This is a genomic window from Limnobacter sp. UBA7229 (assembly GCF_002473065.1).
In the GTDB taxonomy this organism is placed as follows: Bacteria; Pseudomonadota; Gammaproteobacteria; order Burkholderiales; family Burkholderiaceae_B; genus Limnobacter; species Limnobacter profundi.
Genome location: NZ_DKTN01000010.1, coordinates 126,431 through 184,101, shown reverse-complemented (window position 1 = coordinate 184,101; position 57,671 = coordinate 126,431). Strand labels below are relative to the sequence as shown.

Here is a 57,671-nt window from a genome sequence, read left to right as displayed (position 1 = left end):
CGGTTAGCCAACGGCGAAGAGTCGACTGGCGATGATGAACTTCAAGATTTGATTGCTAATTTGAAATATGATCCTGATGAGCTTACTCCTCAAGTCTTGAATGATATACGTTTGATTTCCGTGCCAGTATTTGGAAAAAATAGAGAAGTACTTTTCGCCCTGACCTTGTACGAGTTTGCAAGACCGCCGCAAGACAAAGGCATAGTTGTTTATATCAAGCGTCTGATGGACTCAGCAGAAAAAATCACTGATTTACTCGGTGGCGTGAGACCAGAGGGTATTGGCCTTTCAAAAGATCTATAAAGGAAGGTGCACGGATGGAAGTGTTCAGAGATATTGCAGTGGTTTCGCCATTGGCAGATTTGTTAATCGATGCGGTTAATAAAGTACCGGATCAGGATGCAATAGTATTTCCTCAATCCAGGGCAACATATCAAGAGCTGTTCGATGGTGCTCTGACTTTCGCTAAAGGTCTTTTGGCGCTGGGTGTCAAAAAAGGTGACCATGTTGGGCTATTCACGACCAATAGCATCGAATTCGTTCAGGCTTTTTTTGGAATCAGCTTGGTTGGTGGGGTAGTTGTCCCTTTAAATGCCCGTCACAAAACTAAAGAGCTGACCTACATTATTAACAATGCAGATTTGGTCGCATTGTTTACAACTTCGGATCCAGAAGAGTACGTCAATTTTGGTGCCTTGGTTTTAGAGGCACTTCCTGCGATGAGACAAGTCGGCCCAAATGGTCAGCTACACGTGCCAGATGCACCGAAGCTCAAGAATATCGTGTTGTTAAAAGGTAATGCGAATTCTCTGCTCATGTCGCGGGCGGAATTCAATAATTTGTCATCTTCCGTCGCGGATGTCGATGTTGATCAACGTCGTTTGCAAGTTTCTTTACGTTCCGCAGCCTTGATTTTGTATACATCCGGTACAACAGCGAACCCAAAAGGTTGCATGTTGTCGCACGAAGCAATTGTACGTGGGCCAGTCTTTAGAGCTTCAACGCGTTTTCATTCCAAGGCGAGAAACGTACATTGGGGTGCAGGACCGTTGTTTCATATAGGTTCATTGGCTCCATTGGTGGGTGCAATTGGAGTGCACGGTACATACGTCACTGATGAGTATTTTGAACCGGGACGGGCATTAGCACTAATTGAACGAGAAAAAGTGACGACTGCATTTCCTTGGTTTCAGGCAATTGTTCAATCTATACTGGACCATCCAGATTTTAAGGCCGACTCTTTTCAGTCCATCCTATTCATGATGCTTATTGGGCCACGCAAGCTGGTTGAAAGAGTCCAGTCAGTTGCGCCGAATACAGAAGTTCTTCAAGGTTGTGGAATGACTGAAACTGCTGGCATTTTCGGACTGAGTGATTTGGAAGACTCTCAGGAAGAGAGATGTTTGCGGCAGGGGCGAGCGGTTCCCGGAATCGAGGTAAGAATCGTAGATCCTGAAACAGGAAAGGATGCTGAGGTCAATAAGGTTGGAGAGATTTGGGTTCGTGGCTATTGTGTTATGAATGGTTACTATAACGATCCTGAAAAAACTGCTGAAACACTGGATAGTGAAGGTTGGTTACGCACTGGTGATCTTTACAGCAGGTCTGAAACGGGTGCCTTGTGTTTTAACGGCCGATTGAAAGACATGCTTAAAGTAGGTGGAGAGAATGTTGCTGCTATCGAAATTGAGGCATTTCTTTGTGAGCATCCATCTGTAAAACTTGCAGAAGTCGTTGGTAAGCCAGATCCGCGGCTTGATGAAGTACCAGTTGCTTTCGTAGAGCTTAGGCCAGGTTGTTCAGCCAACGAAGAAGAGCTCATCGAGTTTTGCAAAGGAAAAATTTCTAGTTACAAAATACCTCGTGCCGTCCACTTTATGCGCGCGGATCAATGGCCAATGTCTGCCACCAAGGTAAACAAGCGTGCATTGCGTGCCATGCTTGAGCATCAACAGTAATCACCCCGCGATACCCCGATTAGCTCGGGTTTCAGCCCTATCGATTTGCCTCGGTAGGGTTTTTTATTGGCAGAACTAAATATGAATACATCATTGAATCTTGATCAGTCAGCGGACTCTCTCAGTCAGAAAATGTCGGTCGTCGACATGGTTTGGCCAGACCAGTGTAATCATCATGGCACTTTGTTCGGTGGTGCTGCATTGTCTATGCTTGACAGACTTGCGTTCATTATGGGCAGTAAAGTTCTACGCGGATCTGTAGTTACAGCAGCAGTAAATGGGCTTGATTTTTCGGCGCCTGCTCCAGCAGGGCACCTAGTTCAATGCGATGCGTATGTGGTGAAGCTCGGAAAACGTTCTGTAACCATTCAAACGGAGCTTGTTTCGGAGGATTTACTGACTGGTGTACAGACCAAATGCTTATCAGGCGAGTTCGTCATGGTGACTCAGAACTCCACGTTAACCTCTATGAGCGCCAATAGTGAGTCGGGCTTGTGGGGAAAATTAAATCAAAAGCAACTGCATCCAGTTGTTCGAGTTGCCGAGATTGTATTTCCAGGACATACGAATCACCGGGGAACGCTGCATGGAGGCCCAGCTATGGGTTGGCTAGCTAAGGCAGCTTTTGTGGCAGCGACTCGCTGCGTAAGAAAAACAGTTGTTTTGGCGAGTAGTGAACGAATTGACTTTGTCGCGCCAGCCCTGGTTGGCGATGTTGTTGAAGTTCTAGCCCAGGTGTCTCATGTGGGTAATCGATCTATTACGATTGATCTGGAGCTATGGTCAGAATCCCCGGTAACCGGAGAAAGGCGTTTTTGTACCTCTACTCGTCTGGTTTATGTCTCTGTTCATGATTAACCAGACGATCTAAAGCTTTTTCCTTAACTATTTGCCGGTGAAGGTGGCCCTGCTTTTATTAAGAAATGCATCTACTGCGCCACGAAAATCGTTGGTGCTAGTGGCTTGTTCAAAAAGTTTCATTTCATGGTTCAGATGCTCTGAGAATTCATGTTCGGTAGCTGATCGAATTAAGCGTCGAATGTTTCCAAACGCAGTGGTTGGTCCCTGGCTCCACGATGAGAGAATCTTCTTAGTCATCGCTTGCATTTCCTCAGGTTCGATTACTGCGTTGACCAGTCCGTTTGCAAGAGCTTCATTTGCTGTAAGCGGCTTTGACATTAGCGCAATCTCAAGGGCTTTTCGCAAACCGACAATTCTGGGCAACGACCAAGTTACGCCAAGGTCACCGCTAACCGCTAATTTTGTGTAGGCAAAGTTAAAGACTGAATCACTGGCAGCAAGACAGTAATCTGCAAAAAGGCAAATACTCAGGCCTGCCCCAGCCACTGGCCCTTGAACGCTCGCTAGAATAGGTGCATTTTGTGATTGAAGTATCGCCAATGCCTGGTGCATGGGCTCAATAATTGCAGGCGCGATAGACTCGGGATCTCTCTGAAAATACGCAACATCTCCTCCGGCCATAAACGCTCGGCCAACACCACTAATGTGAATTGCCCTGATGGAGGGATCGTTTGCAATTTCATGGGAAATTTGCAAGAACTCAGTGGCCATTTGAACATCAATGGCATTGAGGGAAGCTGGGCGGTTAAAAGCCAGGAATGCTACAGAATCAGCTTTTGTAAAAGCGATTGACTGGTAAAGAAAACCTTCGGTCATAGCAGTAGTTTCTAGAATCGGAATGAACCTTCAGTCTAGCGCTACGACAATATTCAGTCAACGCAAATGTTGATTGTTGATGTAACCAAGTATAAGGCTTTAGGTATTCACTTGGTTTTCATTAGTCCATCAAAGAAAATCTTGCAGAATGCTTCTGCGATCTCGCGCGCGGTCTTCTTGCCATTTGGATCAAACCAACGATGTGTCCAGTTGAACATTCCGAAAAGTCCATTGATTGCAATTCGCAATGGAATATCATCACGGAATACGCCTTGTTCAACACCCTGGGTTATCAAGGTCATCGCTATTTTCTCAAACCGTGCAGTTTGCTTGACCATAAGCTTTGCCCATGGGGAAGAGTCTCGGGAAACGTCGTGCATCAGTTCCTGAATGTAGACATACATGTTGGGGTAGTTTTCGGCGTAAGAAAGCATGAGCACCTCAAGCAACTCTTCTAGTTTTTCTCTTGGGCCTTTGTCTTCAATCCTCAAAATTTGTTCTGCGCGAGTAATGTTGGCATTTAGAATGCCACCGATGGCTTCCCTGAACAATTCATCTTTACTGGCTACGTAGTAATAGATGGTGGCTCTATCGATACCAGCGCCTTTGGCAATATCGCTAAGCGTTGTTGATTTGAATCCTTGTTCCTTGAAGAGCTTTGTGGCTACTTCGACCAGTTCTTCTCTTTTTGCGGTGTAATCAGGATTACCTTCGGTGAGTGCCAGTTTTCTCCGGCGGGCAATGTTGCTTGCGTGTTCCATGAAAATCCGATTAATTTTCTAAGATTTTGAAATCCATCAACTGACCTGCAATGTGCAAGTTTGTTAGAGACACCTTTCATTATTATGGAGCATTGGCAGCGTAAGTGAAAGTGGTTAGGCTAAGTAAATCAACGTGATTTTGCCTTCCGTATAAAAATAGCACCGCCATCGGCGGTGCTCAAATCGAGGGCGTAAAAAACCCTTGGAGCAAGGGAGACACCATCGAGGAGGTTGTGAATTTGAGTGCGGTTATCGGGTAGGTAACCAGGAGACCTCAGTTTTATTGTCAGTTGCGGATTTCTTGTCAAAGTCTACGACTGCTTTGGCCACAACATCACCAATCTGAATCCCGGTGACTGAGGTAAGTCCGCCGTCAACTGTCAAATTCTGACCTGTTATGTGTGTTGAGGCATCGGATACAAAAAACAGGGCGGCTTCCGCTATATCTCTCGGTAAACCAGCTCGTCCTAGTGGAATTACCTCACCAAAGGGTTTTTCTAGCGACTCAACAAACTCTCCGTATTTATTTTGAGGGATGTTACAGGCGGTAGCAATAATTGGAGTAAGGATGAGTCCGGGCGAGACCACGTTGGACCTTATTTTGTGGCGTGCCAATTCATGAGTGGCAGACTTTGCAAGGTGAATGATCCCTGCTTTGGCAACGTCGTATGACAATGCGGACCAGCCGCCTTGAAGTGCAGCAATACTAGAAATAGAAACTATGCTTCCACCGGTATTTTGAGCTATGAATTGTCGAGCAGCATATTTGTGTCCCAAAGACGCTGAACGAAGAAGAACAGCGGTAGTCTTGTCAAATCCCTCTGTAGTCAGTTCTGTCAGTTTGGCTTGATCGCCCAGAGCGCCTGCATTGTTGACTAGGAAGTCAAGATGGCCGAAAGAATCAACACAAAACTGGACCATGTCGCTTATTTGCTGTTCATTGGTAACATCTGTTTTTATGTAACGTACTCGATGTCGACCGTAAGTATCCTCAAGTCGCGAGGTCAGGGGATCAATGTCACCGACGATCACTTTTGCGCCTTCCTGGACAAAAAGGTCTACGATTCCTTCGCCTATTCCTCTTCCGCCGCCGGTTACTATGCCAATTTTTCCTTCAAGACGCACAGCCATTTGATCTCCTTTTGTCGTCAGCCACTTGGTTGGTAGAGACTATTGGAATTATTAGTGCATGTCAACAATGGTGTTGACTGGTTGAGTGGCTTGATGAATAATGGGTTCGCATGGGGTCATATAATGGGATCCATAAAATAACAAATCGTGAGCGATTGACAATAGGTAGGGGACATGAACGGTTGCGTATTAATCGTGGGTACAGGTTGTGGTGGTGTTGAGACCGCATTTGCAATGCGTGCTAACGGCTGGCAAGGTCCGATCGTATTAATTGGGGAGGAAAAAGAAATCCCCTATCATCGACCGCCACTTTCAAAAGCGTACCTTGCTGGTGATGTTTCACCTGAAAGTCTCTATTTGAAATCACCCGCTTTGTTCGAGAAACAGGGGATTGTGCTCAGGCTAGGAGTCAAAGCATTAAGTATTAATCGCGAGGATCGATTGCTTGCTTTGAGCAGTGGTGAGTCCATCAAGTACGACTATGTGGTCCTTGCCACTGGCGGGCAACCGAGACAGATCTCGTTTGATGACGGTTTGCCATATCCTACAAATATCTTGCAGCTCAGGGATAAGTTGTCTTCAGAACGAATCGCCAATCAAATATCCAATAAATCACGTTTGGCAATTATCGGTGGCGGGTACATTGGGTTAGAAGTTGCTGCAACTGCAAGAAAGTTTGGCTGTGAAGTTACGCTAATTGAGGCTGCTAATCGAGTGCTTGAACGGGTCACTGCGCCTGTAGTATCCGAGTTTTATCAGAATCGGCACTCTTCGGAAGGTGTAAACCTACTTTTGGGTACCACAGTCAGGCGATTTATTCGAGATGGATCCGGGCAGATTGTTCGTTCTATCGAGTGTGATAATGGAATGAGCGTTGACGTAGATGCCATTGTGGTTGGTATCGGCTTGATTCCAAGTATCGAACTGGCAGCAGAATCGGGACTGGATTGTGGAAACGGTATTTTAGTCAATGAAGAACTTCGGACCAGCGATCCGCGAATTTTTGCAATTGGCGACTGTGTCAATTTTCCGAGCTCTGTCTATGGAGGTCGTCGCGTACGAATCGAGTCTGTGCCGAACGCATTGGAACATGCCAGGAAGGTATCTGCAGTAATTTGCAGCAAAGTACCGCGTCCTGATGCTGCTCCGTGGTTCTGGTCAGATCAGTATAACTTGAGTTTAAAAATGGTTGGTCTATCGACAGGCTATGACTCGGTTGTAGTGCGTGGCGAAATTTCGGCGAGTAACTTCAGTGTGCTGTATTTGTTAGAAGGGCGTGTGATTGCAGTGGATACCGTAAACAGGGCAAGCGACTTTATTGCTGCGAAAAAAATGGTAGGCAGTTCAAGGGTGTATTCGGTAGCTGAGTTGCAGGATGAATCGTTCAGTCTCAAAGAGTTGGCTGAATCTACAGGAAGTTAAGATTTAAATTGAAAAGAGTCCCTTTTAGGGAACGTGAAAAACCTAATCAACTTGAGAGGAACTGGAGATGCCAATAGCTGTGTATGTTTGCCCGAACGGTGATGTGAAAGAGGTTGAGATCGCTGAGGGCCATAATCTAATGCAAGCCGCTGTTGCAAATGGAATCTACGATATTGTTGGGGATTGTGGAGGTAGTGCAAGTTGTGCAACTTGTCATGTCTATCTGGATACTGACTACGTTAGTAAGGTTGCTCCGCCCAGTGATCGTGAACTAGAAATGCTGGAGGGAGTTTCGGCTGAGCGACGTGAAAATAGCCGCCTAAGCTGTCAACTGACCATGCAAGATGGTTTGGCAGGTATTCGAGTAGTGATCGCTGATACCCAATGGTAGAACTAGGAGGCAGGTGGATATGGAGTCGATTGAAAAAAGAATTCAGAGGCTAGAAGACCGTTTTTCAATTAATGATCTAGTAGCCCAATATTTTATGTCTGTAGACGTAGATGATTATGATGTCGTGGGATCACTTTTCTGTGAAGACAGTGAGTTTTCTGCAGGTGGGTTTCCAGGAGCATGTGGTCGGCAAGAGATTGTAAATTTCTTGAGAGAAAGTCGCAACCACATGGCTGAAACCTTGCATACGGCAAATGCTTTGGTAGTGCATTTCGACTCAGAGAATGTCGCCCACGGCACGCTTAGCGCACATGTTGAGCTTGGGATGGCTGGAGAAACCTACTATGGTGCTGTTCGCTATCTAGACGAGTATGAAAAGTGTGGTGATCATTGGAAATTCAAAAAGCGAGATATGCGGGTAGTTCATGTAGCGCCTTGGTCTGAAGTTGGAAAGTCAATGATTGATGTGAATCGGGTGAAATGGCCAGGAATCGAAGCGTTGCCCTCTGACTATCCTAGAAAAGATCGCTAGTGGGTTGAGTTCCGAGTTCTTCAACTGCCAAAATTTACGAAGTGAACAACATGCAAACTGACCGAATAGAAGATCTGATTGAAGACATCCGCCTGGGCAAGATGGTGGTGTTGGTGGATGACGAGGACAGAGAAAACGAAGGTGATCTCGTGATGGCTGCGCAATGTGTTGAACCTGTACATATAAATTTCATGGCCAAATATGGCAGGGGATTAATATGCATGCCTGCCTCGATGAGGCACTGCGCACAACTAGGTCTGAAGCCAATGGTTCAGGGAAACAAATCCGGATTTGGCACCAAATTCACCACTTCGATTGAGGCCTCGCACGGCGTGACTACTGGCATATCTGCAGCAGACAGGGCACATACAATTCGCGTGGCGTCATCTCCTGATGCCAAAGAAACAGACATCGTGCAACCCGGTCATATTTTTCCCTTGATGGCTGAAGAAGGTGGTGTATTGGTTAGGGCTGGCCATACTGAAGCCTCTTGCGATTTGTCACGAATGGCGGGTTTTGCTGAAGTTGCAGTGATCTGTGAAATCATGAATGACGACGGTACGATGGCACGTCGACCAGAGCTTGAGGAATTTGCAAGACAACACGGCCTTAAACTCGGTACGATTGCGGACTTGATTCAGTATCGTTTGACCAATGAGAGTACTGTTCTTCATTTGGAGGCGATACCTGTCTCCAATGATTACGGTGACTTTGTTCTTCACACCTACCAAGATGTAATCAACGATGATATTCACTTTGCACTGGTCAGGGGTCAGATTGCAGACAATGAGGTCAATTTGGTTCGTGTTCAGCTCGCGCTGACCGCGCGAGACCTTCTTGGGGTTCAAATTGATTCACAAAGTGGTTGGAACGTTCAACGTTGTATGGCCCGAATTGCACAGGAGGGCTCTGGCGTCTTAGTTTTACTCGGTGGTGGTGAAACGAAGGAAGTGTTACTTGATAGCCTTCATGGACTGAAGAATAGGTCTCCAGGCTTACGTTCCGGCAAATCGGGACTACACAACTCCTTTTTGAATATTGGGGTGGGTTCTCAAATACTTCGTCACTTGGGAGTTCGAAAATTGAAACACATGAGCTCTCCAATTAAATACAACGCGATTTCCGGATTTGACCTTGAAATTGTTGAGTATGTGAGTTTTGATGGGCAATGAGCAGCACCCCTCAACTTCAGTTCTGCTAGATACTCTTGTTTCTACAGATATGCCCACTCCCTGGGCCACGTTTAAGCTACTTAGCTTTGATCTTGGTGAGGTTGGTCGGGAACATTTCGCACTTGTACTGGGTGATGTCGCCCATGTAGAGCCTGTTTTGTGCAGAATTCATTCCGAATGTCTCACTGGCGAGGCACTTCACAGCTTGCGTTGCGATTGTGGGCCTCAGCTAGATCTGGCACTTCAGAAAATCGCTGAATCGGGCTGTGGGGTTTTGATTTATCTTCGGCAAGAGGGGCGAGGTATTGGTCTGAGAAATAAGATCAGAGCCTATGCTTTGCAGGATAAAGGGATGGATACTATCGAAGCCAACGAAGCACTTGGATTGGGAGTGGATCTTCGTAATTTTGATGTTGCTGGATTAATGCTCAAGACGCTAGGAGTTGGTACCGTCAAACTGATGACGAACAATCCCGACAAGTTGAGTTGTCTTGCTCAGCACGGGATTGCTATTGCGGAGAGAATTCCTTTAAAAATAGAAGCAAATCCCTTCAATCAAGCATACCTAAGCACCAAGGCTAGAAGGCTTGGGCACTTCCTGAATGATGAAACGTAAAATCAAGGTATGAAGGCGGGCCCTCGATCGAAGGGCTCGCCGAACATATTTACACTTTCCAAACCAACGGCAGGCTGGATACGGAACCTACTACCCCCCCGTGATGGGGAACTGTAGCACCTTCAGGAATCTCAAAATTTGGAATTCTGTTCAAGAATTCTTCAAGGGTGATCATGATTTCCAACCTGGCAATGTGTTGCCCCGCACAAAGATGTACGCCGTGTCCAAAGGTCGTGTGAGTGACTTTTTTTCGGTCGAAGTCCACGTGCATCGGACACTGATTCTCTCTTTCGTCCAGACCGGTCAATAGCTGCGGGAGCAGGATCATATCGCCAGCTTTGAGCAAGACACCATCGACCTCAATGTCATTTTTCACCAGTCGACCATCTGCAACAAGAGAAAATCGTCTCAAAAGTTCTTCTGTAGCTGCAGGAATTTTCTCTGGATGATCAAGTAATTCTTTGCGATGCTTCGGGTTATTGGCCAAGAACTGCATGCTGAAGCTAAGGAAATTTACCACCGTATCCAATCCGCCTACAAGTAGCAATCCGCAAATTCTCAGTGCTTCGTCCAGGGTAAGGTCACGACCACTCACTTTGCCGGTAACGACCTTACTAATCACATCCTTGCCAGGATTTTTCATCCGCTCGATAACAATGGGTTTCAGGTAGGCATAAAGGGCATCGCGCGCCTGCGGGAAAGTCATGCTGCCATCTGGCCGAGTCATCTGGTCAGCCAAGTTTTTTAGCACTGCGGCATCGCTAAACGGTAGGTCCACAAGTTCCAGAAATACGCCGACCGGGAAAGGTTCTGCATAGTCATGAGTGAAGTTGCAAGAACCTTTGTCAGCAAACTTATCAATCAATGAACGAGAAAGTGCACGTATTGAATCCTTGATTTGAGGAACGATATGCGGGCCTACTGCAGCGCTGATCAAGCTGCGATAATGACGGTGTTCTGGTGGGTTCAGTGAGGTAGGAATGAAGTCATATTCGTCACCAACCTCCTTGGGTATGAATGGACACTCGGCTGAAAAGTTTTCATGATCTTCGAAGCCTTGGCGAATATATTTGCCTCTGGTTGCTATCCAATGGCCTCCATTCTTAGGTGTCCAGACAAGATCGGGTAATCCAGATTCCTGAAGTTGTTTCCATGCGCTTTGCAATCCAAGCTTCTCAATACCAGGTGGGTTGTACATATCGAAATCTACAACACGGTCTTCAGGGATGTGTGCGGGAAAGTCTGCGTTTCTTGGCACTTTCAGTACGCTAGCGGTGCTCATATTGGTTCTCCTCTACCATTTATTATTGATAGACATGTAGTTTTCAAGAAAGGCTAGGATCAATGACTGGTTTGATCGCAGTGCCGTTTTTTGCGGCTTCCAATGCTTTGTCAGCATCTTTGATCGCGAATCGATGTGTTACTAGACTCGCCAGACCAAACCTGTCTTGATGGCGTGATGCCAATTCAAGCGCCTGGTGGTAAAACTTGGGTTTGTGGAAACTGGCGCCGGCGATTTTCATATTTTTGGTGCTGAAGTCTCGTGCAGAAATACTCACTTTCCCGATTGCTCCCCACAATCCAAGAATAATGTAACGACCATATGGGCTTGTTAAATCCATGCCTTCTGGAAACGCTGGTAACACGCCGGCTGCCTCAATGACCACATTTGCACCTTGGGGGCCAAGCAGGTCGGCCACCATTCTTTTTCTTTCATCCTGATTATGTTCAGCCAGGGAAATGGTTGCAGTGGCCCCCATTGATTTGGCGACGTTTAGACGTTTTTCACTGTGATCAAGAACTATAATTTCCTTTGCTCCAGCAAGTGAAGCGACCATGACAGAGGCCAGTCCAACTTGGCCAGCACCCTGAACAACGACATTTTCTCCCACTTGAATTGGACCACATTGTGCGATTCCGCCAAGTGCTGTAGGAAGTCCGCAACCCAGTGATGCGACCGCATCAGGGTTGGCTCCATCGGGTAGTTTGAAGAAAGCCAAACCATTGGGTAGCCAAGCATAATCAGCATAGCTTCCCCAATTGGGTTTTTCGGCATGTTCAAAAAACTGGGAATTCTCGCATGGCATTTCGTCAAGTACTGTACAGGCCCTGCAGCGATGACATTGGGCAATAGGAACCCAGTACACCATGTCTCCGGTACGTACTGGAGTGCCCGCGTAATCGGTCTTTACTCCAGCGCCCAATTTCTCGAGTCGGCCTACGCCTTCGTGGCCAAGAATAATGGGGAAGGGCATTTCACCTGCATCTCCCGACACGATGTGAAAGTCGCTTCCACATACACCCCCAACGACTACTTTGACCAGTGCACCGCCTGGTTCGGGGTCGGCAATTGGTACTTCCCAAGTTTCCAACTGATTGGGTTTGACGAGTACTGCTGCTTTTCCGTATAACATCAACCGTCTCCTGAGTTTCTATTTGAATATTTGTTGTGATTTGAAACAGTCCTCAAGACTGAATCTATCGGGTAATCCGAGCTTGGACAGCACTTGTTTTAACCACGGCACAATCGATACATCAATGTGATCATCGAACCACATTGCAGCCTCGTTTTCCCAGTTCAAGGTTATCGAGGTAGATGAACTTTCAAAATGAAATGCATGGATTTCCCACCGGTTTCCATCGTCGCCGATGAGATGGAAAATGACTTGTTTTTTTAGATTCAATTGAGAATCACAAAGACCAGTCTCCTCCTGGATCTCGCTCAGTACTTGAGAGATTGGGGATTCACCAGATGGTAGATAGCCAGTAATGCAATGCCATAAATGTTTGTCGTAACCCACTTTGGCGCTTCGCTTGAAAAGGCTTAGCATGTTCCCGTGAGTAATCGCTGCAGCAACTATGGATTGGGTAGAGATCTTCTTTTTAGTGGCAGTAGCTTGAGCCATGGCGTTTTAGGTGAATGGCGGATCAAAGATCCGCCAATCCACTTTATGCTAGTTTGAGCTTGGGGGCGACTTCAGATGCCAGCCTTCTTAGTGATTCGAAGTATGGTTTTGGATTGTCGATGTTGTCATGGGAGTTCACAACGATTTGTCCCCAACTTCCGGTGGTTTCCGACAACCGCTCCAATTTTCTGATCACAGTTTCAGGTGAGCCGCAAAGCCATACGTGCTCTGCAATCCAATCCATAGTAATTTGACTTGGATCGATGTTAGTACCTGAATCCTCGATAATTCCAGCCCACAAATTGAATTTTTTGTAGATTGGAAATAGGTATTCTTTCCAAGATTCAGCCAAACCGCTGGCTAGTGCTCTGCGTTTAGCTTCAGCATCAGAATCAGCAATAAAAATTTCTCGAGTAACACGGAATCGATTGCGATCAGCTTCGTAACCTTTTGAGGTTGCTGCAGCCTCCCACGTGTCCCAGTGAGATTTCATCACTGCTGCTCCACCGAAGAACGAGATTGGACTAAAGTTCCGTTCACCAGCCCATTTCAGCGAAGAAGAGTTTTTCGTCAATCCAGTGACAGCGATTTCAAGATTTTCCCGTCCACCCCAAGGGCTATTGTCGGCATACAATACGTCGTAACCTGGAAAGTCGTTTGGTCCTGGATACCCAGCTTGAAAATGTTCTGTTTTCTCCTTGAAGGGTTCCCGTTTCCATACCTTCTCCATCAATTCCAGAGCTTCAAACATTCGTCCCTGGCCTTCCCCGATACCGTCAAAGCCATGCAGGATCGCATCTGTGTGGTGTCCACCCGGGGCAACTCCCAAGAAATACCTTCCTTCAAGTACTTGAGACAGCCAACCTACTTGAATCGCTAGCCGTGCGGGGTGGTGATAAGGCAGCAGATGTGCCATTGGGGCGAATCTAATATTTTTTGTCAGTCGTGCTGCGGCACCAATGATAATTTCCGGACAAGGGATATTTTCCCAGGCCAGTGTATAGTGCTCGCCGATCATGAAGTCTGTATATCCTGCTTCATCACAGACCATCGCCAAATCCATTGACCAATCGTACATTTCTCGCGCTGTTCGTGTTGGTCGGTTGTATGGCGTGTGAAAAAAACCTACTTGCATTTTAGTGTCTCCTCATACATCTGCAGGGACAAATGTTGATTGTCTCTGTATGTCTAAGATTGATATAGCCTATGTAAATTGTCAACAGTGCTGTTAACTCTAAACCATGGTTCCGTCTTTGTCTTTTGTAGAGAAATGAGGCGCAACCAAGCGGGCGAACTTCTCAAGTTCATCGTTGTTCTGTTCTGGATCCAAATGGCCTTGTCCAAACATTAGGAATAATTCATTGAACTTCAGTCGATCATGAGCTTTTCCGATGGTGTCAACGATTTCCTCTGCTGAGCCGATCAACACATTGGGCATTTTCTGACCAAATGGAATGAACCACTTGTCCCAGAACCATTTGTGTTCATCCATTAGCGCTTGCGCTTTGCCCTTGTCATCAGTCAACATCAAGAAACCGCCCCAGGCGCAATGATCTTCCTGTGGTACGTTCAGGTCGGCTGCAATTGCAGCTTCAGCGTAGCGATGCCAAACCTTTTCGCAAAAATCGAGGTTATCTGCCAGTACGATTGGTTTGCCACCTTCACGTGCCCAAAAATCGATTGTGCTCAAGCTGGCTGCGAATCCACCATAAATTTTTGGATGGGGGTTTTGGAAACATTTAGGAGCAATACCGATTTGACGAACAATCCCGTCCTCGTCCATGCCTTTGCCGAATTCGCGATATGCCGGATGTCCTGCAGAGCCACCGTTTGGCGGGAATTCCCAATGTTTACCTTTATGGCTAAACACGTCGCTAGCCCATGCCTTTTTGATAATGTGTAGGGACTCTTCGAAAACTTCGCGATTCAGTGTGTCTTGAGCATCTTTTGCCATCGCATTGGTCGGGGCGGTTGATTTAACGCCTCGCAAAGCTGCCATCGAATCAACCCACCTTGGATGGTATCCACGAGTGAAACCAACTGTTAAACGTCCCTGCAGCATGTGATCCAAGGTTGCGATCTCTTCTGCAACTCGCACTGGGTTATGGGTGGGAAGGGTGTATCCCATGATGCCGGCTTTCATTCGCTTGGCATGCATACCCACATACAGACTAAACATCCCAGGATGGTTGTTAATCTCAAAACCTTCAATCTGTAGGTGATGTTCTGGCTGGCAGTACAGGTTATATCCAAGTTCGTCTGCAAGTTGAACATATCCACGTACTTCCTTTAGGAAGCGCTGATACAGCTCTGGGCGCTGGCCTGCCATGCCTTGTTCAAGTTCGTAGCGGCGTCCAATAACGCCAGTTTGCATCAGGTTAAATTTCATGTTCTCTCCTTCTAGCCTAGGTATTCACAAAGAATGCTTCAGGTGAAATAAAATGTCAACACTAATGTTGACTGATTTTAAGGTAATCCTAAAATTCCTATGTAAATCAATCCTGAGGGTTAGTGATTTTATTGCTTGTTCAATATTATTAAATATAGGTGTTGACAATCAACGCAAACGTTGACGACAATAGGCTGCATAAAAAATTTGAGATGTAAGGGTGCGGGGTAACTCGTCCACTTCAGGAGATGCACGGTGAATATTAAATGTGTAGGCGTGATTGGTGCTGGCACCATGGGTAGCGGAATCGCTCAGGTATGTGCACAAGCTGGTTTTAGTGTTGTAATGATTGATGTCTCCACTGAAGCCTTGAACAAAGGGCTGAGTGTGATCAATGGTAGCCTTTCACGGCTGGTCAACAAAGGTTTGATTTCTGACTCGGAGATGTCCGAGTCTCTGGTTAAAGTCCGTGCATCGACCTCATATGATGATTTGCGCAGTTGTGAACTCGTGATTGAGGCCGCGACAGAGAACCTCGATCTTAAGAAGAAAATTCTTAAACAAATTGATCAGTCAACCTCCGCTTCAACAATTCTCGCAACTAACACATCTTCGCTTTCTGTGACGGAGCTGGCCGCTTGCGTTACTCACTCAAGTCGATTCGTTGGGATGCATTTCTTCAATCCCGTTCCCGTAATGAAGTTGGTTGAAGTCATCGTTGGTATGCAAACCTCACAAGAGACTAAACAGATTGCATCTGGTTTCGTCGAACGGATTGGGAAGCAATCAATTGTTGCAAAGAATAGCCCGGGATTCGCAGTAAACAGAATTCTTTGCCCGATGATTAATGAGGCAATTTTTGCCTGTCAGGAAGGCTTGGCTACAGCAAGCGATATTGATGATGGTATGCGCCTCGGTTGTAATCACCCGATTGGTCCTTTGGCATTAGCGGATTTAATTGGCTTGGATACTTTGTTGTCGGTAATGGAGTCTTTTTACCGTGAGTTTGCCGATCCAAAGTACAGGCCTGCGCCCTTACTTCGTGAGATGGTCTTGGCGGGATATTTAGGCAGAAAGAGTGGTCGGGGCTTTTACCAGTACTAAGGCAACTAAAGTACAAATTAACTAAATTTTTTTGGCATAAGTAAACATGACTAAGGTTTATTCATCAGCACAGCTTGCCCTTCAAGGGTTACTTAGTGACGGAATGACGATTGCCTCAGGTGGGTTTGGTCTTTGTGGAATTCCAGAACATTTAATCTTTGCACTGCGGGACAGTGGTGTTAAGAATTTGACGATTGTTGGCAACAATGCTGGCGTTGATGATTTTGGAATGGGGCTTTTGCTCAAGTCCAAGCAGGTTTCAAAAGTTGTCGCGTCTTATGTTGGTGAAAACAAGGAATTTGAGCGCCAAGTACTGTCGGGAGAGCTAGAACTCGAGTTGGTTCCTCAAGGTACATTGGCTGAAAAGTTGAGGGCAGGTGGAGCAGGTATTCCGGGATTTTTCACTAGAACTGGATTTGGCACAGCGCTCACCGAAGGCAAGGATATTCGCAGTTTTAAAGATGGCAAGGAATACGTACTTGAGGAGTCAATTACTGCTGACGTGTCAATTGTAAAAGCCTGGAAGGGTGACACAGAAGGAAACCTTGTATTTCGAAAGACAGCACGAAACTTTAACCCGATGATTGCGACTTGCGGAAAAGTCACTGTCGCTGAAGTTGAAGTGCTTGTCGCGGTCGGTGAACTTGATCCGGATGAAATTCACACGCCTGGAATTTATGTTGACCGAATTGTAAAGGGAGAAAGTTACCAGAAGCGAATTGAATTTCGTACGGTGGCCGGGGCTGGATCGTCCGATAAAGAGTCTCCAATTCGAGTTGTGATGGCCAAGCGTGCAGCAAAAGAGTTGCGAGACGGTTTTAATGTCAACTTGGGAATAGGAATTCCAACATTGGTTGCAAATTTTATCCCTGAGAATATCAGCGTTAAATTGCAATCTGAGAATGGACTTCTTGGAATCGGTCCATTTCCAGAAGATAGCCACGTGGATCCTGATTTGATCAACGCTGGAAAGCAAACTATTACTGCTCTACAGGGCGCAAGCTTTTTCTCCAGTGCAGATTCTTTTGCGATGATCCGAGGTGGTCATATTGATTTGTCTATTTTGGGTGCACTGCAAGTGAGTGACCGAGGGGACATTGCAAACTGGATGGTCCCTGGGAAAATGGTTAAAGGACCTGGCGGTGCTATGGATTTAGTGTCTGGCGTCAGGCGCGTAGTCGTACTGATGGAACATACCGCTAAAGATGGGTCCCCCAAGATTTTACCCTCCTGTACTTTGCCGATTACAGGCAAAAATTGCGTTGATTTGATAATCACTGACCTGTGTGTTTTTAAGGTAGAGCGCGGTTTGGGTCTCAAGTTGATCGAATTGCACCCAGGCGTCACTTTGGAAGAGGTTATTGCGAAAACAGGTGTTGAGTTTTCGAATGCATTGAGTTGACTCGATTTGACTTGATATTTGTGAATTAGTGTTGTCTCCCACCTTGGGTTTATAGCCGTACTAGTGACGGCTATTTTTTTTATGATTTGAGCCATGAGCGACTTGCAATCAAAAGACTTACTACCAAAAAGAATCGTCTGCTTGACGGAAGAAACCACAGAGTGGTTGTACCTGTTAGGGGAGGACTGGCGAATAGTTGGTGTTTCTGGTTTCACTCAAAGGCCAAAAAAAGCTCGCTATGAAAAGCCTCGGGTAAGTACCTTCTTGAATGCCAAAATAGACAAGATTCTTGATCTAAAACCCGATTGGATTGTGGGGTTTTCAGATATGCAGGCCAATATTGCCAATGATCTCATTCGTGAGGGGTTACCAGTCACGATTTATAACCAGCGTAGTTTGGATGAAATTTTCTCAACACTTTATCAGATCGCTGTAACTGTGGGGAAAGGAGATTTGGGTCTTCAAAAGTTAAACGAAATGAGAGAAAGATTGGATGCGATACAAGTTGCTGGTCAACAGTTTTCGCGTCGACCAAGGGTTTATTTTGAAGAATGGGACGAACCTAAAATCAGCGCAATTCGCTGGGTTTCCGAATTGATACAGATAGCTGGTGGTGACAATTGTTTTGAAGCGGAATCAAGAGAAAGTGGTGCGATGAATCGTGTTGTTACTGATGAAGCGGTAATTGCTCGAGATCCAGAAATTGTTGTTGGCTCTTGGTGCGGAAAGAAATTCTTGCCCAGAGTAGTTGCCAATAGGGCTGGTTGGGAACAGATTACCGCTGTAAAAACAAATCAGCTTTATGAAGTTGATTCATTAATAATTCTGCAGCCCGGACCAGCGTCCTTGTTGGAAGGCATCGAAGCTCTTCATCAAATATTCAAGAGCTGGCAAAGCGATCAATGAGTAGTTGAGCGCTCAACTGGGCGCCACTTGAATCCATTATTCCTGTCACCATCAACGTACCCGATACCCGGAAATGGCAAATGCATTCCGGCGACCAATGAATTCTTCTTGGCTGTATATTCGAGAATCGAAATCCTATTCTCGATGGCAGCCGTACGGTCGCTGTCAAATTCAATTGCTATTGTTGGCTTTGCAAACTGGAGACTATGTGAGTGAATAAGATCTCCTAGAATTACGAACGACTTCTTGTTTGAAGTGATTTCAAATGCAGTGTGACCAGGCGTGTGCCCGAAAGCGGGTAGTGGCTTGATATTCATTACCAGTGTACTCTCATAGTCAAATGCTTTAATCAGACCATTTGTTCGGTGGTGTTGAAGTGCTTCTCGAATCATTGACACAAACGGTTTTAGCATGGGTGGTAAAGATTCTGAACTGGATTCACCGAGCCAATACTTGATCTCTTCTTGGTGAACATATATATGAGTCTTGGGAAAAGGGTTGTTCACTCCGATATTGCTGAGACCGCCGATGTGGTCTGGATGGAGGTGGGTGATCAGGATCGAGCTGACACTGGCGGATTTTGTGCCTGATCTTTCTAGATTACAAAGCAGCTTTCCCAGGGACGGACCGAAGAAATTTGCTGTTCCAGTGTCCACGAGAATGTTTTGTTTTTTGTCGCTGATCAAAAAAGCATTAACGGATGTTGGTAGTTTGCCAGTTTTTGAATCGGTCATGGAAATGAGCTTTTCATGGTCCGTAAATTCAAGGCCATTTAACATTTCGATTCCAAGGTCAACTTGGCCGTCGTAGAGTGCTGTAATCGTTAGGTCTCCAAATTTAAACTTATGGTAGCCAACGGCGCGCTCATCGGCGCAAGTTGAAGATAAGCTTGTGTTGGGGTCTTTCCCATAGAGAATATTTGATTGAGTAATCAGCAGTGCGGCAATTAGAACTAATTTTTTCATTGACGAGTATCCTTTTTAGCTGACGATATAGGCTGCACTTCCTGTTGCTATTAGCAGGTCATCTTGATTCGTGAGAGTCATCTGTACTGAAGCGATTCGACCACCAAGCCGCGTCACTAATCCTGTAGCAAAAAATTCTTCACCGATACCCTGTGATAAGAAGTCAACCCGCATATCGATGGTGCCAAGTTGGTTGAATCTTGCGGCAAGCTGTTCCTTTGTGTAGTCGGGGCGATCACTAGAGATCTTCATCATGATTGCCAGTCCGCCTACTGCATCCAGGATTGATGCAATAGCACCGCCGTGAAGACGTTCTCGATGGTGATTGCCCATGAGTTCATGTTTCATCTTTAGCTTTAAGATTGGTTTTTCCGGGTTCAGAGAATGTACCTTGATTCCCATAACTTTGTTGAATGGAATTCTCTCTTCAAAAGAATCTGTCAACAAGGATTCGAACTCGACCTGATCCTTTTCGGATCGCGCTGGGTGCTCTGTGTATTTAGTCATATGGATAACTATGCTAGGAGTCCTGTAACAAGATATGCAGTGATACCCGACATGAGAACGACCAAAATATTCTTGGTGCATGCAGAGGCAGCAAGCGCAAAAATCGCACCGATCAAATCCGGATCAGCAAGTAAGGCTGATGTGCTTACTGTACCTAAGTTCAGAGGTGGAAGATCTTGAAAGATACTCATACTGACCAGGGCTATTATCAGCGCGGGAGGCGCGAAGCGAAGGCTTCTCAAAAAGGATTCTGACAAGGGTACCCACTGTCCTAGTAAGATAAAAAATGATCTTGCGAACAAAGTGAGTGCGGTGAGTAGAGCTATCGTTGCCCAATTCAAAGTTTTCCCCTTGTATTTCTTTCAATAAAGTTCCCTGCCGCAACAGCAAAGAGTATGGCTAACAGTAGATTGAGTTTGAGTGGTAACTGAGCTGCCCCCAACACAATTGGAATTGCAAGTATCGAAACCAGAAGGGATGTTTTATCAGTGACAACTGGTCTAATCAGTGCGATTAGAACTAAGGTAGATGCAAAGCTGAGATCGATATTTTTGGGCAAGTATTCAGCAACCAATATTCCAGCAATTGATGATGTTTGCCAGTAAATCCAAACTGAGACTGCGATACCCAGAAAATAAGGCGCAGCCTCGGTGTTGTTTCCAGGGATTGGAAATTTTTTAAGGTACGGGGCATAAAGAATATCGCCTGATAGGCTTGCCATAATGAAGCGTTTTTTCAGCGGCTGATGTTTGAAATGGCCTTGGATTGTTGCACTGTAAATCATTAGTCTGAGATTAAGAATGATGGCGGTAAATGCGATCATCCAAATTGGTGTTCGATTGTCGATAAGTGCGAGACTTGCTATTTGTACCGAGCCAGCGTAGACAAACAAGCTCATCCCCAAAGCCTCATCAACTGTGAGTGAAGAGTTGGCCATGGCTATTCCAGTAATGACACCCCAGACGAGCACTGGGATGGCGAACGGGTTCATACAACGAACTCCGTCCATGAAGATCTCAGACTGACTTCTGCTGTTCCTGTTGGTGCTTGTCAGGAGTGAGTCTTCGTTATCTGTCATGTGGGGCGCTAGAAGCCAAGGAAATCTATTTAAGCTTGAATTTAAGTCAAATTTGCCGATTGGTCAACAGTGATGTTGATAGTTGGGTTTGTTATTTTCCTGGGCTTTCTAGTCGAGGTGGCCTGACTGGCCCTTGTTTTCCAAGGCACTTTTCATCCTAACAATATGTGCAATAAGAAATGTGCAACGCCAAAGATTCAATTCACTGAGGGATTACGTTAAGAAGTCATTCTTCATATTTTTGATCGCCTCTCTTGGTTGAATGCTTTAAACCCCACTATGTGGGGTTTTTTTTTACTGTAAGAATGAATCGCCCCTATAGAACTGTACGCAATCCAAACCACCACAACTAATCATTGAGTGATTTGTATTCTGAAATCCATTAGCAAATTTTTTGAGCGATCATACGACCATGTTCGATTTGAATTTCGAGTGAAATTTCGCTAGAGGTAAAACGGCTAGGAGATATCATGAGTTCTTTGTCCCTAAATTGAATTAAATATTCGGGAATGAAAACCGATATGTTTTTTCCCTCATTTTTAGAGAAGCCTGTTATCGCGTATCCATTGCTTGAAATTCTCAATGAGTTAACTTTAACGTTGTCAGTTTGAGGTGGTATCTGTAGTTCTTTTTCTTGTATCTTTTCTTTCAGCTCAGCCGTTGGGTACAGACGACAAGTTTGCACTCCACCAGCGGGGTTTGGTACCTCAAGACCCTTCAAAAAAATATGTGATTTGGCATTCTCTAAGACTTCTTCAGCCATGTCTTTTAGCGAGTTTGTATCTTGATGTGAATCTTTAAATCCACAAATGATGTAGTCTTCGAGGCTACCGATGCGCAAGCCCAGTGCTTGGTGTCTTTGTCTTGGCATTGCTTTCTTTTGCAGGTTGATTCTTAGTTCTTTAAAGATTTCTAAAACCGCAGTGGTCGGATCCGCTCCCGTTGGGCTGTACCAAGCGTATGACATTTGTCTCACTTCCATCCCTGTTATTTCAGTCAGTTGCTGTAAGTTCTCAAGAGTTTTTTTCACTTCGATTGTTCGTATTAAAAACTGCTTTTCACGAGTGAAAGGTGTCCATAAATCTGTGATCGCATCGCTTGTTTCATCAATCTGATGAATGAAATTCACACCTGTTAAAGTTCTCCAATAATTAGAATTGAAGAAAATCCTTCTGTCTTTATTTGAAAATTTTTGCTTTCCACGGATCCAAAAGCGGGGATCGAGACTCAAGAACTTTTTCAAGAAATTTTCAAATTTAATCTGTATCAAAGGGCTGAGGAAGTTGTTCTCCTCAAGGATAGGGGAAATGTCATTATTTGCAGTGATTTCAACATCAGTAGCCCTCATACACCTTGCCACCAACAATTTCAGTACCTGTTCACGATGTGCCAGTGATAATGCTTTTTCCTCTGCATCCTGTGGTGGTGAAGGCTCGTTGATTTTGATTGTTTTAAATGCACTGTCATTTGCAATTGGATCGTCATTCGAAATTAATTTGAAATGATAGCTCTCGATATCCCTGAAGCCTCTGTGATAGTAGGTCTGGAGTATCGTGTTTGAAGAGCCATGCCCAAGTTTTCGGCTCAAGGCGAAAAGAGTTGTTTTGCCTCTACCCTTCGGAGTTGTTGTTGCGTATACATATTGAGTTTGATTACTGTTGACTTCATTTGCACCTAAAACTGCTGTAGCTAGTTGTGTTGCAAAGGTGTGTCGAAGGGAGTGTATGCTCAGGTCCTCTCGTTCCTCTTTAAGAACGCTTCTCAGGTGCGCTACGTTGTTTGATATTGTTTCTCGTTTAAATAAAAATCGCTCTTTTGATTCTGATTGTGACTCTTTTAATGTGATTAAAAGGTTGCGCTCTATTGACGAAAGTGGTGTGCAGGGGCTTACAGTTCTATTGCTATTACAAGTCTTTGTTCTCCAGTACCGATTGCTGCGAATCTCAATGCGTATTGTAGTGCTCAACATTTCTAGCGCATGTGTTCTGAGATTTATAATCTCGCCGATGCGCATACCAAATTTGCGAGCAAGAATTAGGATTGCTGCGCAATCGGCGCTTGATTGATTCACTAGTTTATTAAGGCAGTTTTCATATTCGATATCTTTAATCACAGTTGAGCGGATTCGAATTGATGATTCCATCCGGGGTACATGCACGTTTGCGAGATCCGGATTAACGTTTAGGCTTGTGAAACTCTGAATCTGTCTTGCATCATCATCCCACCTCTCCACAACTTCAGCCCTCTCGCTCAGGTAAAGTTGGATTGTTTCCTCGATACATTCTAGATCCCCCGCTTTTAAGTCGCTTTCTATCGAGGTTGAAGTTATAAAATTTGAAATTCGCTGAAGGTAGTCTTCGATTGTGCTGTCGGCGAGCGTTTCACGTCTGTTGGTAGTTCTTTTGAGCACTGAAATTACGTAGTTGCGAAGATACGTTATTGCGCTATCCTCGTTATTTTTGAATTCGGGACATAGTGAATAGCCGGCCATGAGTTCAGTAGTGAAATGCAAGACGACTTTTGCCGCTGGATCACCGAAGAGCTTCAGTTCGTTTAATTGCAGTTTTTTTTAAGGAGATTGTTATGCCTGTAGTTCGAGTTAGTTGGTTTGAAGGTAAAGATGCAAAAGCAAAAAAGGCTGTAGCTGCAGAGATTACCGAGAGTATTGTCAAAAATACCGGGACAAACCCAGAATATATTTACGTGATTTTTGAGGATATCGCGCCATCTAACTGGGCGGGTAGTGGCAAATTGTTTGGGGAGGAGTCTCAAACCTCGCCAAATCCTTAATAGCTGGCGTGGGGTGGACCGCATGGGTTGATGTGCCGACTTGGTGAATGAGGGAATATGGCAATGATTGGGGAGAGAGGGGTGTCACGAGTTGTGCGTCGTAAACCCAATCCTGGTTGTGAAGAAGCTTACGAAAATTTGCTTAAAGGAATGCTTGAAGCTTCAAGCAAATTCCCAGGTTACCTTTCAGCTACTGTCTTGCCGCCTCATGCAGAACACAGTAAAAACGAATATCTGATTATTCAGCGGTTTGCTACGCAGGATGATCTTGATCGTTGGGACGGTTCTGCTGAAAGGGAGTTATGGCATCAAAGAATCCAGGTTGTTTCAGAACAAAACGCAGTCTATTTCCAGGTTGGAGGGCTAGAAGTATGGTTCCCCTCTAGTCCGGTCAATACGTCTTCATTGCCACCCAAATGGAAGATGACCGTAGTGAGCTGGTTTGGTATTTTTCCCACTGCAGCTATCTGTATTGCCGTCTTTGGTCCACTGTTAGAATCGTGGCCTTTTTTGACGAGAATGGCGCTGATTACAGCAGTCGTGGCATTTTTAATGTCTTATGTGGTGATGCCCCGGATTTCGGTCTGGATGCGGTGGTGGCTTAAGAAATAACTAGGCGATAGCCGAGCGATTGCCTTGTTTTGACCCACAGCCAATACGTTGCTATTCGTCTTGCTCGGGCTTGATGTATGGAATGCCTTCTGCACGATACAGGCTGTACACCACATTCATGAATGATTTGATTGTTTCCGATTGATCATAAATCCGGGTACTCATGATCACTGGTGAGTACAAGTCGACCTCATCGAGTAGCTTATACACGATATCAGCACGTTTCATTCCCATCACGCTTTTGGGTACGATCGATACACCAACACCAGCGGCCACCAATAGCAATGCCACCTGAAGATCACGGGCTTCTTGAAGCCTGAAAATTTTCAATCCCCGATCGTTAAATGCATCAAGTACTTGATCTGCAAAGCTGGGGCGAGGTGTTTTGGGGAATACAACGACTATGTCCTGAAGCAAATCTACCAATTTGATTTTGCTACCACTATGTGCAAGTTTGTGTCCCATGGGAAGGGCAACAACAAGCTCTTCATTGCGCAAAACAGTTCGTTTCACTTTCGGATCTTCTCGGCGAATACGGCCAATTCCGACGTCAATCACACCATCTTTCAAAGCTTGAATTTGTTCCATGGTCGTCATTTCATGCAGGCTGACTTCTAAACCGGGGTTGGCTGCTTTGAATCGCCTAACCACCTCCGGAAGCAAACCGAAAAGTGTGGAGCCGACGAAACCCAGCGAAAACTTTTCTTCAATTTTCCCTAGCCGTTTTGTCATGCTGACCAGCTCGCCGGCCTGGGCGAGTAAGCGCACTGCATGCTCGTAAAAAAACTGACCTGCCTCGGTCAGTTCAAGTGGACGTGAATCCCTTTCAATCAATTGGGTCTCCAGCAATTCTTCCAATTGTTGGATTTGTCGGCTCAGTGGTGGCTGAGCCATGTGCAGCCTTTCTGCCGCCTTGGTGAAGTTACGTTCCTCGGCCACAGCCAAGAAATAACGAATGTGTCGAATTTCTATATTCATACCCGTGGGGTATCGAAAAGATACCAATTCAGTGTTGGACACACCAATCTTAGCACTTTTATCCTAGTTTCATTGTTGAACTTTAAACCTCTCCATACCGAATGAATATGATTGAACGCATCCAGGTCTACGTGTTGGACATTCCAACCATACGCCCCCACCAACTGTCTGTTGCCACCATGAAGGCTCAAACATTGGTGTTGGTTAAGTTGACCTGTGCGGATGGCATTGTAGGTTGGGGTGAAGCCACGACCATTGGTGGTTTGAAGTACGGCGACGAGAGCCCTGAGAGTATTGCGATCAATATCGAACAGCACCTAGGTCCTTTGTTGATTGGGATGAACTCACGCAATGTTCGTCAGTGCATGAGCAAGCTTCAGCAGTCTGTACGCGGGAATCGTTTCGCAAAATGTGCGTTAGAAACTGCGATGCTGGATGCGCAGGCACAGCGATTGGGTATTCCGCTTCATGAGTTGTTGGGCGGAGCTCAGACACATGCCTTACCCGTTGCTTGGACTCTGGCCAGCGGTGACACAGACACTGATATCGCTGAGGCCAAGGCGATGCTTGCGGCGAAGCGTCACAAGATTTTCAAGTTGAAAATTGGCGTTCACGAAGTGAAGCGAGATGTGGCTCATGTTTTGGCGATTAAGTCCTCTCTGGGCGATCAGGCGAGTGTACGGGTAGACGTGAATCAAGCGTGGGATGAGCCAACGGCCAATTACGCAATTTCTCGATTGATTGATGGTGGTGTGGACTTGATTGAACAGCCATTGCCCATTGCGAATGTCGCGGGTATGGCGCGTTTAACTCGACGCTTCTCCGTTCCCATGATGGCTGATGAGGCCCTCATGGGCCCGCATGATGCCTTGCGTTTTTGTAACCAAGCCGCAGCCTACGTTTTCTCAATCAAAATCGCGCAAAACGGTGGTTTGCAACAGGCCCGTTTAGTCGCTGATTTGGCAGATCTTTATGGTGTGTCGCTTTATGGCGGGACGATGCTCGAGGGCCCTGTGGGGACGATCGCATCAGCACATCTTTTTTCTACATTCGATGCGTTGCAATTTGGTACCGAATTGTTTGGACCACTTTTGTTATCCGATTCGATTCTGAAAACACCGCTTCGTTACGAGGATTTTTGCCTGCATTTGCCAACAGGCACAGGTTTGGGACTGGACCTTGATCTAGAGAAGATTGAGTCCATGAATAGAAAGCCGCTGAATTAACAGCGTGCCAAAAGAGGAGGAAGACCATGTTGTTCCACGTCAAGATGACTGTGAACTTGCCGCAGTCGATGCCCGCCGAGCAGGCGGATGAGTTGAAACGTACCGAGAAGGCTCGCGCGCAGTCGTTGCAGAAAGAGGGCAAGTGGCGGCACCTGTGGAGGATTGCAGGACAGTACGCCAACTTTAGCGTTTTCGATGTAAGCGACATTGATGAGTTGCACAGTCTGATTTCGACGTTGCCGCTCTTTCCCTACATGCAGATTGAGATTAACCCGTTGGTTCGTCATCCCTCATCAGTGTGGGAAGACGACCGCTAAAAAAGCGGTTTCTTACTTTTAAAAATCCAAAGGAGATTGTGATGAAACATAAAGACATTGAACAACTGGCCAAAAACTACATTGTTGATACTGCGGAAGGCCCCGTAAATAAGCGAGTACAGGAAATCACCCTGCGTTTGCTTACCGATTTGATGAAAGCAATTGAGGACCTGGACATTAGCCAGTCTGAATTCTGGACTGGTGTGGATTACTTTGCCAAAACTGGTGCCGTGGGTGAAATGGCTTTGTTGATCCCTGGCTTGGGATTGGAGCGATTTCTCGACATTCGTGCCGACGAGGCGGATGAGCGAGCAGGATTGCTGAGCGGGACACCTAGAACCATTGAAGGCCCCCTTTATGTAGCTGGCGCACCGGTATGTGAAGGTTTTGCACGTTTGGACGATGGTACCGAAGAGGCTGAGGGTGAAATTCTATTTATGGATGGCACGGTGTTTGATCACAATGGAAAACCTGTACCCAATGCAACTGTAGAAGTTTGGCACGCCAATTTGAAAGGCGGTTATTCATTTTTCGACACGACCCAGAGCGAATTTAATCTGCGCCGCACTCTAATCGCCGATGATCAGGGTAGATATAGTTTCCGCAGTATCGTTCCAAGTGGTTACTCATGCCCACCCAATGGTCAAACCCAGAAGTTGCTTGATCAATTGGGTCGACATGGCCACCGTCCTGCCCACATTCATTTTTTTGTGAGCGCAGAAGGGCACGCCAAGCTTACTACCCAAATCAATATTGATGGTGATCCTTACTTGTGGGATGACTTCGCCTTTGCCAGTCGTGAAGGCCTAATACCGGCAATTAACAAGATTACTGATCCGGCTGAGATCCAAAAGCGTGGCTTGGATCGTCCATTCTCATCAATTCATTTTGATTTCCAGTTGCGCCCCGCTGAGGCTGCTGTGACTGCTGAAGTTGAGCGTCCTCGCCGCGCGGCTTGAGTAAAAGAATCAAAAGGAGTGAGCAATGATTCCAATATTTGAGCAAAAGCCAGGTGCACTGAATTCGATTGATGATTTTTTGGTCGAAGACGAAGAGCGTGGTGACTATCGTGTGCACCGAAGTGCATTTACCGACGAGCGATTGTTTGAGCTCGAGATGAAGACAATCTTTGAAGGAAATTGGATTTACCTGGCACATGAAAGCCAGATCCCGAACGTCAATGATTTTTTCACGACTCACATGGGTCGCCAGCCCGTGTTCATTGCGCGTAATCGTCAGGGTGAACTTAATGCGTTTGTGAATGCCTGTAGTCATCGTGGCGCGCAATTGTGTCGAACTAAAAAAGGCAATCGTGCTACTTACACCTGCCCGTTCCACGGATGGACTTTTAACAATAGCGGCAAGTTGTTGAAGGTGAAAGATCCCGATGAAGCTGGATATCCTGACTGCTTCAACAAGGAAGGCTCCCATGACTTGACCAAGGTAGCTCGCTTTGAAAGCTACCGTGGTTTCCTGTTCGGCAGTTTGAATGCCGATGTACAAAGTCTGAGTGATTTTCTTGGTGAGTCCAAAAAGATTATTGACATGATTGTTGATCAATCCGAGGAAGGGCTCGAAGTACTTCGGGGTTCGTCGACATATACCTTCAATGGCAACTGGAAGTTACAGGCTGAGAACGGCGCAGACGGTTATCACGTCAGTTCTGTTCATTGGAACTATGCAGCAACCACCAATGCCCGTAAGCAACGTAACGCTGGCGAGGATCAAATTCGCGCAATGGATGCCGGTTCCTGGGGCCGGCAAGGAGGGGGGTTCTACTCCTTCGAAAACGGACATTTGCTGTTGTGGACCAAATGGGGCAATCCACAAGATAGGCCCAACTACAGCAAACATGGTCAATACGTCGAGAAGTTTGGTAAGCCCACAGCCGATTGGATGATTGAGAACAGTCGAAATCTGTGCCTTTATCCAAACGTTTATTTGATGGACCAATTCAGTTCGCAGATTCGTGTGTTGCGCCCACTCTCGGTTAACAAAACTGAAGTGACAATCTATTGCATTGCACCGAAAGGTGAGTCGCCCGAGGCTCGTGCGCACCGTATTCGCCAGTATGAAGACTTCTTCAATGTGAGCGGCATGGCTACACCCGACGATCTGGAGGAGTTCCGTTCATGCCAAGAGGGCTACAACGGGATTGCTTCAGAGTGGAACGACATGTGTCGAGGCGCTAAGCACTGGGTCAAGGGTGCGAATGAAGAGGCTCAGAAAATCGGATTGAAGCCGATCTTGAGTGGTACTCGAACAGAGGACGAAGGTTTGTACCCCATTCAACACGGTTACTGGCGTGACGTGATGAAAAATGCGATTGAAGGGGGTAAGTAATCATGATAACCAGAGAACAGGTCGAAAACTTTCTCTTCAAAGAGAGTCGCTTACTTGATGAGCAGCTATGGGATGAGTGGCTAGATTGCTATGACACGTCTGCTCGTTTCTGGATGCCTTCTTGGGATGATGACGGCGAGTTGATCAGTGATCCGCAGAGGGAAATCTCCTTAATTTACTACCCTGATCGCAAAGGGCTGGAAGACAGGGTGTTTCGTATCAAAACTGAGCGGTCCTCGGCAACAAGCCCTATCGCACGAACCTCCCACAACATCAGTAACGTGGAGATTCTTGAGCAAAAAGGACCACGCTGTTCGGTGCGTTTCAACTGGCACACCTTGAGTCATCGTCACAAGCAGGATTTTTCCCATTACGGCTATTGTAAATACGACATCGACTTTTCCGGTGAGAAACCGAGAATTATGGACAAGTACATCGTTCTCAGAAACGACTACATCCATCAAGTGATCGATATCTATAACGTTTAGATCACAGCAATAAGAAGCAGGAGACCAGAATCATGAACTATCAAGTTGCGCTTCAATTCGAAGACGGCGTGACTCGCATCATCGAGTGTGCACCGGGAGAAAAATTGTCTGATGCTGCTTATCGACAGCAAGTCAATATTCCTCTCGATTGCCGTGACGGTGCGTGCGGAACATGCCGTGGGCATTGTGAATCGGGTGTATACGATATGCCCGAGTCCAGTTACATCGAAGATGCACTTACCCCTGAAGAAGCAGTACAGGGATACGTGTTGGCTTGTCAGATGAAACCGAAGAGCAATTGCGTAGTTCAGGTTCCTGCTTCATCTGCGGTTTGCAAAGCTGCTGCGGGTCAATTTAAAACGCGTATTAAATCGGTCAATATGCTCTCGCCTTCAACCATTGAGTTCACGCTTGATTTGGAGGGAAATAAGCCGCTGGACTTTTTGCCAGGTCAATATGCCAAAGTCAATATTCCGGGAACTTCGCTGAGCCGAGCTTATTCATTCAGTTCAGTATCAGGTACTAATCGGGCAAGTTTTGTGGTTCGAAATGTGCCGCAAGGAAAGATGAGTGAATACCTGACCGCGCAGGCGAAGCCCAGCGATGAGGTGTTGTTTGAGGCACCATTTGGTAGTTTTTACCTACGTCCAATTTCAAGGCCAACCTTGTTTCTTGCAGGGGGGACGGGCATCGCCCCATTCCTTTCCATGTTGGGTACCTTGACTCCTGAAACACTGACTCACCCACTTCTATTGGTATATGGCGTTACTCGGGATGAGGATCTGGTAGGGCTTGAGGCATTGGAGGAAGCGGCACATCGACTGCCTATGTTTGACTTCAAGTTCTGTATTTTGGATACACAACGCGATGATGTTTTAAAAGGTTATGTGACTCAGCACGTCGACCAAAATTGGTTGAATGGTAACGAATACGATACCTATTTATGTGGCCCTGTCGCGATGGTTGACGCGGTGCGCAAGTGGCAGGAAGAATCCGCATTGGGTTGTAAGAACTTCTACTTTGAGAAGTTTTCCGCCAGCAGTGAGGTCTAAGTGATGACTAATCCACGTTTCTTAAACAAGGTGTGTGTTGTCACTGGAGCCGCACAGGGTATTGGTCGAGGAGTGGCCTTGGCTTTGGCTCAGGAAGGTGCCCGTTTGGTGTTGGCAGACTACTCTGAGTTGGTGCACGAGGTGGCCAACGAAGTTCGTCTGGAAGGAGTGGAGTGTATTGTTGTGCAGTCTGATTTGGAGACATATGCAGGAGCGACAGCGCTTGCGCACGCGTGTCACAGTGCATTCGATCGATGCGATGTATTAGTCAACAATGTAGGCGGAACAATTTGGGCCAAGCCTTATCAGCATTATGAAGAAGCTGAAATTGAGAAAGAGGTTCGTCGGTCTTTGTTTCCGACCCTTTGGTGTTGTCGCGCATTTCTTCCAGGCATGATTGACAGAAAAAAAGGTGCAATCGTCAACCTGTCATCGATTGCCACCCGAGGCATTCACCGCGTGCCATATTCTGCAAGCAAGGGTGGAGTGAATGCATTGACCGCGAGCCTTGCTTTTGAGCACGCGCAAGATGGCATTCGAGTAAATGCCGTAGCCACAGGCGGCACTGAGGCACCACCAAGAAAAATACCTCGCAATCCCAAACCCTTAAGCGAGGAAGAAAAGGTTTGGTATCAAGGCATTGTGGATCAAACCATTCAAAGTAGCTGGATGCACCGATACGGCAGCATTGATGAGCAGGTTCGTGCCATTCTGTTTCTGGCCTCAGAGGAGGCGAGCTACATTACCGGCACGGTATTGCCGGTAGGTGGCGGTGATCAAGGGTGAGTAGGATGAACGCGCAGGTAATCAGCCGAAGCGACTTCTCCTTCACTGCGATTGCAGCAGGATTCCTGGCGGTACTCGTTTCCTACACGGGACCGATGACCATTTATTACCAAGCTTGGCAAAGTTCTGGGCTGCCCACCGAGCACTTTTCGAGCTGGTTGTGGGCTGTATCCATATCAGCTTGTGTGTCTGGTATCTACCTCAGCCTTCGATACAAAACGCCAATTATTACTGCCTGGTCAGCGCCTGGTGCGGCACTGCTCATCGGATTGATGCCAGGCATCAGCATGGCTGAGGTAGTTGGCGCTTATTTGGCGGTGGCTTTGGCATTGATCGTTATCGGCGCAAGTGGTGTGTTCGACAAACTGTTGGCGGCAATTCCAAAATCAATCGCCTGCGGCATGATGGCAGGCATCTTGATTCAGTTCGGCTTGAAAGCCTTTATTGCAATTGAATCTGCACCAACGCTGGCAGTTAGCCTCATCGTTTTGTATCTGATCTTAAAAGCCTTCTTACCCAGGTACGCACTTGTGGTGTTATTTGTGGTTGGTGTGGGATTGGCCAAATTATTGGGGCTTACCCATCTTGATCAATTACATTTCGAATGGACTGTACCTGTTATTTACATGCCCGAATTTAGTCTGAGTAGTTTACTGAGCTTTGGCATCCCCCTGCTTTTAACCAGTTTGACCGGCCAGTTCTTGCCCGGAATGGCAATTTTACGGAAAGACGGTTACGGCGTGTCAGCAGATCCAATATTGAAAGTCACCGGTCTGCTTTCTGTATTTGTTGCATTTGTTGGTGGCATTACGACAGTCATTGCAGCCATCACTGCAGCGCTTTGTACTGGCAAGGATGCTCATCCGGATTCACAGAAAAGATATGTTGCTGGCGTTGCGAATGGCTTGTTCTACGGCCTGGGCGCCGCCATGGCTGGTTCAGTGGCCATGCTATTTACCGCATTACCTGTTGCCTTAATTGCCGTTATCGCCGGGCTCGGCCTGATAGGTGCGATTGCGAGCAACACCGAAGGTATTTTTCAAAGTCAGCAGGGTAGTGAGGCTGGCTTAATCACACTTTTAGTCACCGCATCTGGACTGAATTTTCTAAGTATTGGCTCCGCGTTTTGGGGGGTAGTACTTGGCTTGTTGGCTTATCACTTATTTAAGCAACCACTTCGACTCACAAACTAGAAATCGACTAATCGATTCAGCTCTGAAGGAGAGAAGACATGCACGCTGTACAGGAGCGTATGAGAGAGATCAACCCGAAGGACTTGATTGCAGGTCTGGAGAAAGGTCTGAAAATTATCGAGGCATTTGACGACATGAGTCAGCGCCTCAGTCCGTCTACTGCGGCCCGTCGAACTGGCTTGCATCGAAGTGCAGCACGGCGACATTTGCTGACCCTCGAGCATCTCGGATACTTGGAAAGTGATGGACACATGTTTTGGCTAACCCCCCGTGTGTTGCGTTTGGGATGGTCTTATGTCGAGTCCGCGAAAGTCCCCAGGATTGTTCAGCCATTTTTGGTCCGAATCAGTCAAGCCCTATCCGCAGAGTCCTATTTCTCGGTATTGGATGGTGACGATCTTGTGGTTGTTGGACGAAGTGGATACATGCAGGAACACAACAGCCATGTGATGCTGGGTTCCCGTGTGTCTCCAAGGTTGCACAGTGCGGGTTTAATGTTGATGTCCACCTTGTCTGATGATCGGATCGAAGAGTGGCTGAACAACGATGGACCCTACTACGCCTTGACCCCATTCACTTACACAAATCCTGACGATATCCGTCGCAAGATCTCGGATATTCGATTACATGGACATTGCCTGCTTGAGCAACAAATCGAGACTGGTACACGTAGTGTTTCAGTGCTGGTAAGAAACCGAGAGTCAATGATTGTGGGTGCGCTGAGCATCACAGTGAAAATTGGTACGCAGGACGTCTATGAGACACGCCAGCAAGTGGTACCAGTTCTCAATAGTGCAGCAGCACTGATACAGGCTGTTTTGTAACCTTTTTGCCCTCCGGTTCTTGCGAACCGTTTTGGGCTGATTCAGTGATGGAGTCAGCCCAGCCTTTCTTTTCAAGGTAGACAATATGATAGACAAAACCAGCCTGAGCATTGAGCAGGCAATATCAACGGTGAAGGATGGTTCAACCATCATGATCGGTGGCTTTGGAACCGCAGGGCAACCTGCTGAATTGATTGATGCACTGATTGCGCATGGTGCTCGAGATTTGACCATTGTCAGTAACAACGCAGGCAATGGCGACATCGGACTTGCGCTGCTGATTAAAGAAAAAAGAGTACGGAAAATGATTTGCTCTTTTCCCCGGCAGCACGATTCCTGGCATTTCGATGCGTTGTATCGCGAAAAGGGAATCGAGCTAGAGTTGGTTCCGCAGGGCAATCTCGCTATTCGTATCCAGGCTGCTGGAGCCGGCTTGGGCGGTGTGTTTACTCCCACGGGCTACGGAACCATATTGGCTGATGGCAAAGAGACTAGAGAAATTGATGGCAAGAACTATGTGTTTGAACTACCAATTCGAGCTGATATCGCTTTAATCAAAGCGCTTAAAGGGGACCGCTGGGGCAATCTGGTTTACAGAAAATCAGCCAGAAATTTCGGTCCAATCATGTCCATGGCTGCGGCTACAACAATTGCCCAGGTCAAGGAAATAGTGCCATTGGGCGAACTTGATCCTGAGCATGTAATTACCCCGGGCATCTTTGTTCAACACGTGATCTGCGCAGGAGTTTAATTATGACTATTCAACCTTTGAGTCGCGATCAGATTGCGCAGCGTGTGGCACTTGATATTGAGGAAGGTGCGTATGTAAATCTTGGTATCGGGTTGCCTACTCGAATCGCCAATTTTCTTGCACCAGGCAAGGAAATTTTCCTGCACAGCGAGAATGGAATTCTGGGAATGGGGCCAGCCCCAGAGGCCGGGGAAGAAGACGATGAACTCATCAACGCTGGCAAAGAACATGTGACCTTGCTGACAGGCGGATGCTTCTTTCATCACGGAGACAGTTTTGCGATGATGAGAGGCGGACATATTGACGTATGCGTTTTGGGCGCGTTTCAGGTGGCGGCCAATGGTGATTTGGCCAACTGGCATACAGGTGCTCCAGATGCGATTCCAGCGGTCGGCGGTGCCATGGATTTGGCTGTAGGTGCGAAGAAGGTATTCGTGACCATGGAGCACAACACAAAGAAGGGTGAGCCCAAGATTGTCGAACGCTGCACCTATCCACTTACCGGTTTGGCATGCGTAGATCGGATTTATACAGATCTTGCAGTGATCGACGTAACACCCAGAGGTTTGGTTGTGTTGGAGATGGCTCCAGGAATTGACATTCAAACTTTGCAGAATCGCACTGAAGCGCCACTGCATTACAACATTTAAGTCGGGTGGGAAACATGACAAAGTCGATAGTAGATGCCTTCATCATTGATGCAATCAGAACACCTTTTGGTCGTTATGCTGGGGCACTGAGTTCTGTTCGCCCTGACGATCTTGGTGCGGTTCCGTTGAAGGCGTTGTTGGCGAGAAATCCACAACTCAATCCTGAGTTGATTGATGATGTGATCTACGGTTGTGCGAACCAGGCCGGTGAGGACAACCGCAATGTTGGGCGAATGAGTTTATTGCTCGCTAGATTTCCACACACCGTACCAGGTACAACCGTTAACCGCCTGTGTGGCTCAAGTCTCGATGCGATTTCACTTGCATCTCGTTCTATAAAAAGCGGTGAGGCATCAATCATGATCGCCGGCGGTGTGGAAAGTATGAGTCGAGCACCCTTTGTGATGGGAAAAGCTGAGAGTGCATTTTCACGAAGTGCCAATGTTGAGGACACAACCATTGGATGGCGTTTTGTCAATAAGGCAATGAAGAATTTGCATGGTACCCATTCCATGCCTGAAACGGCAGAAAATGTGGCCGAGGATTTTAGAATTGCCAGATCGGATCAGGATCTTTTTGCATTGCGTAGTCAACAGAAAGCTTCAAAAGCGATTTCAAGTGGTCGCCTAGCTCAGGAGATTGTGCCTGTGATTATTCCTCAAAAAAAGGGGGATGCTACGCAATTCACCACTGATGAACACCCACGTGAAACCACACTTGAGCAACTTTCAAAACTAAAGGGTGTAGTTAAACCTGAAGGCACTGTTACTGCGGGGAATGCGTCTGGTGTTAATGATGGTGCCTGTGCATTGCTCTTGGCTTCGTCGGCGGCAGTCAATACTTTTGGATTTAAAGCGCGAGCACGCGTGATTGGCTCCGCAACCGCAGGTGTGCCTCCGAGAATCATGGGGTTTGGCCCTGCTCCAGCAATTAAAAAAGTTCTTCAGCAAACCGGTCTGAGTATCAAAGACATGGATGTCATTGAACTGAATGAAGCCTTTGCCGCACAAGCTTTGGCAGTAACTCGTGCCTTGGAATTGGCTGATGACGATGAGCGAATCAACCCGAACGGAGGTGCTATTGCTTTGGGTCATCCTCTGGGGGCATCAGGTGCACGTTTGGTAACCACAGCCTTGTATCAGCTTGAACGAACAGGCGGCCGATATGCATTGTGTTCCATGTGTATTGGAGTTGGTCAGGGCATCGCATTAATTATTGAACGTGTGTGAGGTAGACATGAGCTTGCCAATACAATTGCATGTTCAACACCGAGGGCTCGAGACAGGAATTCCTGTTGTATTCCTGAATTCATTGGGTACCGATTTGAATATGTGGAACCAACAGGTTGAGCAACTTTCATCACGCTTTCGCATCATTCAAATGGACACCCGAGGGCATGGACAATCATCGGTAACTTCTGGGCCATACACGATCGATTTGTTGTGTAGTGACGTTATTAATACCCTGGATGCTTTGGGTGTATCTAAGGCATATTTCTGCGGAATTTCCATGGGTGGAATGATGGCTTTAAAACTTGCCATTGATTATCCAGAGCGCGTTGAAAAAGTTGTGGCTGCAAATACTGCCGCTTTAATTGGACAGAAGGCGGCCTGGTTGGAGCGTGCTGGCCTAGTTCGAACAAAAGGCATGAGCCCAGTCGTTTCGGGTGCTGCTGGACGTTGGTTTACCAATCAATTTGTCAGCGAGCAAACTGATCGGGTCAATATGTTATTGGCTCAATTGTCTAACACTGCGCCCGAGGGCTATGCGTCATGTTGCGAGGCTTTGTCCAGTGCAGATATTCGTGAAGAGTTAGCCGGTATTTTAGCACCTGTCTGTATTATCGCAGGAGAGTTCGATCCGGTGACTACAGTTGCGGATGGCCAGTTTCTTGTTCAGAAAGTTTCAGGTTCATGTTTGGAAATTCTGCCATCTTCACATTTGTCGAATGTGGAAAGTCCACAGCAATTCTCCGAAATTATCTCGCGATTTTTTTAGGTTCGATCTGTGAACTTGTGGGGCGCTGATCGCTCATTCTAGTGCCCCACAATGTGTCGTCTTTTTCTCCTGATTTCTAAAATTGAATTGGTTGAAAACCAATTCCATAAACAGAAATTACCCGATTAGGAATTTTCGGGTGGAGGAGATTCCCGTGAAAAAATTATCCCTGTGCATCGCACTTGCACTGAGTACGTCGTTTGCCCATTCTCAATCCAGCAGTCCGCTTACCTTTGAAGCAGGTGGTGCGAAATTTACCCTCTATGGAAATGTGGATACCTACTTAAGCTATCAACGAAGCAGCAGTGGGACGTCTTTCACATCGCTTCAAGAGGGTGCTTTCTTGCGTACTCGATTAGGTGTGATGGGAGAGAAGGATCTAGGTAGCGGGCTGAAAGCAAAGTTCACACTTGAGCAAGGACTTAAAAGTTTGAGTGGTGAGCAGGCTCAAACAGATCGTTTGTTTGATCGCCAGGCCTGGGTTGGATTAGAAACGCAGTATGGTGAATTACGTGTGGGTCGTCAAAACACGTTGATATTCGCGCCTTTGGCTTTGTATCAAGATTTCACATATAGGTCCTTGGGTTCTTTGGCGAATTCATTTTCGTTTCCTGCTCGACTGGATGATGACATTGCTTACATCTCGCCACGAATGGCTGGTTTTAAGATTGAGGCACATTATTCATTCGAGAGCGACGACAGCGCACCAGCAACAAGTGGCCCCGGGGTGGCCACATCAGACAACAAAGATGTTGGCGTTGCGCAGTTGGGTGTTGATTATGAAAATGGCCCGTTCCGTGTGGGCTTGGCGGGTCTTGAGGCGAGTACACCCAAGAACTTTGTGAATCAACGAGAAGCCTATTTCTACAACGCCTATTTGAACTACAACTACGGCAAGGGAAAGATCTACTTGGCGCACACTGAAAGCAATAATCGGGCACAAGCCGGTTTGCCTGCACCTCAAGCTTTCCCATTGTTTCCACTTGGTGGGCAAAATGATGTTGCCACTCGCAATCGTGACTATGGTATCTCAACCATATCTGCTGATTACATGGTTACGGAGAAGCTTCGTGTAGGAGCCTTGTATTCTATGATCAATGACCAGTCGGGCAATAACGATGAGGCAGATGGTTACGCGCTTGGGGCATATTGGAATGCGTTGAGAGACACCACCCTCTACCTCATCGTTGCTGGTATTGATAACGAGAGCAATGGTTCCTATCAATTTGATGGGTCCGCACCTTTGAGAAAGCGCTTCGGTGCAGCCGATGTTGTTGGTGAACGTCTCACATCCGTGAACGTGGGTTTCTTGTATCGCTTCTGATTCAAAGGGAAAATAAAAAAGCCGCCCTTCACCATGAAGAGCGGCTTTTTTCATGCTTTGATCAAACACCCAAATGTTGTTGAATAATTTCAGGAGTTGATTTCAGTGTGGCAGTTGAACCATCAAATACTAGTTCGCCCTTGACCATGATCATGGCTCTGTCGCAGATATTGCCAAGCGCGCGGTGATTCTTGTCGACGATCACAACAGCAATATTGGTCTCCCGCACTTGTTGTACGATGCCCCAAATTTCCTGGGCTATCAGAGGGGCCAGTCCTTCTGTTGCTTCATCGAGAATCAAAAGATCTGGGTTTGTCATTAATGCTCTTCCAATCGTCAGCATTTGTTGCTCTCCCCCAGAGAGCTGCCAACCACCGTTGTTGATTCTTTCGCCCAGCCGTGGAAAAGTATTCATCACACGATCGAATGTCCAGTCTCGTCTTCCATTCATACCGGGTCGCGCGGCCATCACCAAGTTCTCTCTCACATTCAGATTTGGGAAAATACCCCTTCCCTCTGGTACGTAGGCAATTCCCATTTTGGCGATTTGATGGGTAACTGGTCTTTGAACCGCTTTCCCTCTTATTGACATTTGTCCATCCCGAAACGGGACGATTCCCAATAAACTTTTCAGTAGAGTGGTTTTTCCCATGCCATTGCGCCCCATGAGCGCAATTCCTTCTCCAGCCTTAATCGAGAAATCAACACCTCTCAAAATATGACTTCGACCATAGAAGGTATTGAGTCCTTTGGCTTCAAGAATGATTTCATTCATTACCTTCCTCCTCGCCAAGGTAGGCTACTTTGACTTTCTTACTTTGCTTAATTGTATTTGGGCATCCTGATTCAAGTACTTCACCGTTGACCATGACAGTGATTTCATCGGCCACTGCAAACACGGCATCCATGTCGTGTTCAACCAGCAAAATCGCATGGTCCTGTTTTAGTTGATTCAGCAAATCAACCATGCAGGCGGATTCCTGTGCGCCCATTCCCGCCAAAGGTTCGTCTAGCAGCAGGACTTTTGCGTCTGTGGCTAGCACCATCGCGATCTCGAGCTGACGTTGTTCGCCATGACTCAGTGCGCTGGCTAGCCAATCGATTTTCGACTGAAGTCCTGCTTTTTCAACGCAGACTTTGGCTTTGCTTATTACCTTTGAATTGCTGGCAACGCTGGACATAATTTTCCAGGCCTCTGGCTTTCTGCTTTGTGCCGCTAACCTTACATTCTCAAGCACTGTGAAGTTCAGCATGATGTTTGTACGCTGGTAGCTACGTCCGATACCAAGTTTTGATCGCTGAGTGTTACTCATTGCGGTGATGTCCTTACCGTGAAGTTCAATGCGACCTTCACTGACTGGCAAGTCTCCCGACAGTAGATTTATGCAGGTGGATTTTCCTGCACCATTTGGACCCAGAAGGGCATGCAATTTTCCGGTTTTCAGTTGAATGTTGAGGTTATTGTTGGCCAATAAGCCACCAAATCTTTTACTTACGCCGTTTGCATTCAATACTACATCGCTCATGATTTGCTCCAACTTTGCAGCGTTTGTTTGATTCGACCGGGTAATTGAACAATTCCACCGGGCATGAACAAGACAGCAAAGACAATTACAGACCCCATTAACAATGGCCAGTGCTCTGTGATGTCAGCAAACATGTCTTGCATCAACACAAATGCTGCAGCGCCCAAGACGGCGCCAATCAAATTTCCCATACCACCCAGAATCACCATGAGTAGAACGTTTCCAGATTCATGCCATGAAAGGAGTTCTGGTGTGACAAAGCCGAAGATAAGGGCATATAGAAAGCCAGCACAACCTGCCAAGGTGCCAGCAATTGTGAAAGCGCCTAGCTTGTACCAGTACGTGGAATAGCCCATGGACTGCATGCGGTGCTCATTGCTTTTTATACCCTGAAGGGTTTTTCCGAATGGCGAGTTCAGCATTCGCTTCAGGAAAGAATAAACAAGCACCAGGCAGGCAAGCACGAGCCAGTAGATGTTCGACATCTCACTAATATCAAAAAGCGTGGTGCCGAACAGCTCAGGAATGGGGCGAGAGTTTACATATACGCCGTCTGATCCTCCACCGATGTCGGTGTCATGGAACACAAAGTACATCATTTGAGCGAACGCCAGGGTCACCATGATGAAGTAGATGCCCTTGGTTCTCAATACGAAAAGTCCTACGATCAGCGCTGCAATTCCAGCGCACAACATTGATAGTGCGAGCGTCACAAACAGATTACTTTCATCAGCGCTGGACGTGTAGATCGCGACTGTATAAGCGGCCAGTCCAAAATAAGCAGCGTGACCGAAACTGATCAACCCAGTGAACCCAATGAGTAGGTCAAGGCTCATTGCAAAGATCGCAAATACTAGAATCTTTGCAACCAGTTCAGTGTGAAAACTGTCTAGCCCAAATGGTACAAATATCAGTGCGAGCAGCACGATTGCGAGAAGTAAGTTTTTAATTGAATTATTCGACATGTTCGAAGCTCCTTAGCTGCGGTTAAAGAGACCTTCAGGTCGCCATAGCAGTACTGCCGCCATTACCAGGTAAACCAGCATTCCGGAGATTTCAGGAAGAAAAACCTTTCCGAAGGTGTCTGTGAAGCCGATCACCAAGGAGGCAAGTAATGCCCCCCAAACAGAGCCGATTCCACCAATCACGACGACCACAAACGAAATAATCAGCACATGTGAGCCCATGTTTGGAAACACGGATGACACGGGCGCAGAAAGCATGCCTGACAACACTGCGAGGCTAACCCCCAGTGCAAAAACAAACATGTAGATTCGATTGATGTTGATGCCAAGGGCCTGCACCATAACCCGATCATGATTGCCTGCCCTGATCATCATGCCCAAGCGGGTGCGTTGGATCAGGAAGTAAAGGCCGATGGCCAAGATGATACACACGGCTGATATTGCAAGCCTATACACCGGATAGGTTTGAACATCACCGAGCGGAATGGAACCAGTAAGCCATTCCGGAACGGGTACGCCGTGAACATCGTTGCCCACCAGTAGACTTCTGATTTCCTCGAAGATGAGGATCAACCCGTAGGTAAGTAGAACCTGTTCAAGATGATCACGTTTGTATAGGTGCGTAATCAGTAATTTCTCCAGCAGGGCACCAAATACAAATGCAAGCGGAAGGCCGATTGCGATTGCAATCAGCAAGCTGTCAAATGTACCGGTCAGGACGAATGCCAGGTAGGCGCCAATCATGTAAAAACTTCCATGAGCCAGATTGATGACGCCCATGATGCCGAACACCAAAGTTAATCCGCTGGCGACTAAAAACAGTACCAGGCTGTACTGCACTGCATTGAGTAGTTGTATGAAGAAAGAAATGAAATCCATAAGAGTCCCCGGCAGGAGCGATTCATTCACTCCTGCGGTTGATAGCATTTGAAATACGTTGGATATAGTTGCTTTGTTTTACATCTTGCAACCACGAGCTGGGTCGTCCAGCGCCGGGATAGCCACACCTACAACGTTATTCAAGCCGTTCTTGACTTCGCGTAAATAAATGTTCTGAATAGGGTTGTGTGCTTTGGAAATTGAAATGGGGCCACGTGGACTTTGAAACTTGGCCGCTTTCATACCGGCTGCGATTTCCTTCACTTTCTCGGTATTGCCTTTGGCTGCCTTTAGGCCAGCCTCGTAAAGTTTGGCTGCGTCGTAACCTTGAACCGCATACACATCAGGAGTGGCTTTGTACCGCTTTTCATAGTTGGCACGGAAGCTAATATCGATCGGATCTTTGAGCCCATCTGCATAGTGCAATGTGGTCATTACACCATCTGCTGATTTACCAACTGCAGGAAGTACACCATCTGTTAGGAAACCAGAACCATAGAGTGGAATGTTTCCTTTCAATCCAGCGGCCTCATAATCTTTCAGAAATTTTGCAGCGCCACCACCCGCGAAGAATACAAATACTGCGTCAGGCTTAATCGATGCAATTTCAGTTAAGAATGGCTGGAATTCGACGTTGGGGAAGGGCAGGTTCATATCTTTGATGACAGTGCCGCCACCTTTTACAAAGCTCTCTTTGAAGCCTTCGATAGATTGTTTTCCACCCGCGTAATTCCAGGTCAGCGTAACCACTTTTTTATGGCCTTTGTCCGCCATCACTTTACCCATTGCGTAAGCAGGCTGCCACATGCTGAAAGATGTTCGAAAAACATTGGGGGCGCAGAGCTCACGAGTGAGTTCATCAGCACCTGCGTTCGGGATGATCATCAGGGTTTTGCTATCACGGGCTACTTTTGCCATGGCCATTGCTACACCTGAGTGGACTGTGCCTACCAGTACATCCACCTCGTCGCGTTTGACCAGTTTGCGGGTATTTTCAACTGCCTTGGACGGATTGGATTCATCATCCACCACATAGTATTCCACGGGTAATCCAGCCAATTTTCCGCCGTTTTCATCGACGTATTGCTTAAAGCCATTGGTAATTGCGTCTCCCAAGGCTGCATAGGTCCCGGAATAGGGAAGCATCAAGCCAATTTTGACTTTGTCGGCTGCGTGACTTGCCAGTGAGTACACGGACAATGTACCTGCCAGTGCAATTGATAGCGCAGAACGCAGGGCGCGGGTATTCCTTTGAGTAGAACTCATCACAACTCCTCCATTGAATATTTGTTATTGCCTTTTATTGGCTCGCCACTTTGTCATACCCAAAAGGCATGAACTGAAGCATGTTGTGAACTTATCGAACGGGAAGTTGGCTGTCCAACACTGAATAAGTATCTGTTTGATACCTTTTTGATATATAAAAAAAGAACCTGGTGAGGCGACTCACCAGGTTCAAGCTGCAAATCCGTCTTACTTTTCAGGAGCAAAAAGTTAAAACGGGTACTGGATACCTTGCTCCATCACGCTAATCCATTGGGATGTGGTGAATTCATCGATGTTTGCAGGACCACCGAAGCGGCCACTGCTACCAGAAGATCCCAAACCTCCGAAAGGTACCTGGAACTCGTTGTTTACAGTTTGATCATTGATATGAACCATGCCTACATGGATTCGATTGGCGATACGAAGTGCGCGCTCTGTGGAACGAGAATGAATGGCTGTTGACAATCCATAGTCAGATCCGTTGATGAGCGCTACTGCCTCATCGTCTGTTGAAAAAGTGGTAATCGGGGCTACTGGTCCGAAAATTTCCTCTGAGTAAACAGGCATTTCAGGGGTTACATTTCCCAGAACTGTGGCTTCATAGAAATTTCCTTTTCGTTTGCCGCCAGCCAGCAAGGTAGCTCCCATTTCAATCGATCTGTTTACAATGCGCTCTACCCGTTGTGCTTGAGTTTCGTTGATCAAAGGTCCTAAGTGAACCTGTTCCTTCCATGGGTTACCGCAGAAAAGGTTCTTCGCACGTTGGCTTAACAAATTTGCATATTGGTCTGCAATTGATTCATGGACAAGGTGGCGGCCTGATTGCATGCAGATCTGGCCTTGATGTAGAAATGATCCCCAAGCCGCGCAAGAGACAGCCGACTCCAAGTCGGCGTCATCAAGAATAACCATGGCATTGTTGCCACCCAACTCGAGAGCAGCCTTCTTGAGCATGCGACCGCAGGTTTCTCCAATTTTCAGGCCAACTGCTGTCGATCCCGTAAACGAGATCATCTTGACCAAGGGGTGTTTAACCAAAGCTTCACCAATTTCTGGTCCACCTGGCAGTACATGAAAAACCCCTTCGGGCAAACCAGCTTCCCGAAGAATTTCAGCCATCAAAGCACCACCACAAATGGCACTTTTGACATCAGGCTTCAAGATGACGCAATTGCCCATGGCCAACGCAGGGAAAACTGAGCGCATGGACAGCAGAACAGGAAAGTTCCAAGGAGCAATTACTCCAACCGTACCTATTGGAATTCTTTTCCAATAGTTTCTTCGTCCAGGCATGTTGGATGGGAAGATTTGCCCATGAGGTTGCATGGGCAGCGCTGCAGCCATAAGGGCTTGTTCGTAGGTCGCTTGCAACTCCCACTGCGCTTTTGGCGGGATGGAGCCGCATTCGCGGGTGTTCCAACCGTTGATTTCATCAGCTCGGCTCTTGAGTAAACTGGCTGCGTTGCGAAGAATTTCCGCTTTCCTGTCGAATGGTACTGCTGCCCATTCTTGTTGGGTTTTCTGAGCGATGTTGGCGGCGTGATCAACATCCTCTATTGAAGCTGTTTGAAGCGTGGACAGTAGATCGCCGGTGGCGGGCTCGATGACGGACACTTGCTCGCCATGGCCTGTTCGCCACCCACCCATAAAAATGTGCTCATTCCAGACCACATTGCTAGCTGTATTCATAATTCTCTTTTCCTGTAACTAATTTAATTTAGGCATGAACCCGATTAATGTGATCGCTGATGTAATGAGCCAGTGCATACACGGTTTCTGAGGGGTTGTAGCCAATTGATGTGGGTAGCAAGCTTGCGTCAGCCACATACAGATTCTTCACATCGTGTGTTTCACCTGTCGGTGAGACCACTGTCTTCTTAGGATCAGCCCCCATGCGGCAGGTGCCTTGTGGATGGAATGATGTGTAGCGGTATCGGGCAGGCTCATTTTTAAGACCGTCGATCACAGCATCAATTTTATCAACAGATTCGATAATCAGCTTTTGCGAAGTCGGGATGTAAATACGTTTTGCTCCAGCGGCAAACAGTACTCTTGCATTGGTCTTTAGGCCTGCTTTCATGATTTCGAAGTCTTCGTTATCTACGAAGTATTTGATTTCTTTCACTCCGTTTTTCCAGATTACTTCGCCCACATTTTTGTCGTGGATCAATGTGATCAAGCGAATTGTATTCCTGTACTTTGACATGTAGGACATGTAGGGTTTGCCGGTTCCTGGTTCTGCCTGAAAACTGGCCTCAACTGGATCCTGTACAGCGTTGAGCAGGAGGTATCCACCTTCTTCGGGAAGAATGTACTTGTCCATATACAGTGAGTGAGTCGCACCGTGAAAATCATCAACTTCTTCAGAGAATTCAGCAGTCAGGGACATGGTGGGGTGGCATGCAAAGTTTTTTCCAACCTGTCCACTAGAATTAGCCACTTGGCTATTCATCAGAATTCCGGAGGTTTGAACCGGACCTGCTGCCAACACTACGATAGGTGCATTGACTGTTAAGTCGCACTTTTTGGTCTTTGTTGCAGGGTCAATTATTTGTGCTTCAATACCAGCAGCTTTCCCGCCTTTAGTTATTACCTTGGTGGCACGGGTATCGGAATAGATACTCGCACCGTAAGCAACCGCCCAAGGCAAGTAAGTAACAAGCATCGATTGCTTGCGGTCGGACACACAGCCTGCAAAGCAGTGGCCAGTCAAACCGCAATTTTTTACGTTTCGTTTGGCGTATCCTGGCGGTAGTCCAAGTTTTTGGATGCCTTGATTGATCAGTTCGGCGCCGGGACTGGTCTCATAACGTTCGTTTTCTTTAATCTGAAGATTCGCCTCTACTTTCTCAAAGTACGGCAGCATTACATCGGGTGTTAAGTTGGTCAGTCCAAACTCTTTGGCCCAAAGGTTCAAATAGTAATCAGGTGTTCGGAAACACAAAGCAGCATTCACTACGGTAGAGCCACCAACACAGGCGCCTTGCAAAATAGTGATATCACCTGCGGAGTTGGACTGACCACCATGGTCTTGATACAAGGTAGCCATGGAGATGGCTAACATTTCGGTGAATTTTTCGGATGGTACATAAGGGCCAGCTTCCAGTACGACAACCTTTTTTCCAGCCTTGGCCAGTTCATATGCGGCGATTGCACCGCCAGCACCAGAGCCAACCACGACGGCGTCGACATTCAGTGTCATTTTGGATTTTGTGACATCGGAAGCCTGCGTCACTGTCAAGCCATGTGCGGGTACTTTTAATGGGATTGTTTTGTTCATGGTGTTCTCCTCAACTTTCAAACTTTGGGTAGTGGGGTGTTGCCTTGGGATTTCAATCCCCATTTCACTGTCACCGGTCCGTCATAGCCCAGTGGTTCCCAAGTGGGCGGATTGGCCCAATAGGCCAAACCAACCAGTTTTTTCAAGCCCATAGCAAGGGCACGTTGAGGCACTTCGTTTGAATTGGCCCAAGCATCACAAAATGCTTCTGCCTCTTGTGTATTCAGTTCAACAAAAGTTTTTCCATACTTTGCTTTAGGACCTTGATTGAAGTACTCGATTCCACCCTTCAAACCTTGAAGAATGTGAGGTTCCATTGTTGCAAGCAGCGCAGCATCCAAAGTTTGCATCACTGGAATTTTATCGGTGGGTACAAGTTTCGTTCCTGCCGTAGGTAGCATCACCTGCATCAGTCGGTTCATGACTTGGTATTCATTACCCGTCATAAACTTAACTCCCTGGGGAACCTGACTGGCCGCATGAACCAGACTGGTCAATCCTGTTGTGCTGGTAACCGCAATCGCTGTGAGCCCCAGTGCTTTCATGAAGTCACGACGGGTCAATCTCTGGATTGTACGAATAGCCACTAGTTCGTCTTGATTTAGATCTCGCATCTCTCTCTCCTGCATCGATGTTGTCCGGGGGGACAACACCCGCCCGGACTTTCCCTTTAACAAGGGTATGTGTGTTCGTATTGCTTGCTTCAGAAAACCTTCACCACACGGAAATTCAGACGTTGGTCTTCTTTGAATCCATTCTTGACATCAATGTCTTGACCATATTGAAATTGCAGTTGAATTGTGGGTTCAATAAATGTTGAGTAGGTGGCCAGCCAACGGTTGGTGTCCAGCTCATCATTTTGCGCCGCTCCGCCAAGACTGGTTTCACCGCCGAAGTCTTGATAGTAAGACAGCGCTACATGTGATGACTCAGACAACAAGTAGCGAAGATGGACCTGCGCGCTTTGGGAATCATCTTGTTCACGCTGAAAACCCAAGAAGTTGTCTTGTTTTCCGTAAGTCGCATATTCACCAATCAGGTCAACGATGAATTTGTCGCCCAGGCCTTTTACATAACCTACTTGATAAATGCCTTTCCAACGATCTTGGCCCAGATTCACAGGTCCTTTCTGAGCATCGTAATCCCCAATCGGCACTGATGCAAAAGCTGACAACCCCAGGTATTCCTTATTTGCTGGATTGTTTACAAACCAAGCGGTTGCGCCTACCAAGGGGTCGCCAATTCCGCTTTCAGACGTCGCGGGCAGGGGGCCAAAAGGGGTTTTTAGATCAACTTTGCCAAATGGGATGATGATTTGGGGGTCGACAATGTAGCCACCAATGTCCATGTAATGAACAAAACGGGCAAGTCCAATCGTTGTGTCCAATCGATTGTTGCCGGGAACCTGTGCATCGTTGGCAAAGAATGCATCGCGGGTTGCATGCTGTACATAAAGAATACCAAGGTTGATACCTGCAGGTAGAGGAACGTAATCACCTGGATCCGTGGCGATTTCGGCTGCGTTAATTTGAGGGGCATTCAGGTACAAGAGGCCCGCAACGGCTGCGGCGCTAATCTTTTTAAGCATTCTAAGGGTCTCCAAAAATTGTTGTTGGATTTGTATGTACATCCAACGACTGGTAATGCCAAGACCATGCCATGTGGAATTTTCATGTGCTTACTTGATTTAACTTGTTGAAATAAATGGTTATTTATTTTTTCAAAGGGTGAAGGGTGGAATAAGCTTTCGTCTCAAAATGAGAATCTTGTCTCAATCAAATGTGCTCAGATGAGATTTTTGGGGTTGATTTGATCGATTTAAACTGTGCGCACATCGCTCAATTCGCATTTCTTCTTAAGTCAATCGATATCTAGATTGTGAAAGATTTGATACATTTCATGACATGTAATCAGACTGTCTGGCTATGTGTAGAGTACGGACAGCAAAGGAGACGGGAATGTCGTATTCACAGGTGCAAACACTGCAGCGGGTCAGTGATGCGAAAGAAGCGTTTTTTCACAGTGGTTTGTTGCCTTCTGGCTTGGTAGACGATGCAATATTGAATTCATGGCAACGTTGTTCAAATGCAAACAAACGCACCAACGAGTCTGTTGACTTTGCACCGGTCAGCAAACCGATCGTACGAGAGCTGATTGACAGAAATCGGACCCTAATTGAAGCCGCTAGCACTCCGGTTGAGTCATTGATGCGCGCGGTCGCCGGCGCAGGCTATGCTGTTTTATTGACTGATGCCAAGGGATTCGCACTGACTGTTGGTGGTGCAATAGCTAATCGGGATCGGGCGCTGCAAATGGCCTTTAGGCAAGGGGTGGATTTGTCCGAGCACGTGGTTGGTACCACGGCAATGTCATGCGCTATGGCCGAGAGAAAGGCCGTACGAGTGTTTGGTCCGGAACATTTCTACGCTCGAAATCAACTTTTTAACTGTATAGCAGCACCTATTATTTCCCCGGTTGGCGCTGTTTTGGGCTCGATTGATATTTCAAGAGACGATTTGCATGTTGATCCGGGTGCGCTAACGCTAGTCGACCAATGTGCGAAATCTGTTCACAGGGCCTTGTTTAAATCGTTAGAAGCTTTTTTGACGATTGAGCTGCATTGGACCCCTGAATCGGTTCATTTTGGCAGCGATTTATTGGTTGCTTTGGGGCCGAACGGCGAGGTGTTGGGTTGTAGCGAATCAGTCAGGTCATTCTTTTTGCAACGTCAGTTGCCCGAGCGCATGATGTACGACGATTTGTTTGATGGTCGTTTTGAGGATTTGGTTGATCAGATTCGACAATGTAAATTCCCCGTGCCGGTTCGCTTGCGTACAGGGTTGGGTTTGTTGATTACACCAGCCTTCATCAAACCCAATGTTCACAGTCGAAAGACTGGTCGTATTTTTAAACCGACTGCATTAAGGAATGATCGTCGAATTGTTGAGTTCGGCGATGAGACGATTAATTCTGGTTTGGAGAAAGCAGGGCGTGCGCTGGCCAATGAGTTACCTGTGTTGCTGCTAGGTGAAACAGGCACGGGCAAAGAGGTATTGGCCCATGCTTTACACAACTGCAGTAGACATGCGGATGGGCCTTTAATTGCGATTAATTGCGCATCAATCCCAGAGTCGTTGATTGAGGGAGAATTATTCGGCCATATCGAGGGTGCTTTTACCGGCGCCAGAAAAGGCGGTAATCCCGGGAAAATCGAGTTGGCTCATGGCGGGACTCTGTTTCTTGATGAAATAGGCGACATGCCTATGCCTTTGCAGGCCAGGCTATTGCGAGTACTTGAGACGAGGGAAGTATGCCGACTTGGCGCCAGTGATGGACGTTACGTTGATTTCCAGTTGGTGTGTGCCACGCATCAAAACTTGGAAAATTCGATTGCACAAGGTCGATTCAGACAGGACCTGTTTTTTAGGATCAATGGTTTCACGATGACGATTCCGCCTCTTCGGTCACGTAGCGGGTTAAGACATTTTTTGAATACACAGCTTAACGAGATCTCTAACTACACCCGAGATTTCAGTGCGGATACGCTCCAACTGTTATTGACCTATCCTTGGCCTGGCAATGTGCGTGAGTTGCGTCAGGCATTAACCTATGCGCACGCCATTGGTGATGAAGGTGAGGAAGTCAGCCTAGAGCTTTTGCCAGACCAAGTTAGAGATTTCTTCAACCTGAAAAGCTCGGAAACTTCGAATGGCGAAGGTGTTTTTAAAAGCATGCAAAGTGAGGCAATTAAAAAAGCACTTGAACAGACTGGTGGGCATGTTGGAAATGCCGCCAAATTGCTTGGGTTGAGTAGGGCTACGCTTTATAGGAAGTTGAGTTCGGTTGGAAAGTGAATCTGACCTGCCCGGGAATTTCCTACCACTGAGAACTTAACTTTCTGGTCTCAGTTGATAAATCGTTTTGCAATCCTGCCACGAACTCATTCGGGGTCAGGTAGTTCAAACTGGAGTGCGGTCTGACCGCATTGTAATGCTGCCTCCAGTCTTCAATAATTACTCGTGCTTCTAGTCGGTTTCGAAACCACTCCATCGACAGGCATTCATTCCTGAATTTTCCGTTGAAGCTTTCGTTGGTGCCGTTTTGCCATGGCTTGCCAGGATCAATCAACACACTTTCAAGTTTCTCTTGCACCGCCCATTCCAGGAGCTTGGTCGCCACGAATTCCGGGCCGTTGTCGCTCCTAAGGTATCTCGGTGCGCCCCGCACACTGATCAGCTTGCTCAGTACATCAATGACTCGTTTGGAACGAATACTGCCGGCAACATCGATTGCCAAGCACTCCCGAGTGTATTCATCCACAACAGTCAAACATTTGATGGTTTGACCGTTGGCACAGGCATCGTACACAAAGTCATAGCTCCACACCGTGTTGCGTTGATCAGGCATTTTAGGCCGTGGGGCAGCGCTTGCAATGGCTCTGCGCCGCTTCTTCTTGGCAGGCACCTGCAAGCCTGCCTGACTCCAAAGCCTTGAACAACGCTCTTTGCCAATCTGCAGGCCTTCTCTGGCCAAGAACACACGAATCCGACGTGATCCAAATCTTGGATATTGCCCTGACAAACGTTTCATCACGTCAATCACAGGCAAGTCTCGACTGGGCATCTTGCGTTCGTAATACAGGCCTGATCGGGCCACTTGCATCAGCGTGCACGCACGTCTCTGACCCACACCACGACCGATCGCGTAATGGGCCTGTTCCAAACGTGCTTGCACGCTCACCACTTTTTTCTGTTGATTTCCTTCATCACCTCGATTTCAAGATCGCGGTCCACCAACAATTTGCGCAGCCGGACATTCTCGGCCTCAAGCGTTTTTAGGCGTCGAACCTCATCGGTTTCTAAATCGCCAAATTTCTTGCGCCATGCATAAATGGTCGGTTCGCTCACACCGTGGCGTTTGGCAACCTCTACAACCGTGTCTTTGTCTGTTTCTCTCAGGATTCGAACAATCTGCTCATCGCTGAATCGGGCTCGTTTCATTTCGTCTCTCGCTGCGTTGAGAGACCATTGTAGTTAAGTCACGCTGGATCGAAAAATCCGGGGCAGGTCAATTGGGGCCTCCACTACAGGCCAAATAAATGGTCATTCAATCTCAAGCACTTGAATCAATATGTGCTCACCACTACAAAGAGATTTTGCTACCTTAACTTTCACTTTTCTTGCTAGTCCCCGATCTCTGTCCGTTTGAGGGAAGGATTCTTTTAGTTCTTTGCACTCGCCGGAGATTTCAAGATCGATTGGGATTAGAACAGTTACATTCTCAAACGTATTCGATTGGTTTGATTCAATTTCGTCGATGGTTGGTTGACTCAGGTTTACCTCCACCTCGCGTTCGATCGAAATTGTGGAACGTAGGTTAGAAGTTGAATTATGTGTTCGACGTACCCAACGTGTAGCACTGAGAATTCCTTCAATCGTAATCTCTTCAACCGTATTTTCGCGCTCGGATTTTATGGATTCAGAAGGCTGCCTGATCTCTGTTACGTTAGGCGATACCGGGTCTTTAGTTGAGTGGCTGACGATCACAGAATGTTTTGGGATGATAGATTGGATGGTGGATTTGTTCCGGTTTTGTGGCAATTTTTCTTGGGTTTCTTTGAATTTTGCTTCGGCGGCATTCGCAACTTCTTTGAGCAGTTGCGAGTAATCGTTAGGTAGTTCATGGAGTATCGAATCCTCCAATTCAAGCGCCTTTTGTCCCCGCGGATGGACTTGTTCGTCTTTTCCGTTGATCGGTGGTTTCTCGTCTAGCTCATATATTGAGTGTGAATTGTATTCATCAGCACTTTCGTGCTCTTCTTCGGGCTTGCTTAAGATTAAGTGGACGATTTCCGTGGCTTTTGCTAGGTGGTCTTGATCAGTTAAACCTGGGATGCAAATGGATTGGTAAAAGATAAGTTCGTTTTCACGTTCAGAAATTTTGACAGTAGTTCGCCATTCGACCCCAAATTGTTGACCCGTTACTTTCTGAATCGCTTCGCAAAAAAGGTTTTCATATTTGCAGAATAGGGGGAGTTTTGGGTCCAAAAGCTTTAATGTCGCCAACAGGGACGGTAGAGAGAAGTGAAATGCTCCATCTACTTGTTTTGCTACTGGAATAGCTTCTACGATTGAAAATGTAGTCATAGTATTTTTTGGGTAACCGGTTTATCAAGCAAACAGACCGGAACACACCCGACTCTTAAAGTTGCGATGAATCAATATTTGCAACTAACTGAGCAAAGCTCAAGAAAAACACCATGTAAATAAGCAGTACAGGTTTTGGTGCGATTGCCCGGACATCCCACTGACTTTCCTCCAGGAGAGTAAAGCCATGGATCTTCCCACCGGCGACATTTCTGGAGACCTTATCGTCTTTTGTAACGAATTGAGATTTATCTTCAAAAAGATCAATCGAAGGGGGGGAACCTTTCTTTACCAAAAATTTTAGCTTTCCTAGGTAAGCCTCGTGTTTTATCAATTGAGTGACGAGTTCCTCTGCACCTTTTAAATTTTCATCGCGAAGAACCACAGTCCATTGGCTGGTAATGTGCTGCAAAGGATCGCCGCAGAGTTTACGTCCCTCTTTTTCAAAAATGCTGTCGAGATGCTTCTCAGCGTACAGAACAAAGTCATTCTCTTTTTTTGGCGTTCTTTGGATTCGGCTAACTAGGTCTGAGCCTAGATATCCAGGCTCATTAAGCTGCGATCTAAGACTCGCTATCTTTTCCTTTATTCTCCGGGCAGCCTCCTTGTCGAGCTGTGCTAAAAGGCTCGGTACTTCATCAAATTTATGATGGGTCACGCGTATTGCAATCTGCGCTATCAGCCTTGCCTGTATTTGATGCGAAAGGCTAACTTGTTCTTGAATAATTTCTTCTGTTTTAATCTGTTTAAATACCTCCGTGGTGGATGGAGTTGGCTTTTGAAGTTGTGATACTGCATGGAAGTAGCGCGAAAGAGTGGAGTCTTCTAGACTCATATGTCCAACCAATCTGGCTAGCGAAAACAAGGAATAAGATCGGGGCTTTCCTAGTGAAAGTTGATTCATCGTTCTGTCAACTTCTGCTTGATCTGGATTTGCATAACCAAAGATCACGCCCAAATAACGATCAATAAATGAATGCCTCAACGTATGTATTGATCCCATCCCAAGAACCTCTTTCAGCAACTTCAGGGACTCACTATAAATTTTCATTTTGGTGTGATCAGGAAATATCCTACTCTCCCTTAATGCGAGCTTTTGATCCACGGCTGCAAGTATCAAAGCTTCCTCTGATCTGGGTAAACTTTTCCAGCATTGTGAAATTCGATTTGAACATGGATATTTGGTCTTTGCCCCTTTGCGACCTTGAGCCTGGATAGTCATGTGAACTTCACGTAAATGAATATCCTGCGTGCGTAGATTTAGGGCTTCGTTCCGTCTGAACCCGAATCGGTAACAGAAGATAAAAAGAAGCTTAACTTGCTGACTGAACTTGCTAGGAAGTAGATCCGCGGCTGCCAACAGGGTTTGAAAATCAGTCTCGCTAAAGATGATTTCACTTTTCTCGACTTTGCCTGATTGAGGGATCTGGACCAATATTGAGTCGGTGTTTGTCGACAAGAATCTTAAGAAATTATTGACTCTCGAAATTTCGTGTGCTTTCGTTGTACTGGACCGCTGAACTGAGTCATAGAAGTCCTCCACAACTTCGCTGGTCTCATCTTGCTGCCATGGCAAGTCCAAAAGTACCCCGTCTAAGTATTTCAAAATGGGGTAAACCAAGTCAAAGCTGCGGATCAAACTACCTTGTCTAAAATCATCGGTACGTCCGTGGTGTGGTAGTTCCTCAATTGTAGTTATTAACCAATTCTTCAGATGATGCGCTAAGCTGTTTTCGATAATGTCTAGCTTATTTAGGTTTTTGATAAATATAGATTTTTTGTTACTTCTTGTTTTCTTTACTACGTCGCTTAGTTTTTTTCCGTCTACTTCAAAGTTCGTCGAAGTGTTGAATTGATCGGCATAAATAGAAGCATCCGTCTTTTTTGCTTTAAATTTTTGTAATCCTTGATCTTCAACTTCGACAAGCTTATGACCAGGTAATAGTTTTCTCACAAGGCATTCAAGACTCATTTCCTGTGTTACCGTCGCACCGTTTAGCAGCCTTACCTCACCAAGTGGAAGTTCGAAAATATTTCTTTCATTTGATGTTGCAACGGTGAAGTCAATGATTTCTTGAGCAGTCTTAAAGTTGTCAGTAAGAGATAGTGACAAGGCTTCCGTGAGTTCCTTTGTAAGTGGTTCTTTCCAGAAGCTAGTTGTTGGTCGATTGGGCTTGTCTAAATCCTTGAGCAATAACGCCACTCTTTGCGAAGCGCACACTCGTGGTGTTGATTTTACTTGTGGGTCATGCTTTTTTAATTGAATATATTGTTCATTTCCTATTGCATAGGTATCGAAATTTAACTCCTCAATTTCTTTGATGAATGATTTGTCAGCTCTTCTGCTTTCCCATGCCACTAACATACAGGCTTCGAGCAATCGCAGCTTTTTACTTGTTCTTCCTTTTCTATGTTCTAGCGAATGCAAAAATTTTTCTATTCTCTGCACCCTAGTTGAGTGTCCTAAAAAGCCTTGTTGAAGAATTGAACCGGCGATTGATTTTTTAGAAAGTGTTGCAAGATGTTTTTTATGGGGCGTGATCCTGAATAGCACGCGTAAAGTATCAGCAATTAGAGTGTTAACTGCATCCTCAGCGCGATCGCCCGCTAATTCAATCGCTCTTGTACTCACTAGATCGATTAACTCTTGTGGAGGAGAGTCCGAATTCTTGAGTTGTGCGAATCGATTGGAGTGTTCTCTGATTAATTTATGCCTTATGGCTCGTAGTGATTGCTGATCTTTGATTCTTTGCTCTTGTCTGCGTCTTCTGCCCCAAGATATGTTTGGTATTGGCTTTAGCTGTAGGAGAGGAATTGCGATATTTACTGAATTATCAAATGACTCAAGTCCGATTTGAAGCTCTTGAGTAAGAAATTTCTGTATAGCATTTCTATACAAATCGAGCATCTCTTTCGGTGTCCTTAGGCTTTCCACTCCATGTGCAGCGAAAGCTAAATCGGAATGATCCATCACGTACTCTACGCTTTCTCGATCGGCTCGCAAAGAGATCTCAGTGCTGACTAAGTGACGCGGCCAATTGGTCGGTAGCCTAGGGTCAATAAGTAAATCCCTTGCTGTAATCGTTCTCCAACCTTCTTGACGGTTATTGTCGAGCAAGAAAAAAAGCGGAATTTCTTTACTTTCGTCATCAAGGTCATCTGATTCCGAATGCTGGTGGCTTTTTTCTGAACGAAGTAACTTTTCTCGTATTGGTAGGTAAGCCTGTTCAAGAATTCTGATCATGAATTCCGGTAATGGAAACAGTCTACCGGGCGCGTCCGGATCCTTAACCTTATCTTCTATGTATGCAATTCTTCCGATGAAGTCAAAGTCCTTCAAACTTTCGAACAACTCATCTGTGCCTCTTGCGGCGCTACAGATGCCCAATAGTCTTACTGTGCAAATGCTAAGTTGATTCCAGAAGCCTTGAAAGTTTTCTGTAGCTGCTAACTCCTTTAATAATTGATGCTCAGCCCTAAGTGTTTTCTCCAGTTCTTGGAGATTAAATTTAATTGGAGAGCCTACGAGGTTTATTTCCTTGATTGATTGATCATCAACTATTTTAGTGTTGGCCGTGTAGCTACACATTGCTGGTTGCGCGCGTGCGTAATTTCCATGTTGCAAAATGGATCGAACGACATCTTCGTTATTCTCGATGTCATACAACAGCCCTTGAAGAGGTATAAGTTTAGCCAGCCCGTCACCAACCGGGATTCTTATCTCCTTAAGGCTCCTGCGAAGCCACTCTTCGGTGAGCAGTTTTTCGTCAATTACTTCTTGGTCTGGTACGGAGAAGGGTAGTCTCAGCGGTATATGGTCAGCACACTCCACCAGTAAATTGGGATTTTTAGTTCTTATTGGTTGCTGTACACGTTTGCGAGCGATCTGGTTCCTACAAGGCATTAGTCTCCACTCGGACGCATCTTCAGAGTTCAAGCAGTCTAGGGCTTCTAGCGGCGAAAGTTCTAAATTCATGCATATGAATATGATCAGCTTGAAGAGAAGCGTCTCGTTTTCATTTCCTTCATGATTTTTTATCCAGTTCTGCAGTGAGAACCAATCCGATGGGGGGAGTTGATACCTGTTTATTCGGCTTGGCGAGATAGTTTCTTTTTTGCGAAAGAATTCGACCGCGCGGCTCGCCTTGAGTTGCGATAGTAAGTTGATCGGAAAAATAACTAATTCGTTAGGTTTTTTTTGTTTACTCTTCCGAGTGCCAATACCTAGCTGGCTGTCGTCATCTATATCTTTGTCGAACTCTGCGGAGTCAGAAGTTTCCTCTTGAATGGAGTCTTCATCTAGAAATCGTAATCTAGGTAATGAGAAACTTGTGTGCTGCCCTTGGCGTATCGGTTCTTCGGTTGCTTTTATTAGCAGCTTTGCGAGCTGAAAAAGGGATTGTTTTGATTTGCTATTGTCTTGCTTAAGTTGATTCGCAAAATTTTGAAGGGTAACTTTGAACTCATCAAATTCGATTGAACCCGCAATAGATATGCTTAGAATGTGTCTGCGAGTTGTTTCATTTAGTTCACCTTTCTCTTCTCCGGCTAATCTCAGTCTTTTGCAGAGCAGGTTCAGTTGTTCCAGGTAAGATTCGTCTCCTTTTTCCAGGGTTTCGACGTGTCGAACTAGTAAAAAGCAGAGAAACAAAGTGTGAATATTTGCTGGTTTGTCAACCTGGTCCTTTTCAGATATCGATGAGTTTGGCTTAAATCCAGATTTTTCCGCTAGCGCCAAAAGTAAAAGTTCAGGGGGTCTCAACTCCGCCTTTACCCTTATAAGAGCTCGGGACAGAGTTTCCCCGTGGTAACGCGTTCGCATACTCTTACTAAATTGATACTGATCTAAACACTCGGTCAACGTAATGATGAGCTTGAATAGATTTCCGGCAGTTTCATTCTGCTTTCCGAATGCCGCTAGCTGGTTAAGAATTTGAGGTTGGGCTAGGGTGTGTAAAAACCTCAGAAGGTAACCTGAACCGTCAGTGCTGGTTTCGGCTTTCGTGACCCGAAGAAGGAGTTGAGAGATTCTTTTTAAGTGAGGATGGTTCTCGTTTGCTTTTTTAAAGTCGCTTATTAGGGTAGGCTTTGTTGCAACAGAAATCCCATACTCTACGGTGCCCGACTGACCGGCGAGGTCGTTCTCTGTGATCGAACCGATACTCATTTTGTTTCCCTCTTGAGCTAAATTAAGCTCAATCGAGAAAGACCTTAATCCACGTTATTCTTCGTAAAGGAATGGTGTGGCGGGTGCTAAGTGACGTCTTCGAGTAAGCTAGAAACCCAGATTTACACAGTTTAGGCAATATTGACAACATTTTTGCGTGCATGCACGCAGAATGTCCGTATAGTTCTTCTAA

The 57,671-nt window shown here is 46.3% G+C and carries 54 protein-coding genes and 1 pseudogene (1 of these 55 cut by a window edge); 29 read left to right on the top strand and 26 right to left on the bottom strand.

Annotated features, from left to right (window positions below):
• The 3 genes from B4C79_RS05345 to B4C79_RS05335 all read left to right on the top strand — a co-directional run.
• Positions 1-303, top strand: the end of a protein-coding gene (locus tag B4C79_RS05345) for a flavin reductase (RefSeq protein WP_291762406.1). 891 nt of this gene lie to the left of the window's left edge; the window shows 303 of its 1,194 coding nt (coding positions 892-1,194); its start codon lies off the left edge, out of view; it ends in the stop codon at positions 301-303.
• 14 nt (positions 304-317) lie between these two features.
• Positions 318-1,958, top strand: a complete 1,641-nt coding sequence (locus B4C79_RS05340; RefSeq protein WP_291762403.1) for a class I adenylate-forming enzyme family protein — start codon at positions 318-320, stop codon at positions 1,956-1,958.
• Between the two features lie 81 nt (positions 1,959-2,039).
• The gene (locus B4C79_RS05335; protein ID WP_291762400.1) at positions 2,040-2,816 is read left to right on the top strand and encodes an acyl-CoA thioesterase; all 777 of its coding nucleotides are present in this window, start codon (positions 2,040-2,042) and stop codon (positions 2,814-2,816) included.
• Positions 2,817-2,843: 27 nt separating this feature from the next.
• On the opposite strand, the gene B4C79_RS05330 is transcribed toward B4C79_RS05335, so the two are convergent.
• From B4C79_RS05330 to B4C79_RS05320, 3 genes are all read right to left on the bottom strand, one after another.
• Positions 2,844-3,635 carry an enoyl-CoA hydratase/isomerase family protein gene (locus B4C79_RS05330; RefSeq protein WP_291762396.1) on the bottom strand — a complete coding sequence of 264 codons (792 nt, stop codon included), beginning with the start codon at positions 3,633-3,635 and terminating at the stop codon, positions 2,844-2,846.
• 107 nt (positions 3,636-3,742) lie between these two features.
• The gene (locus B4C79_RS05325; protein ID WP_291762392.1) at positions 3,743-4,396 is read right to left on the bottom strand and encodes a TetR/AcrR family transcriptional regulator; all 654 of its coding nucleotides are present in this window, start codon (positions 4,394-4,396) and stop codon (positions 3,743-3,745) included.
• A 249-nt stretch (positions 4,397-4,645) separates the two neighbouring features.
• Positions 4,646-5,527, bottom strand: coding sequence for an SDR family NAD(P)-dependent oxidoreductase (locus B4C79_RS05320; RefSeq protein ID WP_291762388.1), 882 nt, complete (start codon positions 5,525-5,527; stop codon positions 4,646-4,648).
• Between the two features lie 174 nt (positions 5,528-5,701).
• Here B4C79_RS05320 and B4C79_RS05315 point away from each other — a divergent pair, with 174 nt between their 5' ends.
• The 5 genes from B4C79_RS05315 to ribA all read left to right on the top strand — a co-directional run bounded on the left by B4C79_RS05315 (position 5,702) and on the right by ribA (position 9,660).
• Positions 5,702-6,949: an NAD(P)/FAD-dependent oxidoreductase gene (locus tag B4C79_RS05315; RefSeq protein ID WP_291762385.1), complete on the top strand. Its 1,248-nt coding sequence runs from the start codon at positions 5,702-5,704 to the stop codon at positions 6,947-6,949.
• A 67-nt stretch (positions 6,950-7,016) separates the two neighbouring features.
• Positions 7,017-7,340, top strand: coding sequence for a 2Fe-2S iron-sulfur cluster-binding protein (locus tag B4C79_RS05310; protein WP_291762383.1), 324 nt, complete (start codon positions 7,017-7,019; stop codon positions 7,338-7,340).
• A gap of 19 nt (positions 7,341-7,359) precedes the next feature.
• Positions 7,360-7,872, top strand: coding sequence for a nuclear transport factor 2 family protein (locus B4C79_RS05305; protein WP_291762381.1), 513 nt, complete (start codon positions 7,360-7,362; stop codon positions 7,870-7,872).
• A gap of 50 nt (positions 7,873-7,922) precedes the next feature.
• Positions 7,923-9,044, top strand: a complete 1,122-nt coding sequence (ribB, locus tag B4C79_RS05300) for a 3,4-dihydroxy-2-butanone-4-phosphate synthase (RefSeq protein WP_291762378.1) — start codon at positions 7,923-7,925, stop codon at positions 9,042-9,044.
• Positions 9,034-9,660: a GTP cyclohydrolase II gene (gene ribA / locus B4C79_RS05295; protein ID WP_291762373.1), complete on the top strand. Its 627-nt coding sequence runs from the start codon at positions 9,034-9,036 to the stop codon at positions 9,658-9,660. Before ribB ends, ribA begins: the two co-directional genes overlap by 11 nt.
• 49 nt (positions 9,661-9,709) lie before the next feature.
• Here ribA and B4C79_RS05290 read toward each other — a convergent pair whose 3' ends face one another.
• From B4C79_RS05290 to B4C79_RS05270, 5 genes are all read right to left on the bottom strand, one after another.
• Positions 9,710-10,942, bottom strand: coding sequence for a cytochrome P450 (locus B4C79_RS05290; protein WP_291762370.1), 1,233 nt, complete (start codon positions 10,940-10,942; stop codon positions 9,710-9,712).
• A gap of 43 nt (positions 10,943-10,985) precedes the next feature.
• Complete coding sequence (locus tag B4C79_RS05285) at positions 10,986-12,074, bottom strand: zinc-binding dehydrogenase (protein WP_291762368.1); 1,089 nt, start codon at positions 12,072-12,074, stop codon at positions 10,986-10,988.
• 18 nt (positions 12,075-12,092) lie between these two features.
• Complete coding sequence (locus tag B4C79_RS05280) at positions 12,093-12,566, bottom strand: NUDIX domain-containing protein (protein WP_291762365.1); 474 nt, start codon at positions 12,564-12,566, stop codon at positions 12,093-12,095.
• A gap of 43 nt (positions 12,567-12,609) precedes the next feature.
• The gene (locus B4C79_RS05275; RefSeq protein WP_291762363.1) at positions 12,610-13,701 is read right to left on the bottom strand and encodes an LLM class flavin-dependent oxidoreductase; all 1,092 of its coding nucleotides are present in this window, start codon (positions 13,699-13,701) and stop codon (positions 12,610-12,612) included.
• Between the two features lie 99 nt (positions 13,702-13,800).
• A complete protein-coding gene (locus tag B4C79_RS05270; protein WP_291762360.1) occupies positions 13,801-14,955 on the bottom strand; it encodes an LLM class flavin-dependent oxidoreductase in 1,155 nt (384 codons plus the stop codon).
• A 255-nt stretch (positions 14,956-15,210) separates the two neighbouring features.
• Here B4C79_RS05270 and B4C79_RS05265 point away from each other — a divergent pair, with 255 nt between their 5' ends.
• The 4 genes and pseudogenes from B4C79_RS05265 to B4C79_RS05250 all read left to right on the top strand — a co-directional run bounded on the left by B4C79_RS05265 (position 15,211) and on the right by B4C79_RS05250 (position 18,367).
• Positions 15,211-16,059 carry a 3-hydroxybutyryl-CoA dehydrogenase gene (locus tag B4C79_RS05265; protein WP_291762357.1) on the top strand — a complete coding sequence of 283 codons (849 nt, stop codon included), beginning with the start codon at positions 15,211-15,213 and terminating at the stop codon, positions 16,057-16,059.
• A gap of 46 nt (positions 16,060-16,105) precedes the next feature.
• A pseudogene (locus B4C79_RS05260) lies at positions 16,106-16,807 on the top strand (CoA transferase subunit A); the annotation flags it as partial.
• Between the two features lie 33 nt (positions 16,808-16,840).
• The gene (locus tag B4C79_RS05255) at positions 16,841-17,461 is read left to right on the top strand and encodes a CoA transferase subunit B (RefSeq protein WP_291762532.1); all 621 of its coding nucleotides are present in this window, start codon (positions 16,841-16,843) and stop codon (positions 17,459-17,461) included.
• 93 nt (positions 17,462-17,554) lie between these two features.
• Entirely contained in the window at positions 17,555-18,367 is an 813-nt protein-coding gene (locus B4C79_RS05250) for a cobalamin-binding protein (RefSeq protein WP_291762354.1), read from the top strand.
• Here the strand turns inward: B4C79_RS05250 and B4C79_RS05245 are convergent.
• The 5 genes from B4C79_RS05245 to B4C79_RS05230 form a co-directional block, all read right to left on the bottom strand.
• The gene (locus tag B4C79_RS05245) at positions 18,361-19,332 is read right to left on the bottom strand and encodes an MBL fold metallo-hydrolase (protein ID WP_291762352.1); all 972 of its coding nucleotides are present in this window, start codon (positions 19,330-19,332) and stop codon (positions 18,361-18,363) included. The genes B4C79_RS05250 and B4C79_RS05245 overlap by 7 nt on opposite strands.
• Positions 19,333-19,347: 15 nt before the next feature.
• Positions 19,348-19,839: a thioesterase family protein gene (locus B4C79_RS05240; RefSeq protein WP_291762348.1), complete on the bottom strand. Its 492-nt coding sequence runs from the start codon at positions 19,837-19,839 to the stop codon at positions 19,348-19,350.
• Positions 19,840-19,847: 8 nt separating this feature from the next.
• A complete protein-coding gene (locus B4C79_RS15865; RefSeq protein WP_414674101.1) occupies positions 19,848-20,180 on the bottom strand; it encodes an AzlD domain-containing protein in 333 nt (110 codons plus the stop codon).
• Positions 20,177-20,830: an AzlC family ABC transporter permease gene (locus tag B4C79_RS05235; protein WP_291762345.1), complete on the bottom strand. Its 654-nt coding sequence runs from the start codon at positions 20,828-20,830 to the stop codon at positions 20,177-20,179. Before B4C79_RS05235 ends, B4C79_RS15865 begins: the two co-directional genes overlap by 4 nt.
• A 469-nt stretch (positions 20,831-21,299) precedes the next feature.
• Positions 21,300-23,060, bottom strand: coding sequence for a tyrosine-type recombinase/integrase (locus B4C79_RS05230; RefSeq protein ID WP_291762344.1), 1,761 nt, complete (start codon positions 23,058-23,060; stop codon positions 21,300-21,302).
• Positions 23,061-23,500: 440 nt separating this feature from the next.
• Between B4C79_RS05230 and B4C79_RS05225 the strand changes: the two genes are divergently transcribed.
• Both B4C79_RS05225 and B4C79_RS05220 read left to right on the top strand, forming a co-directional pair.
• On the top strand, positions 23,501-23,707 hold the full coding sequence (locus B4C79_RS05225; RefSeq protein ID WP_291762341.1) for a tautomerase family protein: 207 nt from the start codon (positions 23,501-23,503) through the stop codon (positions 23,705-23,707).
• A gap of 93 nt (positions 23,708-23,800) precedes the next feature.
• On the top strand, positions 23,801-24,319 hold the full coding sequence (locus tag B4C79_RS05220; protein ID WP_291762338.1) for an antibiotic biosynthesis monooxygenase: 519 nt from the start codon (positions 23,801-23,803) through the stop codon (positions 24,317-24,319).
• A 51-nt stretch (positions 24,320-24,370) separates the two neighbouring features.
• Here the strand turns inward: B4C79_RS05220 and B4C79_RS05215 are convergent, their stop codons facing one another.
• A complete protein-coding gene (locus B4C79_RS05215; protein WP_291762529.1) occupies positions 24,371-25,291 on the bottom strand; it encodes a LysR family transcriptional regulator in 921 nt (306 codons plus the stop codon).
• A 113-nt stretch (positions 25,292-25,404) separates the two neighbouring features.
• Here B4C79_RS05215 and B4C79_RS05210 point away from each other — a divergent pair, with 113 nt between their 5' ends.
• From B4C79_RS05210 to B4C79_RS05145, 14 genes are all read left to right on the top strand, one after another.
• Positions 25,405-26,523, top strand: a complete 1,119-nt coding sequence (locus tag B4C79_RS05210; protein WP_291762335.1) for a muconate/chloromuconate family cycloisomerase — start codon at positions 25,405-25,407, stop codon at positions 26,521-26,523.
• 26 nt (positions 26,524-26,549) lie between these two features.
• Entirely contained in the window at positions 26,550-26,840 is a 291-nt protein-coding gene (catC, locus tag B4C79_RS05205) for a muconolactone Delta-isomerase (protein WP_291762332.1), read from the top strand.
• Between the two features lie 41 nt (positions 26,841-26,881).
• Positions 26,882-27,799, top strand: coding sequence for a catechol 1,2-dioxygenase (catA, locus tag B4C79_RS05200; RefSeq protein ID WP_291762329.1), 918 nt, complete (start codon positions 26,882-26,884; stop codon positions 27,797-27,799).
• 25 nt (positions 27,800-27,824) lie between these two features.
• On the top strand, positions 27,825-29,183 hold the full coding sequence (benA, locus tag B4C79_RS05195; protein WP_291762325.1) for a benzoate 1,2-dioxygenase large subunit: 1,359 nt from the start codon (positions 27,825-27,827) through the stop codon (positions 29,181-29,183).
• Positions 29,184-29,185: 2 nt separating this feature from the next.
• Positions 29,186-29,671 carry a benzoate 1,2-dioxygenase small subunit gene (gene benB, locus B4C79_RS05190; RefSeq protein ID WP_291762322.1) on the top strand — a complete coding sequence of 162 codons (486 nt, stop codon included), beginning with the start codon at positions 29,186-29,188 and terminating at the stop codon, positions 29,669-29,671.
• A 32-nt stretch (positions 29,672-29,703) separates the two neighbouring features.
• Entirely contained in the window at positions 29,704-30,723 is a 1,020-nt protein-coding gene (gene benC / locus B4C79_RS05185; protein ID WP_291762319.1) for a benzoate 1,2-dioxygenase electron transfer component BenC, read from the top strand.
• Positions 30,724-30,726: 3 nt separating this feature from the next.
• Positions 30,727-31,509 carry a 1,6-dihydroxycyclohexa-2,4-diene-1-carboxylate dehydrogenase gene (locus B4C79_RS05180; RefSeq protein ID WP_291762316.1) on the top strand — a complete coding sequence of 261 codons (783 nt, stop codon included), beginning with the start codon at positions 30,727-30,729 and terminating at the stop codon, positions 31,507-31,509.
• 5 nt (positions 31,510-31,514) lie between these two features.
• Positions 31,515-32,702: a benzoate/H(+) symporter BenE family transporter gene (locus tag B4C79_RS05175; protein WP_291762313.1), complete on the top strand. Its 1,188-nt coding sequence runs from the start codon at positions 31,515-31,517 to the stop codon at positions 32,700-32,702.
• A 38-nt stretch (positions 32,703-32,740) separates the two neighbouring features.
• Complete coding sequence (locus B4C79_RS05170; RefSeq protein ID WP_291762310.1) at positions 32,741-33,526, top strand: IclR family transcriptional regulator domain-containing protein; 786 nt, start codon at positions 32,741-32,743, stop codon at positions 33,524-33,526.
• An 85-nt stretch (positions 33,527-33,611) separates the two neighbouring features.
• Positions 33,612-34,277 carry a 3-oxoacid CoA-transferase subunit A gene (locus B4C79_RS05165; protein WP_291762307.1) on the top strand — a complete coding sequence of 222 codons (666 nt, stop codon included), beginning with the start codon at positions 33,612-33,614 and terminating at the stop codon, positions 34,275-34,277.
• 2 nt (positions 34,278-34,279) lie between these two features.
• Positions 34,280-34,927 carry a 3-oxoacid CoA-transferase subunit B gene (locus tag B4C79_RS05160; protein WP_414674100.1) on the top strand — a complete coding sequence of 216 codons (648 nt, stop codon included), beginning with the start codon at positions 34,280-34,282 and terminating at the stop codon, positions 34,925-34,927.
• 26 nt (positions 34,928-34,953) lie between these two features.
• Positions 34,954-36,156 carry a 3-oxoadipyl-CoA thiolase gene (gene pcaF, locus B4C79_RS05155; protein ID WP_291762523.1) on the top strand — a complete coding sequence of 401 codons (1,203 nt, stop codon included), beginning with the start codon at positions 34,954-34,956 and terminating at the stop codon, positions 36,154-36,156.
• A 7-nt stretch (positions 36,157-36,163) separates the two neighbouring features.
• The gene (gene pcaD / locus B4C79_RS05150; RefSeq protein WP_291762305.1) at positions 36,164-36,925 is read left to right on the top strand and encodes a 3-oxoadipate enol-lactonase; all 762 of its coding nucleotides are present in this window, start codon (positions 36,164-36,166) and stop codon (positions 36,923-36,925) included.
• A 154-nt stretch (positions 36,926-37,079) separates the two neighbouring features.
• The gene (locus B4C79_RS05145) at positions 37,080-38,249 is read left to right on the top strand and encodes a porin (protein WP_291762302.1); all 1,170 of its coding nucleotides are present in this window, start codon (positions 37,080-37,082) and stop codon (positions 38,247-38,249) included.
• A 61-nt stretch (positions 38,250-38,310) separates the two neighbouring features.
• On the opposite strand, the gene B4C79_RS05140 is transcribed toward B4C79_RS05145, so the two are convergent.
• The 9 genes from B4C79_RS05140 to B4C79_RS05100 all read right to left on the bottom strand — a co-directional run bounded on the left by B4C79_RS05140 (position 38,311) and on the right by B4C79_RS05100 (position 47,753).
• The gene (locus B4C79_RS05140; protein ID WP_291762298.1) at positions 38,311-39,024 is read right to left on the bottom strand and encodes an ABC transporter ATP-binding protein; all 714 of its coding nucleotides are present in this window, start codon (positions 39,022-39,024) and stop codon (positions 38,311-38,313) included.
• The gene (locus tag B4C79_RS05135) at positions 39,017-39,775 is read right to left on the bottom strand and encodes an ABC transporter ATP-binding protein (protein WP_291762295.1); all 759 of its coding nucleotides are present in this window, start codon (positions 39,773-39,775) and stop codon (positions 39,017-39,019) included. The genes B4C79_RS05140 and B4C79_RS05135 overlap by 8 nt, the downstream gene beginning before the upstream one ends.
• Entirely contained in the window at positions 39,772-40,740 is a 969-nt protein-coding gene (locus tag B4C79_RS05130) for a branched-chain amino acid ABC transporter permease (RefSeq protein ID WP_291762292.1), read from the bottom strand. The genes B4C79_RS05135 and B4C79_RS05130 overlap by 4 nt, the downstream gene beginning before the upstream one ends.
• A gap of 12 nt (positions 40,741-40,752) precedes the next feature.
• Positions 40,753-41,619, bottom strand: a complete 867-nt coding sequence (locus B4C79_RS05125) for a branched-chain amino acid ABC transporter permease (RefSeq protein WP_291762520.1) — start codon at positions 41,617-41,619, stop codon at positions 40,753-40,755.
• A gap of 78 nt (positions 41,620-41,697) precedes the next feature.
• The gene (locus tag B4C79_RS05120) at positions 41,698-42,885 is read right to left on the bottom strand and encodes an ABC transporter substrate-binding protein (RefSeq protein ID WP_291762288.1); all 1,188 of its coding nucleotides are present in this window, start codon (positions 42,883-42,885) and stop codon (positions 41,698-41,700) included.
• Between the two features lie 228 nt (positions 42,886-43,113).
• Positions 43,114-44,532, bottom strand: coding sequence for a benzaldehyde dehydrogenase (locus B4C79_RS05115; RefSeq protein WP_291762518.1), 1,419 nt, complete (start codon positions 44,530-44,532; stop codon positions 43,114-43,116).
• Positions 44,533-44,602: 70 nt separating this feature from the next.
• Positions 44,603-46,165, bottom strand: coding sequence for an FAD-dependent oxidoreductase (locus B4C79_RS05110; protein WP_291762285.1), 1,563 nt, complete (start codon positions 46,163-46,165; stop codon positions 44,603-44,605).
• Positions 46,166-46,182: 17 nt separating this feature from the next.
• Positions 46,183-46,779 (bottom strand): gluconate 2-dehydrogenase subunit 3 family protein, encoded by a 597-nt coding sequence (locus B4C79_RS05105; protein WP_291762282.1) that lies wholly within the window; start codon positions 46,777-46,779, stop codon positions 46,183-46,185.
• 89 nt (positions 46,780-46,868) lie between these two features.
• Positions 46,869-47,753, bottom strand: coding sequence for a transporter (locus B4C79_RS05100; protein WP_291762279.1), 885 nt, complete (start codon positions 47,751-47,753; stop codon positions 46,869-46,871).
• Between the two features lie 370 nt (positions 47,754-48,123).
• On the opposite strand from B4C79_RS05100, the gene B4C79_RS05095 reads away from it, so the two are divergent.
• Positions 48,124-50,019 carry a sigma-54-dependent Fis family transcriptional regulator gene (locus B4C79_RS05095; protein WP_291762276.1) on the top strand — a complete coding sequence of 632 codons (1,896 nt, stop codon included), beginning with the start codon at positions 48,124-48,126 and terminating at the stop codon, positions 50,017-50,019.
• A 22-nt stretch (positions 50,020-50,041) separates the two neighbouring features.
• On the opposite strand, the gene B4C79_RS05090 is transcribed toward B4C79_RS05095, so the two are convergent.
• From B4C79_RS05090 to B4C79_RS05080, 3 genes are all read right to left on the bottom strand, one after another.
• Positions 50,042-51,165 (bottom strand): IS3 family transposase gene (locus tag B4C79_RS05090; RefSeq protein WP_291762274.1). Its coding sequence is split into 2 segments (ribosomal slippage): positions 50,042-50,916 and positions 50,916-51,165, totalling 1,125 coding nucleotides; the frame shifts between segments, so codons are not numbered across the junction.
• Positions 51,166-51,267: 102 nt separating this feature from the next.
• Positions 51,268-52,311, bottom strand: coding sequence for a hypothetical protein (locus tag B4C79_RS05085; RefSeq protein ID WP_291762270.1), 1,044 nt, complete (start codon positions 52,309-52,311; stop codon positions 51,268-51,270).
• Between the two features lie 55 nt (positions 52,312-52,366).
• Positions 52,367-57,478: a hypothetical protein gene (locus B4C79_RS05080; RefSeq protein ID WP_291762267.1), complete on the bottom strand. Its 5,112-nt coding sequence runs from the start codon at positions 57,476-57,478 to the stop codon at positions 52,367-52,369.
• Positions 57,479-57,671 lie beyond the last annotated feature (193 nt).

Coding starts and splice junctions, on each gene's coding strand:
- B4C79_RS05285 (WP_291762368.1), bottom strand. CDS start 12,074: ATGTTATACGGAAAAGCAGCAGTACTCGTCAAACCCAATCAGTTGGAA.
- B4C79_RS05290 (WP_291762370.1), bottom strand. CDS start 10,942: ATGAGCACCGCTAGCGTACTGAAAGTGCCAAGAAACGCAGACTTTCCC.
- B4C79_RS05310 (WP_291762383.1), top strand. CDS start 7,017: ATGCCAATAGCTGTGTATGTTTGCCCGAACGGTGATGTGAAAGAGGTT.
- B4C79_RS05305 (WP_291762381.1), top strand. CDS start 7,360: ATGGAGTCGATTGAAAAAAGAATTCAGAGGCTAGAAGACCGTTTTTCA.
- ribB (WP_291762378.1), top strand. CDS start 7,923: ATGCAAACTGACCGAATAGAAGATCTGATTGAAGACATCCGCCTGGGC.
- benA (WP_291762325.1), top strand. CDS start 27,825: ATGATTCCAATATTTGAGCAAAAGCCAGGTGCACTGAATTCGATTGAT.
- B4C79_RS05180 (WP_291762316.1), top strand. CDS start 30,727: ATGACTAATCCACGTTTCTTAAACAAGGTGTGTGTTGTCACTGGAGCC.
- B4C79_RS05095 (WP_291762276.1), top strand. CDS start 48,124: ATGTCGTATTCACAGGTGCAAACACTGCAGCGGGTCAGTGATGCGAAA.
- catA (WP_291762329.1), top strand. CDS start 26,882: ATGAAACATAAAGACATTGAACAACTGGCCAAAAACTACATTGTTGAT.
- B4C79_RS05320 (WP_291762388.1), bottom strand. CDS start 5,527: ATGGCTGTGCGTCTTGAAGGAAAAATTGGCATAGTAACCGGCGGCGGA.
- B4C79_RS05100 (WP_291762279.1), bottom strand. CDS start 47,753: ATGCTTAAAAAGATTAGCGCCGCAGCCGTTGCGGGCCTCTTGTACCTG.
- pcaD (WP_291762305.1), top strand. CDS start 36,164: ATGAGCTTGCCAATACAATTGCATGTTCAACACCGAGGGCTCGAGACA.
- benC (WP_291762319.1), top strand. CDS start 29,704: ATGAACTATCAAGTTGCGCTTCAATTCGAAGACGGCGTGACTCGCATC.
- B4C79_RS05130 (WP_291762292.1), bottom strand. CDS start 40,740: ATGTCGAATAATTCAATTAAAAACTTACTTCTCGCAATCGTGCTGCTC.
- B4C79_RS05270 (WP_291762360.1), bottom strand. CDS start 14,955: ATGAAATTTAACCTGATGCAAACTGGCGTTATTGGACGCCGCTACGAA.
- catC (WP_291762332.1), top strand. CDS start 26,550: ATGTTGTTCCACGTCAAGATGACTGTGAACTTGCCGCAGTCGATGCCC.
- B4C79_RS05245 (WP_291762352.1), bottom strand. CDS start 19,332: ATGAAAAAATTAGTTCTAATTGCCGCACTGCTGATTACTCAATCAAAT.
- B4C79_RS05210 (WP_291762335.1), top strand. CDS start 25,405: ATGATTGAACGCATCCAGGTCTACGTGTTGGACATTCCAACCATACGC.
- B4C79_RS05110 (WP_291762285.1), bottom strand. CDS start 46,165: ATGAACAAAACAATCCCATTAAAAGTACCCGCACATGGCTTGACAGTG.
- B4C79_RS05340 (WP_291762403.1), top strand. CDS start 318: ATGGAAGTGTTCAGAGATATTGCAGTGGTTTCGCCATTGGCAGATTTG.
- benB (WP_291762322.1), top strand. CDS start 29,186: ATGATAACCAGAGAACAGGTCGAAAACTTTCTCTTCAAAGAGAGTCGC.
- B4C79_RS05335 (WP_291762400.1), top strand. CDS start 2,040: ATGAATACATCATTGAATCTTGATCAGTCAGCGGACTCTCTCAGTCAG.
- B4C79_RS05105 (WP_291762282.1), bottom strand. CDS start 46,779: ATGCGAGATCTAAATCAAGACGAACTAGTGGCTATTCGTACAATCCAG.
- B4C79_RS05280 (WP_291762365.1), bottom strand. CDS start 12,566: ATGGCTCAAGCTACTGCCACTAAAAAGAAGATCTCTACCCAATCCATA.
- B4C79_RS05230 (WP_291762344.1), bottom strand. CDS start 23,060: ATGGAATCATCAATTCGAATCCGCTCAACTGTGATTAAAGATATCGAA.
- B4C79_RS05140 (WP_291762298.1), bottom strand. CDS start 39,024: ATGAATGAAATCATTCTTGAAGCCAAAGGACTCAATACCTTCTATGGT.
- B4C79_RS05275 (WP_291762363.1), bottom strand. CDS start 13,701: ATGCAAGTAGGTTTTTTTCACACGCCATACAACCGACCAACACGAACA.
- B4C79_RS05315 (WP_291762385.1), top strand. CDS start 5,702: ATGAACGGTTGCGTATTAATCGTGGGTACAGGTTGTGGTGGTGTTGAG.
- ribA (WP_291762373.1), top strand. CDS start 9,034: ATGGGCAATGAGCAGCACCCCTCAACTTCAGTTCTGCTAGATACTCTT.
- B4C79_RS05165 (WP_291762307.1), top strand. CDS start 33,612: ATGATAGACAAAACCAGCCTGAGCATTGAGCAGGCAATATCAACGGTG.
- B4C79_RS05080 (WP_291762267.1), bottom strand. CDS start 57,478: ATGAGTATCGGTTCGATCACAGAGAACGACCTCGCCGGTCAGTCGGGC.
- B4C79_RS05225 (WP_291762341.1), top strand. CDS start 23,501: ATGCCTGTAGTTCGAGTTAGTTGGTTTGAAGGTAAAGATGCAAAAGCA.
- B4C79_RS05325 (WP_291762392.1), bottom strand. CDS start 4,396: ATGGAACACGCAAGCAACATTGCCCGCCGGAGAAAACTGGCACTCACC.
- B4C79_RS05250 (WP_291762354.1), top strand. CDS start 17,555: ATGAGCGACTTGCAATCAAAAGACTTACTACCAAAAAGAATCGTCTGC.
- B4C79_RS05135 (WP_291762295.1), bottom strand. CDS start 39,775: ATGAGCGATGTAGTATTGAATGCAAACGGCGTAAGTAAAAGATTTGGT.
- B4C79_RS05115 (WP_291762518.1), bottom strand. CDS start 44,532: ATGGGTGGGTGGCGAACAGGCCATGGCGAGCAAGTGTCCGTCATCGAG.
- B4C79_RS05160 (WP_414674100.1), top strand. CDS start 34,280: ATGACTATTCAACCTTTGAGTCGCGATCAGATTGCGCAGCGTGTGGCA.
- B4C79_RS05330 (WP_291762396.1), bottom strand. CDS start 3,635: ATGACCGAAGGTTTTCTTTACCAGTCAATCGCTTTTACAAAAGCTGAT.
- B4C79_RS05170 (WP_291762310.1), top strand. CDS start 32,741: ATGCACGCTGTACAGGAGCGTATGAGAGAGATCAACCCGAAGGACTTG.
- B4C79_RS05235 (WP_291762345.1), bottom strand. CDS start 20,830: ATGAACCCGTTCGCCATCCCAGTGCTCGTCTGGGGTGTCATTACTGGA.
- B4C79_RS05175 (WP_291762313.1), top strand. CDS start 31,515: ATGAACGCGCAGGTAATCAGCCGAAGCGACTTCTCCTTCACTGCGATT.
- B4C79_RS05240 (WP_291762348.1), bottom strand. CDS start 19,839: ATGACTAAATACACAGAGCACCCAGCGCGATCCGAAAAGGATCAGGTC.
- B4C79_RS05120 (WP_291762288.1), bottom strand. CDS start 42,885: ATGAGTTCTACTCAAAGGAATACCCGCGCCCTGCGTTCTGCGCTATCA.
- B4C79_RS05085 (WP_291762270.1), bottom strand. CDS start 52,311: ATGACTACATTTTCAATCGTAGAAGCTATTCCAGTAGCAAAACAAGTA.
- B4C79_RS05125 (WP_291762520.1), bottom strand. CDS start 41,619: ATGGATTTCATTTCTTTCTTCATACAACTACTCAATGCAGTGCAGTAC.
- B4C79_RS05255 (WP_291762532.1), top strand. CDS start 16,841: ATGGCCAAGCGTGCAGCAAAAGAGTTGCGAGACGGTTTTAATGTCAAC.